Origin of the sequence: Embleya hyalina (genome assembly GCF_003967355.1) — a bacterium.
In the GTDB taxonomy this organism is placed as follows: Bacteria; Actinomycetota; Actinomycetes; order Streptomycetales; family Streptomycetaceae; genus Embleya; species Embleya hyalina.
Map to the genome: position 1 here is coordinate 1 of NZ_BIFH01000048.1, position 55,499 is coordinate 55,499.

Annotated in this window: 52 protein-coding genes, 2 pseudogenes and 1 riboswitch (1 of these 55 running past the window's edge); of the genes and pseudogenes, 22 read left to right on the top strand and 32 right to left on the bottom strand. The window is 73.2% G+C overall.

What is annotated here, in order from left to right; genetic code table 11:
- Positions 1–356: 356 nt before the first annotated feature.
- Positions 357–1,505 (bottom strand): PucR family transcriptional regulator, encoded by a 1,149-nt coding sequence (locus EMA17_RS44730; protein ID WP_126642965.1) that lies wholly within the window; start codon positions 1,503–1,505, stop codon positions 357–359.
- 679 nt (positions 1,506–2,184) lie between these two features.
- Between EMA17_RS44730 and EMA17_RS44735 the strand changes: the two genes are divergently transcribed.
- Entirely contained in the window at positions 2,185–3,981 is a 1,797-nt protein-coding gene (locus EMA17_RS44735) for an AAA family ATPase (protein WP_246127308.1), read from the top strand.
- A 116-nt stretch (positions 3,982–4,097) separates the two neighbouring features.
- The gene (locus EMA17_RS44740) at positions 4,098–5,840 is read left to right on the top strand and encodes a pyruvate dehydrogenase (RefSeq protein ID WP_126642967.1); all 1,743 of its coding nucleotides are present in this window, start codon (positions 4,098–4,100) and stop codon (positions 5,838–5,840) included.
- Positions 5,841–5,862: 22 nt separating this feature from the next.
- Here EMA17_RS44740 and EMA17_RS44745 read toward each other — a convergent pair whose 3' ends face one another.
- The 8 genes from EMA17_RS44745 to ribD form a co-directional block, all read right to left on the bottom strand.
- Positions 5,863–6,330 carry a PH domain-containing protein gene (locus EMA17_RS44745; RefSeq protein ID WP_126642968.1) on the bottom strand — a complete coding sequence of 156 codons (468 nt, stop codon included), beginning with the start codon at positions 6,328–6,330 and terminating at the stop codon, positions 5,863–5,865.
- Positions 6,331–6,396: 66 nt separating this feature from the next.
- Positions 6,397–7,260, bottom strand: a complete 864-nt coding sequence (hisG, locus tag EMA17_RS44750; RefSeq protein WP_078974258.1) for an ATP phosphoribosyltransferase — start codon at positions 7,258–7,260, stop codon at positions 6,397–6,399.
- Positions 7,261–7,365: 105 nt separating this feature from the next.
- Entirely contained in the window at positions 7,366–7,629 is a 264-nt protein-coding gene (locus EMA17_RS44755; protein ID WP_371863190.1) for a phosphoribosyl-ATP diphosphatase, read from the bottom strand.
- A gap of 55 nt (positions 7,630–7,684) precedes the next feature.
- Positions 7,685–8,176 carry a 6,7-dimethyl-8-ribityllumazine synthase gene (gene ribH / locus EMA17_RS44760; protein WP_126642970.1) on the bottom strand — a complete coding sequence of 164 codons (492 nt, stop codon included), beginning with the start codon at positions 8,174–8,176 and terminating at the stop codon, positions 7,685–7,687.
- A gap of 176 nt (positions 8,177–8,352) precedes the next feature.
- A complete protein-coding gene (locus EMA17_RS44765) occupies positions 8,353–9,663 on the bottom strand; it encodes a bifunctional 3,4-dihydroxy-2-butanone-4-phosphate synthase/GTP cyclohydrolase II (RefSeq protein ID WP_126643052.1) in 1,311 nt (436 codons plus the stop codon).
- Positions 9,664–9,716: 53 nt separating this feature from the next.
- A complete protein-coding gene (gene pnuC / locus EMA17_RS44770; RefSeq protein ID WP_126642971.1) occupies positions 9,717–10,379 on the bottom strand; it encodes a nicotinamide riboside transporter PnuC in 663 nt (220 codons plus the stop codon).
- A complete protein-coding gene (locus tag EMA17_RS44775) occupies positions 10,376–11,002 on the bottom strand; it encodes a riboflavin synthase (protein WP_126642972.1) in 627 nt (208 codons plus the stop codon). The genes pnuC and EMA17_RS44775 overlap by 4 nt, the downstream gene beginning before the upstream one ends.
- Positions 11,003–11,005: 3 nt before the next feature.
- On the bottom strand, positions 11,006–12,082 hold the full coding sequence (ribD, locus tag EMA17_RS44780) for a bifunctional diaminohydroxyphosphoribosylaminopyrimidine deaminase/5-amino-6-(5-phosphoribosylamino)uracil reductase RibD (protein WP_126643053.1): 1,077 nt from the start codon (positions 12,080–12,082) through the stop codon (positions 11,006–11,008).
- A 165-nt stretch (positions 12,083–12,247) separates the two neighbouring features.
- Positions 12,248–12,392: riboswitch (FMN riboswitch) on the bottom strand.
- A gap of 187 nt (positions 12,393–12,579) precedes the next feature.
- Between ribD and rpe the strand changes: the two genes are divergently transcribed.
- Together rpe and EMA17_RS54900 are read left to right on the top strand one after the other, a co-directional pair.
- Positions 12,580–13,254, top strand: coding sequence for a ribulose-phosphate 3-epimerase (gene rpe, locus EMA17_RS44785; RefSeq protein WP_126642973.1), 675 nt, complete (start codon positions 12,580–12,582; stop codon positions 13,252–13,254).
- A gap of 124 nt (positions 13,255–13,378) precedes the next feature.
- The gene (locus EMA17_RS54900; protein ID WP_246127312.1) at positions 13,379–13,777 is read left to right on the top strand and encodes a hypothetical protein; all 399 of its coding nucleotides are present in this window, start codon (positions 13,379–13,381) and stop codon (positions 13,775–13,777) included.
- A 46-nt stretch (positions 13,778–13,823) separates the two neighbouring features.
- On the opposite strand, the pseudogene EMA17_RS54905 reads toward EMA17_RS54900, so the two are convergent.
- The 5 genes and pseudogenes from EMA17_RS54905 to def all read right to left on the bottom strand — a co-directional run.
- Positions 13,824–14,213, bottom strand: a pseudogene (locus tag EMA17_RS54905) (methyltransferase domain-containing protein); the annotation flags it as partial.
- On the bottom strand, positions 14,213–14,938 hold the full coding sequence (locus EMA17_RS52295) for a hypothetical protein (protein ID WP_160161793.1): 726 nt from the start codon (positions 14,936–14,938) through the stop codon (positions 14,213–14,215). The gene EMA17_RS52295 and the pseudogene EMA17_RS54905, both read right to left, overlap by 1 nt.
- Positions 14,939–15,112: 174 nt before the next feature.
- A complete protein-coding gene (locus tag EMA17_RS44800; RefSeq protein WP_126642974.1) occupies positions 15,113–16,507 on the bottom strand; it encodes an RsmB/NOP family class I SAM-dependent RNA methyltransferase in 1,395 nt (464 codons plus the stop codon).
- Positions 16,508–16,512: 5 nt separating this feature from the next.
- Complete coding sequence (gene fmt, locus EMA17_RS44805; RefSeq protein ID WP_126642975.1) at positions 16,513–17,445, bottom strand: methionyl-tRNA formyltransferase; 933 nt, start codon at positions 17,443–17,445, stop codon at positions 16,513–16,515.
- Between the two features lie 6 nt (positions 17,446–17,451).
- Positions 17,452–17,997, bottom strand: coding sequence for a peptide deformylase (def, locus tag EMA17_RS44810; RefSeq protein WP_126642976.1), 546 nt, complete (start codon positions 17,995–17,997; stop codon positions 17,452–17,454).
- A 302-nt stretch (positions 17,998–18,299) separates the two neighbouring features.
- Here def and EMA17_RS44815 point away from each other — a divergent pair, with 302 nt between their 5' ends.
- Both EMA17_RS44815 and EMA17_RS44820 read left to right on the top strand, forming a co-directional pair.
- Complete coding sequence (locus tag EMA17_RS44815; protein WP_126642977.1) at positions 18,300–18,908, top strand: RNA polymerase sigma factor; 609 nt, start codon at positions 18,300–18,302, stop codon at positions 18,906–18,908.
- A complete protein-coding gene (locus tag EMA17_RS44820) occupies positions 18,905–20,110 on the top strand; it encodes a hypothetical protein (RefSeq protein ID WP_126642978.1) in 1,206 nt (401 codons plus the stop codon). The genes EMA17_RS44815 and EMA17_RS44820 overlap by 4 nt, the downstream gene beginning before the upstream one ends.
- Before the next feature lie 144 nt (positions 20,111–20,254).
- Here the strand turns inward: EMA17_RS44820 and EMA17_RS44825 are convergent, their stop codons facing one another.
- The gene (locus EMA17_RS44825) at positions 20,255–22,483 is read right to left on the bottom strand and encodes a primosomal protein N' (RefSeq protein WP_126642979.1); all 2,229 of its coding nucleotides are present in this window, start codon (positions 22,481–22,483) and stop codon (positions 20,255–20,257) included.
- Between the two features lie 227 nt (positions 22,484–22,710).
- On the opposite strand from EMA17_RS44825, the gene EMA17_RS44830 reads away from it, so the two are divergent.
- The gene (locus EMA17_RS44830) at positions 22,711–22,998 is read left to right on the top strand and encodes a type II toxin-antitoxin system PemK/MazF family toxin (protein WP_126642980.1); all 288 of its coding nucleotides are present in this window, start codon (positions 22,711–22,713) and stop codon (positions 22,996–22,998) included.
- Here the strand turns inward: EMA17_RS44830 and EMA17_RS44835 are convergent.
- On the bottom strand, positions 22,982–23,353 hold the full coding sequence (locus EMA17_RS44835) for a hypothetical protein (RefSeq protein WP_126642981.1): 372 nt from the start codon (positions 23,351–23,353) through the stop codon (positions 22,982–22,984). The two genes, EMA17_RS44830 and EMA17_RS44835, sit on opposite strands and share 17 nt — an antisense overlap.
- Before the next feature lie 198 nt (positions 23,354–23,551).
- On the bottom strand, positions 23,552–25,657 hold the full coding sequence (locus tag EMA17_RS44840) for a restriction endonuclease (protein WP_246127302.1): 2,106 nt from the start codon (positions 25,655–25,657) through the stop codon (positions 23,552–23,554).
- Between the two features lie 234 nt (positions 25,658–25,891).
- Here EMA17_RS44840 and EMA17_RS44845 point away from each other — a divergent pair, with 234 nt between their 5' ends.
- Positions 25,892–26,278: a hypothetical protein gene (locus EMA17_RS44845; RefSeq protein ID WP_126642982.1), complete on the top strand. Its 387-nt coding sequence runs from the start codon at positions 25,892–25,894 to the stop codon at positions 26,276–26,278.
- A gap of 54 nt (positions 26,279–26,332) precedes the next feature.
- Here the strand turns inward: EMA17_RS44845 and EMA17_RS44850 are convergent, their stop codons facing one another.
- Positions 26,333–26,848 (bottom strand): excalibur calcium-binding domain-containing protein, encoded by a 516-nt coding sequence (locus tag EMA17_RS44850; protein WP_126642983.1) that lies wholly within the window; start codon positions 26,846–26,848, stop codon positions 26,333–26,335.
- Positions 26,849–27,011: 163 nt separating this feature from the next.
- Between EMA17_RS44850 and EMA17_RS44855 the strand changes: the two genes are divergently transcribed.
- Positions 27,012–28,424, top strand: a complete 1,413-nt coding sequence (locus tag EMA17_RS44855; protein WP_126642984.1) for a WS/DGAT/MGAT family O-acyltransferase — start codon at positions 27,012–27,014, stop codon at positions 28,422–28,424.
- A 98-nt stretch (positions 28,425–28,522) separates the two neighbouring features.
- Positions 28,523–29,299: an alpha/beta hydrolase family protein gene (locus EMA17_RS44860; protein ID WP_126642985.1), complete on the top strand. Its 777-nt coding sequence runs from the start codon at positions 28,523–28,525 to the stop codon at positions 29,297–29,299.
- 33 nt (positions 29,300–29,332) lie between these two features.
- On the opposite strand, the gene EMA17_RS44865 is transcribed toward EMA17_RS44860, so the two are convergent.
- Entirely contained in the window at positions 29,333–30,319 is a 987-nt protein-coding gene (locus EMA17_RS44865) for a DMT family transporter (protein ID WP_126642986.1), read from the bottom strand.
- A gap of 98 nt (positions 30,320–30,417) precedes the next feature.
- On the opposite strand from EMA17_RS44865, the gene EMA17_RS44870 reads away from it, so the two are divergent.
- Complete coding sequence (locus EMA17_RS44870) at positions 30,418–30,978, top strand: CGNR zinc finger domain-containing protein (RefSeq protein WP_126642987.1); 561 nt, start codon at positions 30,418–30,420, stop codon at positions 30,976–30,978.
- Positions 30,979–31,054: 76 nt separating this feature from the next.
- Here EMA17_RS44870 and EMA17_RS44875 read toward each other — a convergent pair whose 3' ends face one another.
- Together EMA17_RS44875 and EMA17_RS44880 are read right to left on the bottom strand one after the other, a co-directional pair.
- A complete protein-coding gene (locus EMA17_RS44875) occupies positions 31,055–31,558 on the bottom strand; it encodes a MarR family winged helix-turn-helix transcriptional regulator (protein WP_126642988.1) in 504 nt (167 codons plus the stop codon).
- A 72-nt stretch (positions 31,559–31,630) separates the two neighbouring features.
- A complete protein-coding gene (locus tag EMA17_RS44880) occupies positions 31,631–33,610 on the bottom strand; it encodes a hypothetical protein (protein WP_126642989.1) in 1,980 nt (659 codons plus the stop codon).
- Positions 33,611–33,924: 314 nt separating this feature from the next.
- Between EMA17_RS44880 and EMA17_RS44885 the strand changes: the two genes are divergently transcribed.
- Positions 33,925–34,653, top strand: a complete 729-nt coding sequence (locus EMA17_RS44885; protein WP_126643055.1) for a ZIP family metal transporter — start codon at positions 33,925–33,927, stop codon at positions 34,651–34,653.
- A 42-nt stretch (positions 34,654–34,695) separates the two neighbouring features.
- Here EMA17_RS44885 and EMA17_RS44890 read toward each other — a convergent pair whose 3' ends face one another.
- Entirely contained in the window at positions 34,696–35,100 is a 405-nt protein-coding gene (locus EMA17_RS44890; RefSeq protein WP_126642990.1) for a VOC family protein, read from the bottom strand.
- 203 nt (positions 35,101–35,303) lie between these two features.
- Here EMA17_RS44890 and abmR point away from each other — a divergent pair, with 203 nt between their 5' ends.
- Positions 35,304–35,831, top strand: a complete 528-nt coding sequence (abmR, locus tag EMA17_RS44895; RefSeq protein ID WP_126642991.1) for an ATP-binding transcription factor AbmR — start codon at positions 35,304–35,306, stop codon at positions 35,829–35,831.
- Between the two features lie 229 nt (positions 35,832–36,060).
- Positions 36,061–36,411 (top strand): YrdB family protein, encoded by a 351-nt coding sequence (locus tag EMA17_RS44900; RefSeq protein WP_160161794.1) that lies wholly within the window; start codon positions 36,061–36,063, stop codon positions 36,409–36,411.
- On the opposite strand, the gene EMA17_RS44905 is transcribed toward EMA17_RS44900, so the two are convergent.
- Positions 36,408–37,439 (bottom strand): aminoglycoside phosphotransferase family protein, encoded by a 1,032-nt coding sequence (locus EMA17_RS44905; protein ID WP_307721595.1) that lies wholly within the window; start codon positions 37,437–37,439, stop codon positions 36,408–36,410. The two genes, EMA17_RS44900 and EMA17_RS44905, sit on opposite strands and share 4 nt — an antisense overlap.
- A 251-nt stretch (positions 37,440–37,690) precedes the next feature.
- Here EMA17_RS44905 and EMA17_RS44910 point away from each other — a divergent pair, with 251 nt between their 5' ends.
- Positions 37,691–38,527: an undecaprenyl-diphosphate phosphatase gene (locus EMA17_RS44910; protein ID WP_201260954.1), complete on the top strand. Its 837-nt coding sequence runs from the start codon at positions 37,691–37,693 to the stop codon at positions 38,525–38,527.
- A 130-nt stretch (positions 38,528–38,657) separates the two neighbouring features.
- Here the strand turns inward: EMA17_RS44910 and EMA17_RS52300 are convergent, their stop codons facing one another.
- From EMA17_RS52300 to EMA17_RS44935, 5 genes are all read right to left on the bottom strand, one after another.
- Complete coding sequence (locus EMA17_RS52300; protein ID WP_218043258.1) at positions 38,658–39,467, bottom strand: hypothetical protein; 810 nt, start codon at positions 39,465–39,467, stop codon at positions 38,658–38,660.
- Positions 39,468–39,539: 72 nt separating this feature from the next.
- The gene (locus EMA17_RS44920; protein WP_126642993.1) at positions 39,540–39,977 is read right to left on the bottom strand and encodes an ATP-binding protein; all 438 of its coding nucleotides are present in this window, start codon (positions 39,975–39,977) and stop codon (positions 39,540–39,542) included.
- 451 nt (positions 39,978–40,428) lie between these two features.
- Positions 40,429–41,070: a hypothetical protein gene (locus tag EMA17_RS44925; RefSeq protein ID WP_126642994.1), complete on the bottom strand. Its 642-nt coding sequence runs from the start codon at positions 41,068–41,070 to the stop codon at positions 40,429–40,431.
- Entirely contained in the window at positions 41,067–41,882 is an 816-nt protein-coding gene (locus EMA17_RS44930; RefSeq protein ID WP_126642995.1) for a tetratricopeptide repeat protein, read from the bottom strand. The genes EMA17_RS44925 and EMA17_RS44930 overlap by 4 nt, the downstream gene beginning before the upstream one ends.
- A 142-nt stretch (positions 41,883–42,024) precedes the next feature.
- Positions 42,025–43,479 carry a benzaldehyde dehydrogenase gene (locus EMA17_RS44935; RefSeq protein ID WP_126642996.1) on the bottom strand — a complete coding sequence of 485 codons (1,455 nt, stop codon included), beginning with the start codon at positions 43,477–43,479 and terminating at the stop codon, positions 42,025–42,027.
- A gap of 160 nt (positions 43,480–43,639) precedes the next feature.
- On the opposite strand from EMA17_RS44935, the gene EMA17_RS44940 reads away from it, so the two are divergent.
- Positions 43,640–44,446 (top strand): GNAT family N-acetyltransferase, encoded by an 807-nt coding sequence (locus EMA17_RS44940; RefSeq protein WP_126642997.1) that lies wholly within the window; start codon positions 43,640–43,642, stop codon positions 44,444–44,446.
- A 17-nt stretch (positions 44,447–44,463) separates the two neighbouring features.
- Here the strand turns inward: EMA17_RS44940 and EMA17_RS44945 are convergent, their stop codons facing one another.
- A complete protein-coding gene (locus EMA17_RS44945; protein ID WP_126642998.1) occupies positions 44,464–45,264 on the bottom strand; it encodes a family 1 encapsulin nanocompartment shell protein in 801 nt (266 codons plus the stop codon).
- Positions 45,261–46,406: a Dyp-type peroxidase gene (locus tag EMA17_RS44950; RefSeq protein WP_126642999.1), complete on the bottom strand. Its 1,146-nt coding sequence runs from the start codon at positions 46,404–46,406 to the stop codon at positions 45,261–45,263. The genes EMA17_RS44945 and EMA17_RS44950 overlap by 4 nt, the downstream gene beginning before the upstream one ends.
- Before the next feature lie 261 nt (positions 46,407–46,667).
- Between EMA17_RS44950 and EMA17_RS56365 the strand changes: the two are divergent.
- Positions 46,668–46,775, top strand: a pseudogene (locus tag EMA17_RS56365) (DivIVA domain-containing protein); the annotation flags it as partial.
- 604 nt (positions 46,776–47,379) lie between these two features.
- Here the strand turns inward: EMA17_RS56365 and EMA17_RS44960 are convergent.
- Positions 47,380–47,838: a MarR family winged helix-turn-helix transcriptional regulator gene (locus EMA17_RS44960; protein ID WP_126643001.1), complete on the bottom strand. Its 459-nt coding sequence runs from the start codon at positions 47,836–47,838 to the stop codon at positions 47,380–47,382.
- A gap of 63 nt (positions 47,839–47,901) precedes the next feature.
- On the opposite strand from EMA17_RS44960, the gene EMA17_RS44965 reads away from it, so the two are divergent.
- On the top strand, positions 47,902–48,270 hold the full coding sequence (locus EMA17_RS44965; protein ID WP_126643002.1) for a VOC family protein: 369 nt from the start codon (positions 47,902–47,904) through the stop codon (positions 48,268–48,270).
- A 107-nt stretch (positions 48,271–48,377) separates the two neighbouring features.
- Here the strand turns inward: EMA17_RS44965 and EMA17_RS44970 are convergent, their stop codons facing one another.
- Positions 48,378–49,370: an aldo/keto reductase gene (locus EMA17_RS44970; RefSeq protein ID WP_126643003.1), complete on the bottom strand. Its 993-nt coding sequence runs from the start codon at positions 49,368–49,370 to the stop codon at positions 48,378–48,380.
- A 174-nt stretch (positions 49,371–49,544) separates the two neighbouring features.
- Here EMA17_RS44970 and EMA17_RS44975 point away from each other — a divergent pair, with 174 nt between their 5' ends.
- The 4 genes from EMA17_RS44975 to EMA17_RS44990 all read left to right on the top strand — a co-directional run.
- Complete coding sequence (locus EMA17_RS44975; protein ID WP_126643004.1) at positions 49,545–51,008, top strand: MFS transporter; 1,464 nt, start codon at positions 49,545–49,547, stop codon at positions 51,006–51,008.
- Positions 51,009–51,080: 72 nt separating this feature from the next.
- Positions 51,081–52,607 (top strand): FGGY family carbohydrate kinase, encoded by a 1,527-nt coding sequence (locus EMA17_RS44980; RefSeq protein WP_126643005.1) that lies wholly within the window; start codon positions 51,081–51,083, stop codon positions 52,605–52,607.
- A 66-nt stretch (positions 52,608–52,673) separates the two neighbouring features.
- Complete coding sequence (locus tag EMA17_RS44985) at positions 52,674–54,392, top strand: glycerol-3-phosphate dehydrogenase/oxidase (protein ID WP_126643006.1); 1,719 nt, start codon at positions 52,674–52,676, stop codon at positions 54,390–54,392.
- Positions 54,389–55,499, top strand: partial view of an FAD-binding oxidoreductase gene (locus EMA17_RS44990; RefSeq protein WP_126643007.1) — the 5' portion only. Its footprint extends 431 nt past the window's final position; the window shows 1,111 of its 1,542 coding nt (coding positions 1–1,111); it begins with the start codon at positions 54,389–54,391; its stop codon lies off the right edge, out of view. The genes EMA17_RS44985 and EMA17_RS44990 overlap by 4 nt, the downstream gene beginning before the upstream one ends.

Sequence of the window (55,499 nt, forward strand, 5' to 3'; positions counted from 1 at the left end):
AGCCGCTGCAGGCCGCTTTTCAGTGAGCAACACACCCGTCTCGCCGAAAACCCCAGTCCCGGAGCCCCGCACGCCGCCCGGCGGCCCACCCCACGACCCGGGACAACCCCGCACCCAGCCGGCCCGCAACCACAAGCGCAACGCCCGCCGAAAGCACCCCACCCGCCCCGGGAGCCCCCGGGCGGCCCGGGTGCGCCGGAGGACGTCCGCCGCCGAAGCCGACGCGTGCCGCGCCTGCCCCCGCCCGAACACGTCCGGCGACCCGGCCGCGTCCGGGGCCGCGTCCGGGGCCGGGCAGTCGCCCCTTGCCGGTTCGTTGCGGGTGGCCCGGGCGTCGGGTGTCTGTCCCCCGGGGGTCAGCGGCCCTGTATGCGGACGATCTGTAGGGCGATCATCAGGTTCAGGCGCAGGTGTGGGTCCTGCGTGAACGGGCCGAGCAGTCGCTCCAGCTTGGTGATTCGATAGCGCAGCGTGTTGTAGTGCACGTACAGCCGCCGTGCCGTTTCGGCCACGTTCAGGTTCGTGTCGAGCAGGGCCTGCAGTGTGTTGCGCAGGTCGGCTGCCTCCGGGTCGCGGGGGTGGGCCAGCGTGCGCAGGGCCTCGCGGGCGAAGCGGTCGAGTTCACCCGGGTCGGGGATCAGGCTGAGCAGCCGGAAGACGCCGAGCTGGTCGAAGTCGGCCACCGCGCCGGGGCCGTGGATGCGCCGCCCGGCGGCGACCGCGCGCCGGGCCTGCTCGTACGCGGCCGGCAGCGCGTCGAGCGATTCCACCGGTCGGCTCACCCCCGTGGTGAACGACCGGATCGCCGGGGCGCAATCCGCGTGTACCAGGGCCGCGAGTTCGGTCACCAGCCGCGCTGCCTGGCCGTCGGCCGGCGCGCCGAGCAGGGTGACCACCTCGCGCGGATACGCGGCGACCGCCGCCTCCGGTGCCCGTGCGCCGACCGCGCCGGACCAGGCGAGGGCCAGCGCCTCCTGCCCGGCCCGAATCGCCCGCGGGTCGCGGCCGGCCGGCGGCGGGTCGGCCTCGGCCACCACCACCAGGAGCGGTCCGGTCGGCAGTGCCGCCCAGCCCGTCAGGTCCGTGCCGCGCCCGGTCAGCAGGTCGCGCATCAGATCGCTGCGGTACTTGGCGTCGGCGGCGGCCTGCGCCAGTCGCCCCGCCAACCCGATCGCGGTGTCCACGAGCGGACGCCCGCCCGGCCGTACCGCCTGTCCGGGGCCGGCCGCGTCCGGGGGCGCGGCGGGTGCCGGGACCGTGGGCTGCGGGCGCGGGTCGTTGCCCGCCTCCCACGCGGTCGAGGCGCCCGCGACCCGGGCACGCGGGGCCGGGTCGGGCTCGGGGGCGCTCGCGCCGCCCCCGACGACCTTGCGGCGCCGTGGCGGCAGCCGACGCGGCGCCGCTCCGGCCACCGTCGCGCGGCCGGCTCCGCCGCTCTTGTCCCCGGGACGAAACTGCGGTTCGCCCCCGGTTGCCGTTCCGCCCGCGTCCCCGAGGTTGCCCATATACCGACCGTAGCGTTACGAACACGAGCGCGTCAGCACCACCGAGAGCGTGCGGGCAGTGCACCCCCGGGGTACGCCCGGCGCACGATCCCCCTGTCGGGGCGTCGCGGCAACATCATGTTCCGTCCCGGGATTTACCCGCGTGACGCGCTTGACCGTTGTGTCCGGATCGCCATAGCTTGCGGTACAGCGGCGACACCGGGACGGCTCCGGGTCCCGCGTCGAGACGAAGCCCCCGATCGTTCCCCCGCGACCGGGGGCTTCCTCGTGTGCGCCGGGGTCGACTCGCGTCCACCCCGGGAGACTTCACGGCTCCCGACGCACCACCGGCTCGCGTTCGCCGGCCGTGGCTCACCACCTCGAGTCTCATTCGCCCCTCGGCTTGACCGCCCCCGCTCGGTACGATGCCTCGGGGGGCGAACGCGTGGCGAAACGGACACCATCCGTGACCGATGCGTGCGTGACGGACAGCGGAACGGGAGAGGCTTTAAGGGGCGTCGCCGATCGAGCGGAATGGGCGCACCGGGATTCATCGGCAGCGGGCCGACATCCTCTCGAAGTCCCCTCGGGGACACGGGCACGCGGAGAGGACCGGCCGGGGGAAGGGGGGTCCACCGTGGGACAGACCGAACGTGGCGCACGCACCGGCAGTCCGGCCGAACTGGCCTGGTTGCGCGGCATGGACGCCTACGTCGCCGGCGAATACGGCCAGGCGGAGGTGCAGTTCCGGGCCGCGGTCGAGGCCGATCCGGGAATGGCCGACGCCTGGCTGGGGCTGCACGCGCTCAAGGTCGAGGTGGCCACCGCGGTGGTCGCCATGCACACCCATCGCGAGCGCTTCGGGGAGCAGCGCGCGAAGTACGGCCGACCGCTCAACTCCTGGTACTGGCTGGGCTGGTGGGTCCAGCTCGTGCTGGAGACCCCGCGCGACCTGGCGCTCGCGCACGCCTCGCACTGGTTGGACGGCCGGCACCTGCCCGAGTTGGACGCCGCGCTCTCGTTGTGCCCGCCCGCCGAGCAGGACGCGGCCACCCGCTTCCTGCTCGCCTGTCGGGCCTATCTGGGCAAGGACTGGCAACAGCTGCTCCGGCACACCGCCGGCCTGGACGACGACGCGCTGCTCGGCGTGGAGGCGGGCCTGTTCGCCGGCATGGCCCGAGTCCGCCTGGGGCTGTACGCCAAGGCCGAACAGGTGCTCGCCACCGCCCTGGTGCGCTGCCGCTCGGAGCACCCGCAGCGCAAGGAGTTGCGCTACTGGCTCGCCCGCGCGTACGAGGAGACCGGCCGCACCCCGGCCGCGCTGCCCCTGTACCGCGCGGTGCACCAGGCCGACCCGTCGTTCATGGACACCGCCGCGAGGTTGTCCTCGCTGGCGGCCGGCGAGCCGCTGGACGAGTACGGCGGGATGACCGCGCGCCTGGCCGGCCCCGTGGTCGGTCGCGGCCCGCTGCCCGACGTGCTCCCGCCGATACCCGCGACCGCGCCCCCGCCCGCCGGGCCGCCGCCCGCGGTCGAGACCGAGCGCGAGCCGGAGCCCGTCCCGGACGGCGAGGCCGACCCGCAGGCCGACGTCGACGCGCGCGCGGCCGACCGGGCGGCGCCGATGCGCCCCGCCGCAGCCCCCGAGGAACTCGCCCTGGTGCTGGCCGAATTGGAGTCGATGGTCGGCCTGGAGCCGGTCAAACGCCAGGTCCGGGCGCTGTCCGCGCAGATGCGGATGGCGCGGCTGCGCGAGGCGCAGGGCCTGCCCGCGCAGGCACCCAAGCGGCACTTCGTCTTCTCCGGCCCCTCCGGCACCGGCAAGACCACCGTGGCCCGCCTCCTCGGCCGGGTCTTCGCGGCGCTCGGCCTGCTGGAGAGCGATCGCCTGGTCGAGGCCCAGCGCTCCGACCTGGTCGGCGAGTATCTGGGCCAGACCGCGGTCAAGACCAGCGAGTTGATCGATTCGGCGCTGGGCGGCGTGTTGTTCGTGGACGAGGCGTACGGACTCACCAACGTGGGCTACTCCAAGGGCGACGCGTACGGCGACGAGGCGCTTCAGGTGTTGCTCAAGCGGGCCGAGGACGACCGGGACCGGCTGGTGATCATCCTGGCCGGTTACCCCGAGGGCATGGACCGGCTGCTCACCTCGAACCCCGGCCTGATGTCGCGCTTCACCACCCGGGTCGAGTTCCCCTCCTACGGCGCGGAGGACCTGGCCCGGATCGCCGAGGTGATGGCGGCCGCCGGCGGCGACGTGTGGGACGAGGACGCGGCGGCCGAGTTGCGCAGCATCACCGGGCACGTCCGCGAACAGGGCTGGATCGACGAACTGGGCAACGCCCGATTCGTCCGGACCCTGTACGAGAAATGCTGCATGTATCGGGACGTGCGCCTGGTCGAGTTGCCGGAGGGCCCGGATCTGGCCGAGTTGACCACGCTGCGGCTGTCCGACCTGTTCCAGGCGTACGGCGATCTCGCCGACGGCCGGGGATAGCCGGGCGCGGCACGGGTAGGCGTATCCGGTCATCACTCGCACCGAGGCGGGCGGATGCGGTCCGACCCGGCCCGATCCGGTCGGACGCGGTCGTAGCCGGACGGAAGGGTCTCCCCGTGGCCAAGCAGAGCGTCGCCGAGCAGTTCGTGGACATCCTCGCCCAGGCCGGGGTGCGCCGGCTGTACGGCGTGGTGGGCGACAGCCTCAACCCGGTCGTGGACGCGGTGCGCCGCAACGCCGCGATCGACTGGGTGCACGTACGGCACGAGGAGGTGGCGGCGTTCGCCGCGGGCGCCGAGGCGCAGCTGACCGGTCGGCTGACCGCGTGCGCGGGCAGTTGCGGCCCGGGCAATCTGCACCTGATCAACGGCCTGTTCGACGCGCACCGCTCGCACGCGCCGGTGCTGGCGCTCGCGTCGCACATCCCGGGCGGCGAGATCGGCACGGCCTTCTTCCAGGAGACGCACCCGGACCGGTTGTTCGTCGAGTGCAGCCACTACAGCGAGATGATCGGCACGCCGGAGCAGATGCCCCGGGTGCTCCAGTCGGCGATCCAGCACGCGGTGGGTCTGGGCGGGGTGTCCGTCGTCACTCTCCCGGGCGACGTGGCCGCGCGGCCGGCGCCGGAGCGGGGCTATCAGGTGACGCTGCCCACCTCGCTGCCCTCGGTACGCCCCGGCGACGCGGATCTGGCCGCGTTGACCCGGATGGTGGACGAGGCCCGGCGGGTCACCCTGTTCTGCGGCGCGGGCACGGCGGGCGCGCACGCGGAGGTGATGGCGTTCGCCCGGCGGATCAACGCTCCGGTGGGGCACGCGCTGCGCGGCAAGGAGCACATCCAGTACGACAATCCGTACGACGTGGGCATGTCGGGGCTGCTCGGCTACGGCGCGGCGTACGAGGCGATGCACGAGGCCGACCTGCTCGTCCTGCTCGGCACCGACTTCCCGTACAACGCCTTCCTGCCACAGGACGTGGCCACGGTGCAGGTGGACGTACGGCCCGCGCACCTGGGCCGGCGGACGAAGCTGGACCTGGCGGTGTGGGGCGACGTGCGCGAGACGCTGCGCGCGCTGACCCCGATGGTGCGAGCCAAGACCGATCGCCGATTCCTGGACCGCATGCTGGGCAAGCACGCCGACGCCCTCGAAGGGGTGGTCAAGGCGTACACCCGCAAGGTGGACAAGCATGTGCCCATCCACCCGGAGTACGTCGCCTCGGTCCTGGACGAGGAGGCCGACGAGGACGCGATCTTCACCGTCGACACCGGCATGTGCAACGTGTGGGCGGCCCGCTACCTGACCCCGAACGGGCGGCGCCGGGTGATCGGTTCGTTCTCGCACGGCTCGATGGCCAACGCGCTGCCGCAGGCGATCGGGGCGCAGTTCCCGTACCCGGACCGACAGATCGTGTCGATGTCCGGCGACGGCGGATTCTCCATGCTGATGGGCGACCTGCTCACCCTGGTGCAGTCCGAACTGCCGGTGAAGATCGTGCTGTTCAACAACTCGTCGCTGGGGATGGTCGAGCTGGAGATGATGGTCGCCGGCCTCACCCCGTTCGGCACCACCAACAAGAACCCGGACTTCGCCGCGATCGCCCGCGCGGCCGGCGCGTTCGGCGTGCGGGTGGAGAAGCCGAGCAAGGTCCGCGGCGCACTCCGCGAGGCGTTCGCCCACAAGGGCCCGGCCCTGGTCGACATCGTCACCGACCCGAAGGCCCTGTCCATCCCCCCGAAGATCACCGCCGACCAGATCCAGGGCTTCGCCCTGAGCGCCGGCCGCACGGTGCTCGGCGGCGGCGTGGGGCAGATGATCCGGATGGCCCGGACCAACCTGCGCAACATCCCGAGGCCGTGAGCCCGCGCCCGGGGTGCGGTCGCTATCGGGCTTCGGGGGCCGTGCCGTAGTGGTCGACCAGGGTTCGGAGTTCGCGGGCGGCGGTGATGGCGGCGGATTTGCCGTTGGAGGTCTGGATGCCCATCACCGGCAGCGTGTCGCCGTTGGACATGTCGATGTAGACCCACGGGTCGCCCTGGCGCAGGTACACCCGGACGATCTGGGCCCACTCCAGATGGGTGGTCCGCAGCAGGTTGACCACGGTCACCCCGTCCGCGGCGGCGACCACCTTCGGGCGGCCCAGCATCACCATCGCGCCGAGCCCCAGTACGCCGGTGGCCGCGACGCCCATCCGCGAGCCGAACCCCCAGCCGCCCTTCTCCGGCAACATCACCGCCAGCACGCACAGCCCGACCAGGATGATCGCGCCGAGCACGCCGGTGATCAGCCGACTGCGCCTGGCGTACCAGGTACGCGGGAGCGGGGGGTCGACGGGGGTGGGCTCGCTCATGGGGAACGGTTCTCCGGAGGGTGGCGGCGGTGGCCGGCCCGCCGGGCGACGGGCCGACCGGACGGGTCAGAGGCGGCAGGCGTGGATTCCGGTGACCAGGATCGCCCGGGCGCCGATCTCCCAGAGGTCGTCCATGATCTGCTGGGCGTTCTTGCGCGGCACCATCGCCCGCACCGCGACCCAGCCCTCGTTGTGCAGCGGGCTGACCGTCGGCGACTCCAGGCCCGGGGTCAGCGTGACCGCCGCCTCGACCCGCTCGACCCGGATGTCGTAGTCCATCATCACGTAGCTGCGCGCGACCAGGACGCCCTGGAGCCGGCGCACCAACTGCTCCAGCGCGGGCGAGGTCTCCGCGCCGGCGCGCCGGATCAGCACCGCCTCGGAGCGCAGGATCGGCTCGCCGAACACCTCCAGGCCCGCCTGGGCCAGCGTGGTGCCGGTCTCCACCACGTCGGCGATCACGTCGGCGACGCCCAGCTGGATCGCGGTCTCCACCGCGCCGTCCAGCTTGACCAGCGCCGCGGCCTCGATGCCGTGCTCGGCGAAGTCGCGCTGGACGATGCCGATGTAGGAGGAGGCCACCCGCAGCCCGGCCAGCCCCTTCTTGCCCTGCTCGGCCAACTCGCGGGCGATCGGCGCGGGCGCGGCGTAGCGGAACGTGGCCGGGGCCAGCCCCAGTTGCAGGATCTCCTCGGCCTCGGCGCCGGAGTCCATCAGCAGGTCGCGCCCGGTGATCCCGGCGTCCAACCGGCCGGAGCCGACATAGATCGCGATGTCGCGCGGGCGCAGGAAGAAGAACTCGACGTTGTTGTCGGGGTCGGTGAGGACCAGTTCCTTGGAGTGCTTGCGCTGGCGGTAGCCGGCCTCATGCAGCATCGCCGACGCAGGCTCGGAGAGGGAACCCTTGTTGGGGACGGCGATGCGCAGCATGGAATGACCCTTCGGAATGGTGCTGAACCGAGTGGAGCGGAACCGGGTGGAGCTGAGGGGTACGGCCACGACCCCGGCCCGGGCGGGGGCCGGGGACGACGGCTGTCACAGGTGAGCGTATACGTCCTGGAGCGAGATGCCGCGGGCGACCATCATCACCTGGAGGTGGTAGAGGAGCTGGGAGATCTCCTCGGCGGTGCGGTCGGCGCCCTCGTGCTCGGCGGCCATCCACACCTCGGCGGCCTCCTCCACGACCTTCTTGCCGATCGTGTGTACGCCGGCGGTGACGAGCTCGACCGTGCGCGAGCCCTCCTGGCCCGATTCCGCCTTGGCCCGCAGCTCGTCGAAAAGCTGTTCAAACGTCTTCATGGTGCCCATCGCGTGGTTGTGGGTGGCGTGCCGAACGGCCCGGCGAACCTGCCGGTCAGGCCGAACGCCACGGTTCGGAGAGCGTACGCAACGCCATGGCGGTCGCGACGGCCGCCTCCACCGCTTCGCGGCCCTTGTCCTCGCGCGAGTGCGGCAGGCCGGCCCGGTCCAGGGCCTGCTCCTCGGTGTCGCAGGTGAGCACGCCGAAGCCGATCGGCACGCCCGTGTCGAGCGCGACCCGGGTGAGACCGTCGGTGGCGGCGGAGCATACGTACTCGAAGTGCGGGGTGCCGCCGCGGATGACCACGCCGAGCGCGACCACCGCGTCGTAACCGCGCCCGGCCAGCGCCTTGGCGAGCACCGGCAATTCGAACGCGCCCGGGGCGCGGATCAGCGTGGGTTCGGTGATGCCCAGCTCGCTCAGGGCCTTGACGGCCCCGTCCACGAGGCCGTCCATCACGGCGGTGTGCCACTGCGCGGCGACCACGCCCACGCGCAGGTCACGGCAGCCCTCGACGGTCAGTTTCGGGGCTCCTGCGCCACTCATGTCTGTCGTTGTCCTTCGGCTGGAACGGCTCGATGCCCGGTCGCGAACGACCGCGAGCCTGGTTGCGAGGTGAGGGTGGAGCGGTTCGAACGAGACGAACCTATCGGCGCGGCGGGGGCGGCGCCGCGCGCGTGTCACCGGTAAGGGTGAGGTCTACGGCTTCGGGGAGCGGATGATCACGCGCTGCTGACCGCGCGCCCCTTCGCGTCGACGGCCTCCGCGACCTCGGCGACCGACGGCAGGTCGGCGGTCGGGTCGCTCGGGTCCAGCCAGGGCAGGTCGTGGCCCATCCGGTCGCGCTTGGTCTGGAGGTAGCGCAGGTTGTCCGCGGTGGCGTGCACCGGCAGGGCGACCCGGCCGGTGATCTCCAGGCCGTAGCCCTCCAGGCCCGCCCGCTTGGCGGGGTTGTTGGTGAGCAACCGCATCGACCGCACGCCCAGGTCGACCAGGATCTGCGCGCCGGTGCCGTAGTCGCGGGCGTCGGCCGGCAGGCCCAGCTCCAGGTTGGCGTCCACCGTGTCGTGGCCGGCGTCCTGGAGTTGGTACGCCTGGAGCTTGTGGATCAGCCCGATCCCGCGCCCCTCGTGCCCGCGCATGTACAACACCACGCCGCGGCCCTCGGCGGTGACCCGGTCCAGGGCGGCGTCCAACTGCGGGCCGCAGTCGCAGCGCATCGAGCCGAACACGTCGCCGGTCAGGCACTCGGAGTGCACCCGCACCAGCACGTCCTCGCCGTCGCCGATGTCGCCGGCGACCAGCGCGATGTGCTCCACGCCGTCGACCGTGCTGCGGTAGCCGATCGCCCGGAACGTGCCGTGCTCGGTGGGCAGTCGGGTCTCGGCGGCGCGCTCGATCGTGCGCTCGGTGCGGCGGCGGTAGGCGATCAGGTCGGCGATGCTGACGATCTTCAGGCCGTGCTCGCGGGCGAACGGGATCAGCTGCGGCAGCCGGGCCATCGTGCCGTCGTCGTTGACCACCTCGCAGATCACCCCGACCGGCGCCAGGCCGGCCAGCTCGGCCAGGTCCACGGCCGCCTCGGTGTGCCCGGGGCGCACCAGCACGCCGCCCTCGACCGCGCGCAGCGGGAAGATGTGGCCGGGGCGGGTCAGCTGGGTGTGCAGCGTGTCCGGGTCGGACAGCAGCCGCACGGTGTGCGTGCGGTCGGCGGCCGAGATGCCGGTGTCCACGCCGTCCTTGGCGTCGACCGAGACCGAGTAGGCGGTGCCCTTGCGGTCCTCGTTGACGGCGGTCATCGGGGGCAGCTTGAGGCGGTCCAGGTCGGCGCCGCGCATCGGCACGCAGACCACGCCCGAGGAGTAGCGGATCATGAAGGCCATCAACGCCTGCGTGGCCAACTCGCCGGCGAAGATCAGGTCGCCCTCGTTCTCCCGGTCCTCGTCGTCCACGACGACGATCGCCTCGCCGGCCGCCAACGCCTTGATCGCGTCGTCGATGGTGTCGAGGGCCGACTCGGTGGGCGCGCCCATCTGCGCCGGCACCTCGATGGTCTCGCTGCTGGTCTTGGTTTCGCTGCCGGTCTTCACGCCGTTGCCCCTTCCAGGTGCCGTTCTGCCCCGCGGGCAGCCCCCTTGTCCCGGTACCGCCGGGAGCGGTTCCACCAGTCGACGAGTCCGGCGACGCACATCACGAGGAAGACGCCGTAGACCAGTCCGCTGAACACCAGACCGTGTTGCCAGGCGAGGGGGACGCCGACCAGGTCGACCGCGATCCACACCAGCCAGAACTCGAACAGCCCTCGGGCCTGCGCGAGCATCGCCACGACCGAGCCGACGAAGATGTACGCGTCCGGCCAGGGCGCCCACGAGATGCCGGTGTGTTCGAGCAGTTGCGCGAAGCCGACCGTGCCCGCCGCCATCAGCGCGACCAGCGCGATCCGCTCGTGGGCGGTGCCGAAGCGGATCTCCACCTCACCGGTGTCGCGCCGCCCGCGTGCCCAGCGCCACCAGCCGTACGCGGCGGCGACGATGATCACCACGTTGCGCATCGCGCTGCCGCCCAGGTGCACGGAGGTGTTGGCGGCGATCAGCAGTGCCGCGCCCACGATCTGCACCGGCCACGCCCACAGGTTGCGGCGCAGCGCGAGCCAGACGGTGGCCAGGGACGCGATCTGGCCGAGCAGGTCGGACCACGGCACCGGCTTGCTCGCGACGGTGAACGCGGCGTCGTTGAGCCAGCCGGTCACGACGCCCTCACCCCTGTGCCCGGCCCGTGCGTGCCCAGCCGTTCGACGTACTTGGCGATGATGTCGACCTCGAGGTTGACCGGGTCGCCGACGGCTTTGACGCCGAGGGTGGTGAGCGCCAGCGTGGTGGGGATCAGGCTGACGGTGAAGCTCGCGTCGTGCGCCTCGACGACGGTGAGGCTGATCCCGTCGACGGTGATCGAGCCCTTGTCCACCACGTAGCGGGCCAGGTGCGCCGGGAGGGCGATCTCGACGACCTCCCACTCCTCGCCGGGGGTGCGGGCCAGGATCTCGCCGGTGCCGTCGACGTGCCCCTGGACCAGGTGTCCGCCGAGCCGGCCGCCGAGCACCATCGGGCGCTCCAGGTTGACCCGCGAGCCGGTGCTCAGCGCGCCGAGGCTGGACTTGTCCAGCGTCTCCCGCATCACGTCGGCGGTGAAGGTGGCCGCCTCGGGGTCGACCTTGTCGTCCACGACGGTCAGACACACACCGTTGACGGCGATCGAGTCGCCGTGTCGGGCACCGGCGGTGACGACGGGGCCGCGGATGGTGATCCGGGCCGAGTCGGTCAGCCGCTCGATGGCCACGATCTCGCCGAGTTCCTCAACGATTCCGGTGAACATGCGTCAGGACTCCTTCGTACGGCCTGCGCAGTGCGGCCGTGGGCGGGCGGTGATGCGGATGTCGGTGCCGAGGCGCGTGACGTCGTCGACGTCCAGTCGCAACATCTCGGAGATGGTGCCGATTCCGGCCGGGCCCAGGGCGGTGGGTCCGGCGCCGAGCAGGGCGGGGGCGAGATAGCCCACGACGGTGTCGATCAGGCCGGCCGCGGCGAACGCGCCGGCGAGGGTGGGGCCGCCTTCGAGCAGCACGGCGCGCACGTCGCGGGCGTACAACTCCTTCAGCAGCGCGGGCAGGTCCAGGCCGGTGTCCGCGAGCGGTACGCGCAGTACGGCGGCCTCGGGCAGGTGCGCGGCGACCGCGTCGGGGCCGACCGCGATCAGGGTCGGCGCCGCGTCGTCGAGCACCCGGGCGTCGGCGGGGGTGCGGGCGTGGGTGTCCACGATCACCCGCAGCGGTTGCCGGGCGCCGGGTACGTCGCGCGCGGCCAGGTGCGGGTCGTCGGCGAGCCGTGTGCCGGAGCCGGCCAACACCGCGTCGACGCTCGCCCGAAGGCGGTGCGTGTCGGCGCGGGATTCGACGGAGCTGATCCACCGGGCGCTGCCGTCGGCGGCGGCACTGCGCCCGTCCAGGGTGGCCGCGTACTTCCAGGTCACGTGCGGGCGGCCCAGGCGGGTGGCGGTCAGCCAGGCCCGGTTGCCCGCCTCGGCCTCGGCGGCGAGCAGGCCGCCCTCGGCGTCGATGCCCGCCGCGCGCAGCACCGCGCCGCCGCCGGCCGCGGCCGGGTTGGGGTCGGCGACGGCGTAGCGCACACGGCGGATGCCGGCGTCGATCAGGGCGTGCGTGCACGGGCCGGTGCGCCCGACGTGCGAACAGGGTTCGAGAGTCACCAGGGCGGTGCCGCCGCGGGCCGCCGAACCGGCCGCGCGCAGCGCCTCGACCTCGGCGTGCGGGGCACCGGCGCGGGTGTGGAAACCCTCGCCCACCACGGTGCCGTCGGGGCCGAGTACGACACATCCGACCAGCGGATTGGGGCTGGTGTGACCGAGCGCACGGCTCGCCAGCGAGATGGCCCGGCGCATCGCCGAGGTCTCCTCGACCGGCGGGGTGGTGTTGCCCTCCACCTCGTGCCTCCTCGCGTTCGACGCGGGGCAACCGGGGTGTTTTCGGGCACAACGGCACGACGAATCGACACGCGGGGATGTCGGCGCACCTCTGGGTACGCGGGCATGCCGCAGTCGCTCGCCGCGCGCCACCTCCCATCCGGACTTTGACCGTCGGTACCGGAATTCCACCGGTTCAGCCGGCCGTCGCTCCACGTGATGCGGGGCGTCGACCGGGTCGCGGACTGTAACCGCCGGTTCGGATTTTCACCGACCCCGGAGCGCGCGTACGTGACTTTCGTACACCTCGAAGTGTGCCACGGCGGCCGACGACGTTGACCGTGGGCAACCTGTGCCGTCCGTCACGGTGCGTTCGTATATCCGAACGCGACTGCGGCGAGGATGATCTGACGATTCGTCAGCTCGGCGGTCGAGGCGGTGCCCACGACGGGCCGGGTCGATGAGATTCTGTGCGCATGACCGTGCAGATCAATCCGAGCATCCTGTCCGCCGACTTCGCCCGCCTCGCCGACGAGGTCGCGCAGGTGCGCAACGCCGACTGGCTCCACGTGGATGTCATGGACAACCACTTCGTACCGAACCTCACCCTCGGCCTGCCCGTGGTGGAGAGCCTGATGAAGGCCACCGACACCCCCATCGACATGCACCTGATGATCGAGGACCCGGACCGCTGGGCGCCCGCCTACGCGGAGGCCGGCGCGGGCAGCGTCACGTTCCACGTGGAGGCCGCGACCGCCCCGATCAAGCTCGCCCGCGACCTGCGGGCCAAGGGCGCGCGGGCCTCGATGGCGCTGCGGCCGGCCACGCCGATCGAGCCGTACGAGGACCTGCTGCCCGAGTTGGACATGCTCCTGGTGATGACGGTCGAGCCGGGGTTCGGCGGGCAGAGCTTCCTGGACGTGATGTTGCCGAAGATCCGGCGGACCCGGCAGTTGATCGCCAAGCACGGTCTGCAGATGTGGCTGCAGGTGGACGGCGGGGTCTCCGCCAAGACGATCGAGATGTGCGCGGAGGCCGGGGCGGACGTGTTCGTGGCCGGCTCGGCGGTCTTCGACGGGACGGACCCGGGCGCGGCGGTGGATCGACTTCGGGCGCTGGCGGCGGGGGCCGCGGAGCGCTGCGCCCATTAGGGCGGTGTGGTTCTGCCCGGCCGCCCGCCCGTTGCGCTGCGTGATCGGGCTGCGGTTTCATGCGCTCGTGGCGGGCCTGACAGAGCCCGCGGAGCTTCGTCACAACGAGTGAAGGTCTGAGCCGTTGGGGTCTCTCGTCGTCCTCGCCGGGACGGGAGACCTCGCGGACCGGATCGTCCCGTGGTCGACCTCGTGGATCGGTCCCTCGTCCGGAAGTCTCGCCTCGATGCAGGCCGCCAACGCGTCGAGTTCGGCGTCGGTCGACTCGTGCGGGATCGAGCGGCCCGTGCGGGCGCGCAGGTCGGCGCCGACCTCTCGGGCGTCGGTGTGGGTGCGGCGGGTTTCGGCGAGCGCGGTGGTCCGTACGGCGGCGAAGCCGGCCTCGCGCAGCGCCGCCTCGACCGCGGCGTCGGTGGGACGTCGGGCGGTCTCGATCGCGAGCAGGGCCGGGAACCGCTCGAAGAACCAGCCGCGCGGGTGGGTGGGCGTGCCGGGGCGGGCGACGTCGGCCGGGGAGCGGTGACGATCAGCGTGCCACCGGGCGCGAGCAGCCGCCGGGCCTCACGGAAACTTCCGGCGAGGTCGTCGAGGTGGTGGATCAGCGCCCGCTCGAACACGATGTCGGCGCAGCCGTCGGGCAATCCGGTGGCGTACGCGTCCCCTTCCCGAAACGACAGTCCTTCGCGAGGCGACGACCCTTCGCCGGACGACAGCCCGGCCCGCTCCCGGGCGCCGGAGAGGATCGTGGCCGAGAAGTCCACCCCGACCGCGCTCGCCGCCCCCGGATCCAGCCACGCGGTGGTGTGTACACCCCGCCGCGGCACCCGACGTCCACCAGCCGCGACCAGTCCGCGCCGGCGGTGCGGTGGATGCAGGTGAGGCGGTTGGCGTGGTTGTGGAAGTCGATCGGCGTGGCGGCCACCCCGGGGTGTCACACGGTGCGCAAACCATCTCGACATCAAGATACTTTCCGTGGGGAGGAGCCTTCCAGGTCTCGCCGGTGCCGCCGGATCAGGTACACGCCCGTGCACAGGGTGACCCCGGTCATCGCGGCGATGTGTTCGCGCCCGGCCAGGTTCGGCTTGACCACCACCTCGGCGATCATCAGCGCCCACACGCCCACGAACAGGATCGGCGCCCGCCGCACCATCGCGATGCACACCACCAGGCCCACCACCGCGGCCGAGGGGCCGGTGTCCATGATGTCGCCCTGGTGCGCGTCGATGCCGAGCAGGTGATCCGGGCCGAGGCCGACCATCACGCGCGCGGCCAGGGTGCCGGACAGCGTGGCGACGTACGCGATCACCAGGGTCCGGCGGGCACCCAGGTCGAGTTCGGCCAGTCCGAACAGGATCAGCACCTGGATCAGCGCGCCCCACACCGGCAGGTCCGGCGCGGGCACGAACAGCGACACGGGGGTGCGCAGCAGCGCGAGCGGCAGCGGGATGCCCGCGCTCACCCCGCCCAGCACCCGCACCACGTCGCCGCCCCACGAGGTGCGCCAGGCCAACCAGAAGCCGAGGCTCAGCAGCACCGCACACAGCGTGAGCGGGATCGCCATCGGCCCGTGCGCGCGCAGTTCGCGCGCCGGCGCCGCGGTGAGTCTGGTCCATTCGCCGCGCACCGCCGCCCCCGTGCGGACGAGCAGGCCGGGGCGCGGGGTGCTGCGGGCGAGCGTGGACATGGGTACGGCGGCTCCTGCGCTGGCGGGATGTCGCGACCGCCCGCGGTGTGCGTGGAACCCGAGGGACGACCGGTGCGGCCGAGCCCGAAGTGACGGCCGCCCTCGCCGTTATGCCCCACTTGAACCTGATTCAGCCGCGCATCACCCCATTCGGACGGGCGACCACCGGCCGGGTCAGCCCCTGCGGCGCAGCAGGGCCAGATACATCGCGTCCGTGCCGTGCAGGTGCGGCCACAGTTGCACGTCCGGCCCGCTGCCCAGGTGCGGTACGCCCGGGAACAGGGGGCGGGCGTCGATCAGCTCGGCCTCGTCCGCGCGCAGGATGTCGTCGACCACCACGCGGGTCTCGGCCGGGTGCGGTGAGCAGGTGACGTAGGCGATCACCCCGCCCGGGCGCGCGGCCGCGACGGCCGTGCGGAGCAAGGCACGCTGGAGCTCGCCCAGTTCGGGGATGTCCTCGGGCTTGCGGCGCCAGCGCGACTCGGGGCGGCGACGCAGCGCGCCCAGACCGCTGCACGGGACGTCGGCGATCACCCGGTCGAAGCTTCCGGGTCGCCAGGCCGGCCGGGTGCCGTCGGCGGTGATCACCTGATGGTGGGTCAGGTGGCCGATCGCGTTGCGGACCAGGCGCGCGCGGTGGTGGCGGCGTTCGACCGCGAGCAGCGACACGTCGCGGCCCGTGGCGATCGCGGCGAGCAGGCCGGCCTTGCCGCCGGGGCCGGCGCACAGGTCGAGCCAGCGGCTCTCGGCGCCCTCGACCTCGGCGTTCGCCAGCGCGGCGGCGACGAGCTGGCTGCCCTCGTCCTGGACCGCGGCGCGGCCGTCGCGGATCGCCTTGATCGCGGCGGGGTCGCCCTCGGGCAGCGTGGCGGCGTACGGCGACCAGCGCCCCGGGGTGGCACCGGCCTCGTACAGCTCGGCGAGTTCCACTCGGCCCGGGCGGGCGACCAGGGAGATGACCGGGGCGAGGTTGTCGGCGGCGAGCAGCGCCTCCATCGCGGCGCGATCGTGCGGGTTGCCGCGCGCGCCCAGCGCGTCCCACAACGCCTGCACGATCCAGCGCGGGTGCGAGTGCAGGACCGCGAGATGGCCCTCGGGGTCGTCCTCGTAGGGCGGCGCGATCTGCCGCAGCCACGTGTCCAGGTCCTGCTTGGACACCCGGCGCAGGATCGCGTTGACGAACTTGGCCCGGCCGTCGCCGAGTACCGCGCGGGCCAGTTCCACGGTGGCCGAGACGGCCGCGTGTACCGGGGTGCGCATGCTCAGCAACTGGTGCACGCCGAGCGCGAGCACGTCCAGGACCGGCGGGTCGATCTCCTGGATCGGCCGGTCGGTGCAGGCCGCCACGATCCGGTCGTAGGTGCCCTGACGGCGCAGCGTGCCGTGCACCAGCTCGGTCGCGAAGGCGGCGTCGCGGGGGATGATCCGGCGCTCGCGCAGCAGCGCGGGCAGTACCAGGTTGGCGTAGGCGTCGCGTTCGCCGACCGCGTGCAGGACGTCGTAGGCGGCCAGGCGCGCGGCGTCGGGACGCGGGCGGCGGTAGGGGCGTGCGGCGGGGGCGTTGGTCACGGTGCTCAGTTCGTGCCGAGGGTTTCACCGGGTTCGGGGTGTGCGCCCCGGGCCCAGTCGGTGGCGGCCATCATGCGTTTGCCCTGGGGCTGGACCAGGGTGAGTTCGACCGCGTGACTGCCGGTACCCACGCGGACCGCCTTCTTCTCCACCGCGATCTCGCCGGGAGCCAGCGCGTTGTCCCCGGCGCGCAGCCGGACCGGGGCGAGCTTCAACCGCTCGCCGCGGAAGGTGGTCCAGGCGCCGGGGGCGGGGGTGCAGCCGCGCACCACGCGGTCCACGCGCAGCGCGGGTGCGGTGAAGTCGACGCGAGCGTCCTCGACGCCGATCTTGGGCGCGAGGGACACCCCCTCCGGGGACTGCGGACGCGGGGCGAGGCTGCCGTCGGCGATCCCGTCCATGGTCGCCACCAGCAGGCGCGCGCCGGAGCGGGAGAGCCGGTCGAGCAGGTCGCCGCTGGTGTCGGTGGGCCGGATCTCGTCGGTGACCATGCCGTAGACCGGGCCGGAGTCCAGGCCCTGTTCGATCTCGAAGGTGCACGCGCCGGTGATGTCGTCGCCGGCGAGCACGGCGTGCTGCACCGGCGCCGCGCCGCGCCACGCGGGCAGCAGCGAGAAGTGCAGGTTGACCCAGCCGCGCGCGGGGATCTCCAACGCGGCCTTGGGCAGCAGCGCGCCGTAGGCGACCACGGGACAGCAGTCGGGGGCGATCTCGGTGAGCCGGGCCAGGAATTCCGGATCGCGCGGCTTGGCCGGGCGCAGGATCTCGATCCCGGCCTCGGCGGCCCGCTCGGCCACCGGACTGGCGACCAACCTGCGACCGCGACCGGCGGGGGCGTCGGGGCGGGTGACCACCGCGACCACCTCGTGCCGGGACTCCAGGAGGGCTTCGAGCGCGGGGACGGCGACCTCGGGGGTGCCGGCGAAGACTAGGCGCATGGGGTTTTAGAGGGCCTTCCCGAAGGTGGAGTGGGGGGAGAACTTCACCTGGGGCGGGGCCTGCCCCGCCCACTCCGCCTCGCGCAGCGCACGCAGCGCGGACTTGCGCTGTTCGCGGTCGAGCCGGTCGATGAACAGGATGCCGTCGAGGTGGTCGGTCTCGTGCTGGATGCAGCGCGAGAGCAGTCGGGTGCCCTCGACGACGACGGGGTCGCCGTGCATGTTGAAGCCCTTGGCGACCACGCCGTACGCGCGCTTGGTGTCGTAGCGCAGGCCCGGCAGGGACAGGCAGCCCTCGGGGCCGTCCTGTTCGTCCTCGGACAGGTCCAGGTCCGGGTTGATCAGGTGGCCCACCTCGCCGTCCACCTGGTAGGTGAACACCCGCAGGGCGACGCCGATCTGCGGCGCGGCCAGGCCGCTGCCGGGCGCGTCGCGCATGGTGTCGGTGAGGTCGGCGACCAGTCGACGCAGTTCCTTGTCGAACACGGTGACCGGGTCGGCCTTGCTCCGCAGGACGGGGTCGCCGAACAGGCGGATCGGCTGGACTGCCACGGGTGTGCTCCCCCATCGGTGGTCGGTCGGTGGTCGGTCGTACGGCTGCCGGCCGCCGCCGACCGCCGCGCGGGGTGGCGCGGCACACGAGGCGTGCCGCTCGGCGGTGGCGGTCGATCGGAACCGGAGAGCGGCAAGTCTACTGAGCGGGCGCGGTCCGGCTCCCGCATGCCGGGCGCGGGCCGCGGGCGGGGCGGGCCGCGACCCGGCCGGCGACCGTCCGCGCCGGCTTCCGCCCGTGCGCGGCGCGGGTCCGTCGAACCTCCGGCAACCCCGTCGGAGCCGGCGGACACTCTCCGGGTGTGACGACCGAACAGGAACATCGGGACGGGGACCACGTGTTGTGGGCCCGGGTCCGCGCGGGGGATCGCGACGCGTTCGCGGTGGTGTTCGACCGGTACGCGGGAGCGGTCTACGGCCACGTCCTGCGGCGGACCGGTGACGGCGGCGAGGCCGAGGACCTGACGTCGGCGGTGTTCCTGACCGCCTGGCGCCGCCGTGCGGAGGTGACCTTCGACCGGGACAGCGCGCTGCCGTGGCTGCTCGGCACGGCGAACCGCACGGTGGCCAACCGGCGGCGCGCGCTCAAGCGCTACCGGGCGCTGGCCGCGCGGGTGCCGCTGCCCGACCACGAACCCGACCACGCGGACGAGGTGGCCCGGCGGATCGACCGGGAGCGTGCGGCGCAGGCGTTGCGGCGTTCGGTGGCGAAGCTGCCCCGGCACGAGCGCGACGTGGTGGAGCTGTGCGTGTGGGGCGGCCTGGACCAGCAGGCGGCGGCCACCGCGCTCGGCGTGGCGCTGGGCACGGTCAAGGCGCGGATGCATCGGGCCCGGAAGCGGTTGAGCGGCCTGCTGGCCGAAGAGGGCGTGCACGCGAGCACGCACACAGGCATCGAGGAGACACGATGAGCCCGTACGACGAGGACCGGCTGCCCGGACACGACCGGCGCCGGCGCGAGTTGCTGGCCATGCTCGACCCGGAGCAACCCGGCCGGCACCGGGCGCTGGTACCGGGGATCGCCGCCGGCGCGGTGCTCGCGATCTGCGCCGTGGGGGTGTTGGCCGCACAACCGTGGCGGGGGCCGGAGAACCTGTCGGCCGCGGGGCCGGTGACCGGCCAGGACCCGTCCCAGGGGGTGCCGAGGGAGTCGGCCGAGGCGGGCGACCCGGTGCCGTGGGACGTGGCGGCCCGAACACTGGCGAGGTGTCTGGACAACGGCCGGCGGGCTGCGGTCCCGCCTCCGCCGCCGACCGGATTCGGGACGTCGATGCCGACGTGGCGACCGCCTGAGGCGACGATGTCGCCGGGTGGGGAACAGTCGCTGCCGCCGGGGGTGTCGTTCATGGAGGCGAGCGGGCCGCCGATGACGCCACCGGCGTGGCTCGGCGACGCGATGCCGCCGACCGCGACGGGCCGGCCGACCGGGCCGAACCCGTCCCCACCGTCGTCCGGGGGGCCCGCGATCGGATCCGGGTCGCTGTACGGGCCGGCGACGTTCCCGCCGGGGGTCACGGTGGACGGCGGGCCGCCGCCACCGCTGACGGCGAGCCCGACGGCGCACGGGGCGCGGACGCCGAGTCCGGCCGGGCCCGACGCGTCGTTGTGGAAGGTGCGCGAGCCGGATTCGGCGTTCAAGCCGTACTTCACCGCCTGGGAGGATCTCGGAGGCGGCATGCTGCGCCCGCTGGTCGTGGGCAAGGCGACCATGCCGGGCCTGGTGGTCTGCCACGGAGAGGCGCCACCGGACTTCCCGGCCCCGACGGCGGCCGACGGCACCCTCGCGGGCCCGTTCGAGGTCCGTCGAAGCACGCTCCTCGGTCCGGTGACCGACCCGCCGCCGGCCGCCGCGGTGTCGACGTGGTGGGGCCGGACCACGGCCTCGGTGGCCCGGATCGTGGTGGAGTTGCCGGGCGGACGCACGATCGACGCGGTGGTCCGCGACGGCGTGTGGTTCGCCGGCGTCCCCGGCAACCTCGTCGCGCCGCCGCGCATCCGCGCCTACGACGCGGCCGGCGCCCTCCTGGGCGAACGCACGGGCGACAAGGAGTCCCTGCGCTGCGCCACGACCCCGATGACGAAGGGCTGCGGAAGCCGCACGCACTGGGGGTAGCGCCACCACCCGCGAGACGGGCGCACGCCCGGGTGGGCTCGTGACACCCCGGCGCGGCGCCCCGGAGCCGGGCCACGAGCCGGGCGCCCGGGCGCCGCCGGGCACCGCACCGTCCGGGCGAACCGGGCGCCGCGCCCGACCGCGTCACCCGATGTCCGGCGGATCGACCCTGATCAGCACCGGATCGGCGGTGCCCCGGGCCAGCCGCAACGTCTGCGCCGCCTTCAGCGCGTGTGCCAGTTCCGCGCCCCGGCCCGGTTCGATCCGGAGCAGGACTCGTTCGTGGCGCGGCGGTTCGGCCGCCGGCCGGGCCGGCGCGGGAGCCGGCGGCGTGGCGCCGAACAGGGCGCGGGTGAGTTCGGCGCGGGTGTCGGCGGCCCTGGGGTCGGGCCTGGCCGGCGCCGGCGGCGGAGTGCGCGCGACGGTCGGGGCGACCGGGACCGGGCCCAGTACGTCCACCCCGTCCGGCAACCGCAACACCGCCAGGAAGTCGGCGATCCCGGCGGGCGGACCGGTGACCGACGCCATCCGCGACACCGGCGGCAGGTTCAGGTCGGCCCGCTCGCCGAGTTCGGTCAGCGCGTACCCCTGCGGGTCCCACCGCACCAGCGCCTGCACCGGACGCAGCGTGGACTCGGCGACCACGACCAGCGTGCCGCCCTCCCCCGCCGGGCGGACCAGGCTCGCCGCGTCCAGCCAGCGGCGCAGCGCCTCCTCGCCGGCGCGCAGGTCGGGCCGGGTGAGCAGGGCCCAGCCGTCCAGGAGCAGCGCCGCCGCGTAGCCGCTCGGCGCGACCGGTTCGGCTCCGGGCGTGGCGATGATCAGCGCGGGCAGGTCCGGCACGGTGGTCAGGATCGCGTCCCGCCCGGAGGTACGCACGGGCACCGTGGGGAACGCGCGGCCCAACTCCTCCGCGGTCCGTCGCGCGCCGATCACGCCCGCCCGGATCCGGTCCCCGCCGCACACTCGGCAATGCCAGTTCGGCGCCGGACGGGTACACCAACCGCAGGTCAACACCGCGTCCCCGGAGGGCAGTTCGAGCGGCCCGGAACAGTGCGCGCAGCGTGCCGGCTCCCGGCAGCGCCGACACGCGGTGCGCACGAGGTAGCCGCGTCGGGGCACCTGGACCAGGACCGGACCGCCGCGCAACGCGGTGCGCGCCACGTCCCAGGCCACGCTCGGCAACCGCGCCGCGCGCGCCGCCTCGTCCCGGGCCAGGTCCAGATCGCTGCCGACGGTGCGCACGAGCGGCGCGGCGGCGCGCACCGCGGCCCGGTCGGCGTCCAGCGGCCGGGCCCAGCCGGAGCGCACCAGTTGCGCGGCCTCGACCGTGGTGGAGTGCCCGCCGACGGTGAACGCGGCGTGCTCGCGGGCGGCCCGCATGGCCAGCACCTCGCGCACGTGCGGGTGCGGCGCGTTCTGGTCGGCGTGCGAGTCGTCGCCGTCGTTCCAGACCAGGGCCAGGCCCAGTTCCACGACCGGCGCGAACATCGCCGCGCGGGTGCCCACGACGGCGCGGACCGTACCCCGGTTGACCGCCAGCCAGCGCCGGTAGCGCTCCTCCGGTCCCAGTCCGGCGGTCAGCGCGACGTGCCGGCCCGGACCGAGCAGCGCGGTCAACGCCGCGTCGACCCGGTCCACCGCCTTGGCGTCGGGGACGACCGCGAGCGCTCCGCGACCGCCGGCCAGGGTGGCGGCCAGCGCGCGGGCGATCTCGTCCGGCCAGTGCGGCCCGGGCAGCGCGGTCCACACCGTGCGCGGCGACTCGCCCGCGGCGAGCGCGGCCAGATGCGCGGCGCCCGCCGGGTAGCGCGACCACGGCCCCGGCGCGGGCGGCCCGGGTCGCACCCGCGGCTCCCCCGAGGACTCCGCCTCGGCGCGCGCGTGCCGGGCCGGCAGCGCGAGCTGCACGATGTCGGCGAGGCTGCCCGCGTAGCGGTCCGCCACCGCCCGGGCCAGCTCGACCATCGGCGGCGCCAGCACGATCTCGGGCGAGACGACGCTCGCCAACGGGGCCAGCGGCCCGGCGTAGGTACTGCGCTCGACCCGCTCGACGATCACCCCGTCGATCAACCCGCCACCGCGGCGCCGCCCGTCCACGACCTTGGCCCCGAACCGCACCCGCACCCGCACGCCGGGCCGGGCCTGCTCGGCCAGCTTGGCCGGCACCGAGTAGTCGAACAGTCGATCCAGGTGCACGAGCCCCTTGTCCACGACGACCCTGGCCACCGGCAGCCGCTCGGCCTGCGCCGGCGCCTTCGGCTTGCGCCCCCGGGCAGCCCGCACGGCCCGCCGCGCCCCCTCGACCCCGAACGCCAGCTGCCCGTCCTCGCCGCCGCCTCCACCAGGATCGTTCGTCGCCACATCGATCATCCTGACAGACGGGTACGACGGATCCACGCGGGTACGACGCCCCGTCGGCAGCCCGATACCACTCCCGCGACAGGCAACGGCACCCCATTCGCATACTCGAGACGGGCGTACGAGACGACCTGGCTCGCCCGGCCGCGGACGAACTCGGCGGCGTCACGTCGAATAGCGAACTCGGCAGTGGGACGGCCTGGGCGGTGAGCCGGAAAGCCGCCCCATGCGAGGTCCGGATGGCCGACCTCGCGCCGGTCATCGGCTCGGAGCAGTCCGGCCGCCGTCCCGTCGTGGTGGTGAACTCACCGTTCTACACGTCCTTCCTCACCACGCGGGACCGCGGCCTGCCCCATCACGTCCCGGTGTCCTCGCCACAGTCCGGCCTCCGCCATCCGAGCCGGGCCCGGACCGACGACGTGCGGACGATGTCCGAACAGCGTCTCGTCGGGCGCCCGCCGGGCAGCGTCGGCGACAAGGAGGCGGAGGAAATTCGCGCCTACGTTCGGCTCATGTCGGACATCTGACCGGATCCGCGTCGGACGGGCGAGGATGCCACCCGACAATCGGAGCGACCAGCGCGGCGAAACACGTGGACCAAAGAACCAGGTACGGTCCGAGCAGACGATTCTCCTCGGTCACGACCCCGGATGTGGCCAGCAGCAGCCACAGGGCGGCTCCCGTACTTGCGCCCATGCCCACGAAGAATCCGCGGAAAAGCCACTTCCGCCGCCACACCGAGCCGGGCGCGAGCACGAGCAGGGACGGCAGGACCAGGGCCGCGAGCACTCCGAAGGGAAACGCCACAAGCGCGAAGGCCAGGGCGCCGGGCGTCAACCCCAGGGAGGCGACGCCCAGCAGCGCGCCCCCCCAGGACGGCACCCACGGGACATGCGACACCGGTGCCCAATACGGCCCGCAACAGAAGCGGCAGATCCTCCTCGGTCGGCCGCCATACCGCCCACATCCTCGCGAACACGTTCACCATGCTCGGGCGACACATCCTTCCAGAGGGTGGATCCGCAGGTGTGCGGATCCCGAAGCGTCGTGCACGCCGGATCGGCCCGGGCCCAGCGTGGGCTACTCCACCTCCACCCCGTGTGACTCCGCGACGCCCAGCAGGCCGTTGCGGAAGCCGTTCGTGGTGGGTGAGAAGGTCCAGCCGGTGTCGGCGCGGACGAAGGCGCCGAGGACCATGGCGGTTTCGCCGGGGCGGCGGGTCGGGACCGGGTTGGTGCCGAGGTCGCGGCCGTTCGCCTGATCGAGGCGGGTGAGTCTGGTGCCGCGCAGGGTGCTCAGGTCGCGGCCGGGGGCGTGTTCCTCGTCGACGGCGGCGGCCAGGACCAGGCGGTCGGCCTCGCGGGGCAGCAGGGCCAGGTCGATCAGGTAGGCCACCCCGTCGCCGATCCGCACCGCCCCTTCCGGACTGGCCGGGTTGTTGAAGAAGACGAAGTGCTCGTCGCCGAGCACCCGTCCGCGTCGGCACACGAACGCGCACGGGTCCAGCGGCGGCGCGGTCCCCGGATCCCAGGCCACCTGGACCAGGAGCCGACTGCCGGGCGCGGCGGCCGTGCCGGTGCCCGGGCCCAGGCGACCGCGCAGGCCGTGCCGGGCGAGCAGGCCGACCAGCTCCGGCCCCGTGACCAGGCCCAGCGGCTTGTTGCGGATGAACTCGTGACTGCCGGGCCCGAATTGGGACGTGGTGACCAGCAGGCCCTTGTTCGCGCCGTGGTGCTGTACGGTCCCGGCCAGGTCGCGCACCGCGGTCGGCGGGACGGTGTGCCGGTAGCGCTTGACCTGCACCACGATCGTGCCGCCGCGAATCGGGTCCGGGTCCACCGCGACCACGTCGACGCCCTGATCGCCGCTGCGCGCGGTGGTCGCGACCTCCATGCCCATGCGCCGGAACAGCTGGGCGATCAGGTTCTCGAACTCGATCGGGTCCATCACGAACAGGTCCGGATCGTCGTCGCCGGCCCCGGGCGGCGCGGGCGGCGTGGGGGTGGGCGCCGGCGCCGGCGCCGAGGCGACGCTGTCCGCGAGCCGGGTCGTCCGTACCGGAGTGGGCCGGTCCGGGCGCGTCGACAGGGTGCCCTCCATCGCCTCCAGGCACGCGACGGCGTCCACCCGGTCCAGGCCGATGTGCCGGAACTCCTGCGCGCGGGCGGTCACCGTGACCAGGTACGTGCGCCCCGGCCGGCCCGTCGCCGGGTCGATCGCCTGGACGAAGCCGTTCAGCACCACCGAGTCGAGAATGCCCTCGTGGTCGGCGAAGAACAGCTCGGCGAGGATCCGCAGCGCGCTCTGCGCGAGCAGGTCGCGGTGGATCGTGCGCCGGTCGGTCGCCGTGCGGGCGACCTCCTTCTCCTGGTCGTCGGTCTTCACGTAGCGCATCCGGGCCACCGCCGGCACCACGTCGACGGTCGGGAGTTCGTGGTCGACCACGAGTTGGCGCCCCGCGGCGTCGAAGGCCACCGTCGACTGGTCGGAGAAGCCCTCCGGCCAGTCCGGCGAGGCCAGCAGGACTCCCTCGAAGTAGTCCTCGATCGCCTCCGGATCGCGCGCCGCGAGTCGCCGCACCAGGTCGTCGACCTGGTCGTTGCGCTGCGCGGCGAGCGCCCGCTGACCGTTGGCCCACTCCTCGAACTGTCGGTGGTAGTCGTTGTATCGCTGCTGCCGCTCGTATTCGGCGGCCTGCGCGGCCCGCAGGTCGTGCTCGTAGCGGGCCTGTGCCTGGGCCCGGTCCTGCTCGTAGCGGGAGTGCGCGCCGGGCGCGAACGAGCCCAGGCCGGACGGCGCGGCGACCTGATAGCGCGCCGGATCGGGCATCGGGATCGGCCGGGCCAACTCCCCCGGCTGGAACGGCGGGATCTCCACGGCGGCGCGCAACCGGTCGATGTGGAACCCCGGCGCGCTCAGCCGGGCCCGGAGCACGCCCTGGAGTTCGGCGACCCGCTCCTCGATCTCGGCGGTTCGTCGGGCCACTTCGGCCTCGCGGGCCTGTTGGTAGGCGCGCTGCGCCTCGCGGTCCGCCCGGGCGGCGGCCTTCTGCGCCTCGCGGCGATTGCGCTCGTCCGCCCGCTGTTGCTGCTGCCGCGCGCGCAACTCGGCCTCGCGCTGCCGCTGTTGCTGCCGCTGTAGTTCGGCCCATGTCCCCAGCACGCCGGTGCTTCGCCGACTCGCCACGCTATCGCCCTTCCGCCCTGCACCCGTCCGCCCCCACGCCGGATGCCATCCTGCCGTGTCCGGCCGGTCGGCGCGAAGGCGGTCGGCGGGTCGATCCGCAGGTGATCGGGCGATGGGGCGGGCGGGCGGCGGAGCGGGGCCGGAGCGGCACCTCGCCCACCCGCCCCGGTCCCGCCGAGCCGTCACCGGCCGCCGCGTGAACTGCCGCCCCTCGAACCGCTGGACGAACCGCCCTTGGAGCCGCTGCCGGACGAGCCGCCGCCCTTGGATCCGCTGGTCGAACCGCCGGACGAGATGCCCGACGTGCCACCCGTGTTTCCCGTGCCGGCCGATCCGGAGGTCGTGGAGCGCGTGGGATCGGATGTGTCCGTCGGTCCGGATCGCGAGGCGGTCGGCAGCGCGGCGCCGGGGTTCGTGGCGGTCGCGCTCGGGACGGAGACGGTCGTCCGCTTCGGCGGTTTCGGCCGCTTCGACGACTTGGTCCCACCGCCGCCGCATCCCGCCAGGACCAGTACGCCGGCCGTGGTCGCCGCGGTGGCGACCGTTCCGATCCGGAAGATTCGTTTTTTCGTCCGTCGCATGCTGCACACGCCCCCGTGGTCGACTTTCGTAGGACTGTAGCCGGCCCGACCGGCCGCCGCCGGTACTCCCCCTCCCGACGGCGGCCGATTCACCTCATTCGCAGGCGGTTCCGTCCCCGTCCCGGTCCAGGTGCGAGCCGTAGCCGGGTTCGCCGCGATGGATCGGCGCGGCGCCGGCGGCCCGAACCGCGGTGCAGTTCTTGTAGTAGACCGGCCCGTCGCCACCGGTACTGCTGCCGCCGGTACTGCCGGAGGTGCCGGAGCCGCCGGACGAACCCGTTCCCGCCGAACCGCCGCTCGACCCCGTGCTCCTGCTCCCCCCGGTGCCGGCCGAGTCGCCCGCCGGCGTGCCGGGTGCCTTCGTCGGCGCCGGCGTGTTCGTCGAAGCCGCCGGCGGCGACGGCGGCGACGAGGACGCGGGTGCGGAAGGTGTCGGCGAGCCCGACGCCGCGGCGGTGGCCGTGGCCGACCCGCCCGCGCTCTGCGAGGGCTTCGGCGAGCCGGACTTGCCGCCCCCGTCCCCGTCGCACCCCGCCGACGCCAGGGCCAACACCACCGCCAACGCCGGCGCGATCACCCCCGCACGCCGCGCGGATCCGAATTTCGGCATGGCTGTGCCGGATGTGCCCATCTGCGAGTTCCCCCCTCGATATGTGCCGCCCGGACTCCAGCCGCCATCCCCATCGCCGTCCCCCCGACCCGGGAGCCGGCACCGCTTCCCACGTTTCGTCGGGTATCTGGACCGGGCCTCGGAACGGACCTACGGTGCCTGGATGGACCGATTGAGCGCGTTGGATGCCGGGTTCTACTTCGTCGAGGACGAGAACGTGCCGATGCACGTCGGATCCGTGCTGATCTTCGACGGGCCCGCACCGTCCTACGGCGATGTGATCCGGCTGTTCGTCTCGAAGTTGCCGGACGTGCCGCGCTATCGGCAACGGGTGCGTACGCTGCCCCTGCATCTGGGCCGCCCGGTGTGGGTGGACGACGAGCACTTCCAGATCCTCTACCACGTGCGGCACACCGCGGTCCCCGCGCCGGGCGGCGCCGATCAGGTGCGCAACCTCGCCGGCCGACTGTTCGCGCAGCGGCTGGACCTGAGCAAGCCGCTGTGGGAGGTCTGGCTGGTGGAGGGCCTGGCCGACGGCCGCTGGGCGATCATCTCCAAGGTGCACCACTGCCTGATCGACGGCATCGCCGGCACCGACCTGCTGCAGATCCTGCTCGATTGGCGCAAGGACCCGGAACCGCCCGGGGCCGGCGAGTCGGCGGACCTCGACCCGTGGCTCCCGGAGCCCGCGCCGAGCACCGCGGATCTGATCGTGGACGGCCTGCGGGACGCCGTCGCGACCCCGATCAAGCACCTGGCGGCGGTACCGGCGCTGGCTCGGGAGATGCGCAGCGGCTCGGAGTTGACCGACATCCTCCGGGCGCTGGCCCGCAGCCTGCCCGGCACCGCGAATCGACTCCTGGAGACCTCGGCCGGCTCGCTCAACGGCCCGATCGGGCCGCATCGGCGCTGGGTGTGGGCCGACGCGGAGATCACCGAGATCAAGCGGATCCGGAAGGAGTTCGGCGGCACCGTCAACGACGTGATCCTCACCGCGATCACCCGGGGCTTCCGCGACCTGCTGGCCGGGCGGGGCGAGTTGACGGCGGATCAGGTGGTCCGCTCGCTGGTCCCGGTGTCGGTGCGCGCGCCGCGCGAGCGCAGGACGCTGAACAACCGGCTCAGCGCGATCCTGGTGAACCTGCCGGTCGGCGAGGACGATCCGGCGGCCCGGCTCCGCTCGGTCCGCGAGCAGATGGACGACCTCAAACGCAGCCGGCAGGCGGCCGGCGCCGATGTCCTCACCAACCTGGGCAACTTCGCCGCGCCGACCCTGCTGGCCCTCGGCTCGCGCACCGCGCTGCGCTTCCCCCAGCGCTTCCTGCAGACGCTCACCACCAACGTGCCGGGCCCGCGCGTCCCGCTCTACATGCTGGGCCGCCCGCTGCGCGAGCTCTACCCGTACGTCCCGATCGCGGGCTCGATGCGCGTCGGCGTCGGCGTCTTCTCCTACCTGGACCACGTCACCTTCGGCGTCACCGCCGACTTCGACGCGGTTCCCGACGCCCAGGTTCTCGCCGACGGAATCCGAGCGGGCTTCGACGAACTCCTCGAGGCGGCCGACGATTCCCCGTGAACCGACCCCGGCGCGGCGCCCTTCCCCCGACCGCACCCACCGCCGGTGCGGGTGGGGCGGTACGCCGGGTGGGTTCGCGGGACCGGCACAATGCGCGGATGAGCGCTTCGCGGGACATTCTTGGTCGGTCGGCCCCCGGGCCGGATCGTACGTTGCGGTACGGGTCGGGAGCGGAGCAGGTCGTCGATCTCTGGCACGCGCCGGGCGAGTCGCGTGGGCTCGTCGTGGTGTTGCACGGGGGGTATTGGCGGGCCCGGTACGACCGGGGGTACACGTACTCGATGTGCGTCGCCCTGGCGGCCGAGGGGTACACGGCGGCGACCGTCGAGTATCGCCGGGCCGGGCAGCCGGGGGCCGGCCGGCCCGGGACGTTCGAGGATGTCGCCGCCGCCGTCGATCTGCTGGCGGCGCGGGTTCCCGGGCCCATGGTGCTGCTGGGCCACTCCGCCGGCGGACATCTCGCGGTGTGGGCCGCGCTCCGCGACCGGGTGCCGGCGGGCGGCCCGGGTCGGCTGTCCGCGCCGCCGACCCTGGCGGGGGCCGTCGCGCTGGGCGGCGTATTGGACCTGGACGCGGCGCTGGACCTGGACCTGGACGACGGCGCGGCGGCCGAGTTCCTGCCCGACCACTCCGAGCGCGTGCTCGCCGAGACCGACCCGGTCCGGCTGGCGGCGGGCGGGGTCGGCGGGCGCCGGCTGATCCTGCTGCACGGCGACGCCGACGAGCAGGTCCCGATCGCCCTGAGCCGAACCTTCGCGGCCGTCTCGGGAGCGGACCTGCGCGAACTCCCGGGAATCGGCCACTTCGAGCCGGTCGACCCGCTCTCGACCGCCTGGCCGGAGGTCACCCGAGCGGTCGCCGACGCGCTGGGCTGATCGACGGCGGGCCCCTCGACCGACCGCGTCTCCTCAGCCTCGATTCGCCAACAACACCCCGACGCCGCCGATCGCGATCCCGGCCGACGTGGTCACCGGCAACGACTGGTCGAGCAGGAGCCACGCCAGGAGCGCGGTCGCGGCCGGCGTCAGGAAGAACAGCGTGCCGACCCGACTCGCCGAGGACCGCCGCAACATCAGGTTGAGCAGCGTGAACACCCCGATCGAGTTGACCAGCACCATCCACGCGAGCGTGCCGAGGAACGGCCCCCACGCGCCGATGCGCGGCGTCTCGAACAGCAGCGACCCCAGGCCGATGAACGGCGCGCCGACCAGGAACTGCACGGCCGTACCGGTGCGCAGATCGACGTCCCGCACATAGCGCTTCTGGTACACCGTGCCCACGCTGAGCCCGAGCAGCCCGACCACGGCCAGCACCAGCGCCGGGATCGACGTGCCGGCGGGGCCGGAGACGGCGACCACGACCCCGATCGTGCCCAGGCCGAAGCCCAGCCACTGCCGGACGCTCACCCGCTCGCCGAGCACGCGCCCGGCCAACAGCGCGATCAGCACCGGATTGAGCCCCTGGACGAGGGCCGCCACGGCGGCGGACATGCCGAGCGACAGCGCCGTGTACAGCGCGCCGAACTGGACTGCCTGGAAGAGCAGTCCGGCCACCATCACGTGGACGAGCCGTCGACCGCGCGGCCACGGCGCCCGCACGACCAGGGCGAACCCCCCGAGCAGCACTCCGGCGAGCAGGAACCGGAAGAACATCAGCAACAACGGCGGCGCCGCGTCCACCCCGATCGCGGCGACGATGAACCCGCTGCTCCACAGCAGCACGAACAGCGGCGGAACCGCCCTCCCGGCCGCTTCCCTTCGCCGCTCCCGCCCGGGATCCCGCCCGGTCCGCTCCGGGGGGTGACCGACGGCCGTCGGTGCCGTCCGGTCGCCTGGAGCGGCGTCCTGCTGCCTGCCCGCCCGGGTGCTGTCCCGGGTGGTGTCTGCGGCGGTCACTGGGACCCACTCCCGATCGACGATGGAATAACTGCCCAATCCGGTTACTCACCCTGACCCGTCCGACACTAACCTGTCAAACCGGTTATCCTGGCGAGGTGGCCTACACCTTCAGCGGCGGCGACGTCGCACTCGACCTGATCGGCACCGTGCAGGCGCGCCGTACCGAGCCGCGCGACCTCCTCGACACGCCGGCATCGCTCGCGTCCTGGACGGTCGCGGCCGGCCTCGTGGACACGCTTCCGGCGGTGGACGAACGAGGGCTCGCGGACACGATCGAGTTGCGCGAGACGATGTACCGACTGGCCCTGGCACGCGAGACGCCGCAGCGGTACGCAGGGCCCGACCTCACGACGCTCAACCGCCTGGCGGCCGGCGAGCCGGTCGGGGTCGCGCTGACCGCGGGCGGCCTGGTGGAGCGCACCGGCGACCTCGCGGCGGTACTGACCGAGATCGCCCGCTCGGCGGTCGCGTTGTTCGGCGGCCCGGACGCGGACCGGATCAGGGAGTGCGAGGCGCCGCTCTGCACCCGCCTCTACGTGGACACCTCACGCCACGCCGGCCGCCGCTGGTGCGACATGCGCGGCTGCGGCAACCGGGCCAAGGCCGCCGCCTTCCGCGCCCGGCACCGCGGCGAGCCGGAATCCGCCGACGCCTGAGCGGTCGGCGCGCGCCGGCTTCACGGGCCCGCGCGCGACCGCCCGGTTCACGCCCGAGCGCACGACCGCCCCCGCGTCACCGCCCGCCGAGCGTCGACGCCAGGATGCGCAGCGCCCGGTCCACCACGTCCCGGTCCGCGCCCGCGATCGGCTCGAGCAGCCCGTCGAGCGCGTCGATCCGCGCCCGCATCGCCGTCCGGGCACAGCGCCGGCCCGCCTCGGTGAGGCGGACCAGCACCGAGCGGCCGTCCTCGGGGTTGGGCCGGCGCTCGACCAACTCCTTGCGCGCGAGCCGGTCCACGCAGTGCGTCATGCCGCCGGAGGAGTACATCACCAGCGGCCGCAACTCCCGCAGCGTCAGGCCGGGTTCGTCCGGCCGGGTGGCCAGCACCGCCAGCACCATGTACTCCGGCGCGGTCAGGTCCAGCGCGCCGATGCTGCGCCGGTCGAACTCCTCCATGGCGATCATCGCCTGATGCATCCGCACCACGAACCCGACCGAGGACGCCTCCGCGTCCGGCAGCACCGCCGACCACGCGGCCACCACGGAGTCGGCGTAGTCGGCCTGTGCATCGCTCACGTCGTACTCCCTGGCAGCGCAACCCCACTCGGTCCCGGCCGCCACGGTAGCGGCGAAGCGCCCGAGCGCGCGCTATCCGGCGGGTGCCGTGCACGGCGCGCCGCCGCACACGTCGACGACCCGCCCGGTGGCCAGGAAGATCGCCTTCTGCTGCCGGGCCACCGGCGAATTGCGCGGGTCCGAGTGCGGATCGCGGCCGTACTCGGGCCCGATCGGCGGCGTATTGGTCACCGGCGGGGCGGGCGAACCGCTGTCCCAGACCACCAGCGCGGACCCCCGGTACGGCCCGTGCGGCAGCGGCCGGATCCCCCAGTACGGGACCCGGTCCGGGTTGCGCCCGGGGGCGATCGCGGGCTCGTGGATCCGCGCGCCGATCGTGCGCGCCTCGACCTCGGCGGTCACCGTGGACACCTGGTGGTCGCCGAACGCGATCTGCATCAGCACGTCGTGGCGCGGTGTGCCGGGCAACGATCCTCGGCCGAGGCCGCTCGCGTAGCCGTTGGTCTCGCCCCGGTCCCAGAGCATCTGGAACAGCGAGAGCACCACCTGCTGATCGAGCCTGTCCGGATAGGTCGCGTCCAGGATCCGTCCGTACGGTCCGAAGTCGGAGCTGCGGTTGAGCAGCACGCCGTAGTTCATCCCGGTCACCCCGAGCACCCCGCGCTTGACGTCCCGGGACACCGCGACCAACGATCCGCCGAGGATGCCGCCCTGACTGTTGCCGTCGTAGACCAGCCCCTTCGCGGTGTCGATCAGCGGTCGCCCGGCATCGGTACGAAACGCCGGGTCGGCCGTGAAACCGCGCTCGTGGATCATGTCCCGGCCGAGGAACAGCGCGTTCAGGAACCCCTGTCGGGTCCGGTCGGGCACCGCGCCGAAGCTGCCGAGGTCGGCCAGCGCCCGGGCGACGGTGGGCAGATCCTCGTCGGCCATGCCGATCCACTTGGTCGCGCAGAACGTGATGCCGTGCTCGGCGGCCATCGCCTTGACGTTGCCGCCGGCCACCTCGTTGTTGCTGCCGAGCAGGCCGTGACCGTACAACGACGCCTGCGACGGGGTGTCGAACGCGCTGCGCGGGATCTCGCAACGGAACTGCGCCTGCTGGGTGTTGCCCGGTAGTTGGCGCGGCAGTCCGTCCCGTCCGAGGTTGAGCGTGGAACCGGTGGGCCCGCCGGGGCGGTCGAGGTAGCTGGGCACGGTGACCGTCCCGGTGACCTCGCGGGCGATCCGCGCGTCCTCCTGCGGCGTCGAGTTCCTGACACCCGTCACCGTGAACCGCGGGGCCTGATCACCGAGTCGGCCGAACGCGTCGTCCCGCATCCGCAACATGCCCGCGGTGAGGTTGCGTTCGCTCGCGACGGTGAAGTCCCAGGCCAGGTACAGGTCGCGGGGTTCGACACCGGCCCGGTCCAGCCGGTCGAGCACCGGCCGCAGGCGCGCCTGGCGAGCCGCCAGGGGGTCTCGTCGCGGGAGGGTGCGGCCGGCGACCTTGGCGAACGTCTCGGGCGCGGCCAGCGGTCGGCCGTCCGCGCCGCGCAGATTGCGCAGGCCGACCACGTAGTGGTGGCCCGGCACGAAGTTCCGCGCCGGGTGGACCAGCAGCGCCTGCCGGGTCGGATCGACGGCGTTGGCGTCCGATTCGGCCCAGTGGGGCCACCGTTCGCCGGTGTCGGTGTCCAGGACGACGATCGGCGCGTCGCGGGCGAGCGAGGCGCCGACGTCGGTGACCGGGGCCGCGCCGCTGCGGCCGAGGTCGACGCCGGGGACCCGGGTGGTCAGCGTCGAGCCGGGCGAGAAGCCGTCGTTGCGATTCCACGCGTCGGGGGCGGCGCCGTGCGGCATCATCGCCGCCGAGAAGGCGACCCGCCGCCCGGTCTCGGTATGCCGATCGGCTTGCGTGTAGAAGTCGTTCGGGAACGGCAACAAACACGCCGCCGGGTCGATCGGGTCGCACCCGGGTGCACCGCCCGGGTCGTCCGGATGGGCCTCGGCGGCCGGTGGCACCGCGAACACCAGGAGCAGCGCGGCCAGGGCGACGATCGTCGCGGGCATCCGACGCCGGGAACGGGCGCGGGGGCGGGGCAGGGTTCGGCTCACTATTCCTCCAACTCCTACGGCGAGGGCTGTGCAGGAATATCAACCGACATCTTGCAGGGCGGGCGACACGAGGGGAACGGGCAACGCGGAACGGAGGTGGCGGGTGGGTCGTCCCCCGTCGCCGATCCGCACACGTACGGCGCAGCCCCGGGCGCGGGCGCGCATCGGCTCGACGACGATGGTTCGATGACGCCGTCCCGGGTGCAGCCGCGCAGGCCAGGGCAGGCGCGGGCGTGACCGCCGTACTGGTCGCCGCCGGTGCCTTCCTGATGACCCTGCTCGGCGGCTGGGTGGCGCAGCGCATCGGCGATCGCCGCCATCTCGTACTCGGCCTCGCCGCCGGACTGATGCTCGGCGTGGTCGCGTTCGACCTGCTGCCCGAGGCGTTGTCGGCCGCGGGTGGGCGGGTCGGCGGGGTGCCCCAGGCACTGCTGATGTTCGTCCTGGGCTTCCTCGTGCTGCACGTGGTCGAGCGTTCGGTGGCCATCCACCGGGGCCACGAGAGCGAGTACGCCCCGCACGCCCACCACCACGGCCCGACCATGGGCGCGGACGGTCGGGTCAAGGGCATCGGGCTGACCGCCGGCATCGCGCTGGTCGGGCACAGCGTGATGGACGGCTTCGCGATCGGCGCGGCGTTCCAGGCCGGCACCACCGTGGGCACGACGGTGGCGATCGCGGTGGTGGCGCACGACTTCGCCGACGGCTTCAACACGTACACGGTCACCCGCATGTACGGCAACGACCGGCGCCGGGCGCTGACCCTCCTGGGCGCGGACGCCCTCGCCCCGGTGGCGGGCGCGGCCGTGACGCTGGCGTTCACCATCCCGGAGCACGCGCTCGGTCTGTATCTGGGTTTCTTCGCCGGCTTCCTGCTCTACCTCGCCACCGCCGACATCCTCCCCGAGGCGCACAGCCCACACCCGTCGGGCTCGACGCTGCTGTGCACGGTGGCGGGCGTGGGGTTCCTGTGGCTGGTCATCTCGTTGGCGCAGTAGGCGGTACGGGGGGACGGGTCGGCTCGCCGCCCGGCCCCGCGGTCAGCGGATCGAGCCCATCCGTTCGATCAGGTCCCAGCGGTTTCCGTACAGGTCGCGGAAGACGGCCACTATCCCGTACTTTTCCCGGCGCGGCGGCTCCTCGAAGACCACGCCCGCCGCCAGCATGCGCGCGTGCTCGCGCGCGAAGTCGTCGGTGTACAGGAACAGTCCGACCCGGCCGCCCGTCTGGTCCCCCACCCGGGAGCGCTGCTCGTCGTCCACCGCCCTGGCCAGCAGTACGGCGGCCTCGTTCGGTCCCGTGCCGGGCGGGGCGACCACGACCCAACGTTTCCCGTCCGCCATGGGGGTGTCCTCGCGCAGGTCGAACCCGAGCGCGCCGGTATAGAACGTGATCGCCTCGTCGTAGTCCCGCACCACCACCGCGACCAGTCCGAGCCGATTCATCGGCCCACCCCGACCGGTACCCGTGTGGCAACACACTCCATGGTCATGCGGCCCAAGCTACCTTCCGGCTCTGTCATCCGGCCGGGACGGGTCGTCGACACACCGGTGGTTGGTCCCGGCGGGCGCGGGGCCGCGCGCTCCGCCGAATTCCGCTGTGGGCGGACCTCCTTGCCTTCCTTTGGTATCGGCGTAACTTGAATTACATGATTACAACGAAGCAGGAAGCAGTGCGCGGCTGGTTCACCGGACGCCTGCCGGAGGGCCTGTTCACCGCGCTGGTCGAGGTGACCGTCGATCGCGAGGAGATCACCGTCATCGGTCGTATCCCCGAGCCCGAACTCGCCGAGGAGGTGTCGACCGACGAGCGGGAGGCCGCGCTCGACGGACGGATCGCCGAGTTCCGCGAACGCACCCGCGAGGACCGCGTGGCGGTGGCCCGCGAGGCCGAACGCCGCTTCGGCCGCAAGGTCTCGTGGGGCGTCGAGTGCGGCGGCGTCCGCGCCCTGTACACCAACGTCTCCGTACCCGTGATGACCCGGCTCCGCCAGCCCGAACGCCGGGTCCTGGACACCCTGGTCGCGGGCGGCGTCGCGCGCAGCCGCAGTGACGCGCTGGCCTGGTGCGTGCGCCTGGTGCAGCGCAACACCGACACGTGGCTCACCGACCTGCGCGACTCGCTGGAGCACGTCGAGCGGGTCCGCTCCCAGGGGCCCGACACCCCCGCCGAGTAGGCCCGGGCCGTGCGCGTGCCGTGCCCGTCACCCCCCGGCGACGCGGCGCGACACGGCACCGCCCGCGGCGCGGCTCGGCCGGCTCCCCTCGGCCCCGGCGGGATCGGCGCCGCGATTCCGCTGAGATCAGCGCTCGCAAACGAGAGCAGTGCTCTTGACTCGGAGCACGGGACGCAGAATGATGCTCTCAGGCGAGAGCGGTGCTCTCGCAAGCCACGGGGAGGCTCGCATGAACGTGCTCTATTGGACCGCGATGTTGTTTCTGTTCCTGGCCGAGTTGGCCGCCATCGCGGCCACCGCCTTCTGGGGGTTCACGCTCGCCGCCGGTTGGCCGGTGCGGATCCTGGTCGGACTGGCCGCGCCGACCGTGATGATCCTCCTCTGGGGTCGGTTCGCGGCCGCCAACAACGCCGATGCGCTGACCGGCCTTCCGCGCGTGTTGTTCGAGATCGCCTGGTGGGGCGCGGGCATCGTCGCGTTCGTCGCGGCGGGCCTGCTCCCCGGCGCGATCGGCGTCGCCGTCGCCCGCGTCACCGGCCTCGGCGCCCAGCGGAGCAGGACCCACGCGGCACGCCGTTAGGCCCGGGTCGGACCGCCCCGTCCGGCGCCTCGGGCCAGGCGCCGGTGGAGCCAGTTCAGGGCGCCGTGGGCCTGAGCGCGTTGGAACGGGCGCAGGGTCGGGAGGCCGTCCGGGGCCGGCCGCAGCGAGTTCGCGGCGAAGAATCCGGCGGCGGCGGCCAGCACGGCGGTGACCCGGTCCGGGTCCACCCCCCGGCGGGCCAGATGGGCCTCGATCGAGTCGATGGCGGCGTCGCCGTTGTGCATGATCACGCTCGGCGCCATCAGGACCACGTCGATCCAGGACGCCCCGCGCACGGCCCACGGCCAGTCGACGAACACGACCCGGTCCGGGGTCAACAGGATGTTGTCCGCACGCAGGTCGCCGTGCACGAGCGCGGTGCCCTCGGCGGCGGTCGGCCAATACGCCTCGTGCGCGGCGATCCGGTCGACGTTGGCGCACGTCCACGCGCCGAACGGCTCGGGGTCGAAGCCGCGTCGCCACGCCCCGAAGGTGACGCCGAGCGCCTCGGCGACGGTGGGCACCTCGATCGGGGACGGGTCCAGGACGGCGGCCAGGTCGGCGCAGGCGGCCAGGACCCGGGTCAGGTCCTCCGGGTGCCAGGGCTGCGCCGGTGTGTGGCCGTCGACGTCCTCGAAGGCCAGTGCCACCCAGCCGTCGAGGTCGACCTCGGCGAGCAGGCGCGGCACGGGGGCGGCGGCCGGGAGGGCGGCGGCGATCCGGGCCTCGGCCCGGTGCAGGGCGGGCGAGTCGGAGTTCGCCTCGGCACCGACGGCCTTGACGAACGCCCGCCGGCCGTCCGCGAGTTCGACCCGGGCGGCGATGCCGGGCGAGAATCCGCCGATCTGGGTGACGGCCCGCACGACCGGAGCGCCGAGCCGCTCCTCGACGGCCGCGCGCAGTCCCGCCGGCGCGGCCTCCCACGGCACGCGCACCCCGGAGGCGACGGGCGCGGCCTCGGACATCCCGGGCGCGCCCGCCCCGGGCGACGTCGTACCGGCCCGCGCCGCGCTGCTCTCGCTGGTCATCGGGCCAGGATTTCCGTCCGGCCGCGCCCGGGCAACTCGTTATCCGTACCCGTGCCGCGACCGGAATCGACGGCCCGGGTCCACGGCGGGCCCGATCCGTGTCGTTCCGCGCCCGGATCCGCGCCGGCGGTTCCGCCGTTACCGTTCCGTCCAACTTCGGCCATGTGGTGTCCACCTGGCGCACCGTGGGCCGCCGCTACCGTGACGGCCATGATCCGCATAACTGTTTCCCACCCCGGAGTCGTCCGGTGATCGGTTGGTTCGAAGCCGTCGTACTCGGCTTGGTCCAGGGGCTCACCGAGTTCCTGCCGATCTCCTCCAGCGCGCATCTGCGCATCGTGTCGGCGTTCGCCGGCTGGGAGGACCCGGGTTCGGCGTTCACCGCCGTGACCCAGATCGGGACGGAAAGCGCCGTCCTGATCTACTTTCGCAAGGACATCGGCAACATCGTCGGCACGTGGGTGAAGTCCCTGTACACGCCGTCGTTGCGCGGCGAACTCGACGCGCGCATGGGCTGGTACATCATCGTCGGCACGTTGCCCATCGGCGTACTCGGCCTGATCTTCCAGGACACGATCGAGACCACGTTCCGCGATCTGCGGCTGATCGGCACCACGCTGATCGTGTTCGGTCTGATCCTGCTGGTCGCGGACCGGATGGCGCTGAACAACCGGGGCATGGAGAAGCTCAACGGCAAGGAGTCGCTGATCTACGGCTTCGCCCAGTCGCTGGCGCTGATCCCCGGCGTCTCCCGCTCGGGCGGCACGGTCACGGCGGGCCTGCTGATGGGGTACCGCCGCGAGGTCGCCGCGCGCTACTCGTTCCTGCTGGCCATCCCGGCGGTACTGGCCTCCGGCGGCCTCGAGTTGTTCAAGATCGGCGAGGGACCGGCGCCGGCGTGGGGGCCGACGATCGTGGCCACGCTCGTGGCGTTCGTGGTCGGCTACGCGGCGATCGCCTGGTTCCTGAAGTTCATCAGCACGCACAGCTTCACCGTGTTCGTCGCGTACCGCGTCGTCCTGGGCCTGGTCGTGCTCGGCCTGGTGATCTTCGGCGCCCTCGAGCCGACGGCGGGCGCCACGAAGTAGGTCCGCGCCGATCCGGAGAGCCGTTCGGCTCCGCCGTGTCCGTCCGTACGCCGGCATCGAACATCGTGTTCGAACGCCACCGTCGTACACCGCGCGCACGGCGAGGCCGAACGGGCCGCCGCCGCTCGGGTCACTCGTCCCCGAGCATCGCGAACACGAAGGCCAGCCGCCGGTCGACCCACGGCGCCAGGATCCGGACCGGCTGCCCACGCCCGTCCGTCGTCATCACCAGGTCGCCGGCCGCCTTCCAGGCGAGTACGCGCGGGCGCACCGCACCGATCGAGCCGTCGGGGCCGCCGAGCACCGTGTCGAAGGTCAGGCTCAGCGCGGTGTCCGCCGTGTGGGCGGCCAGACGACGCGGATCGGTCGTCGCGAAGAGGTTGCGGCCGACGATCTCGGGCCGGCCGGGCTGGTCGATCCGCCAGGTGTGCTTGAGCGGTCGCCGGGTCGGCGGAATCCGGCGGATGGTGCCGACGGGTTCGCCGTCGGCGGCGCGGACCCGGTCGTGCCGTACGTCGTCGATCGTCTCGGCGGGGTCCACCGTGCAGAGCAGGTCGCCGTCGGGGAGGTACAACGAGCGGCTGTCGTTCCCGGCGAGCGCACACGGGGTGAAGAAGTCCCCCGGGCCACCACCGCGCAGGATGCGCACGCCGAGCCCGGAGCCGGCCGCGCCGGCCGCGTGCTTTTTCGAACCTTCGCTCGACAACGGGCCGTAGCGGAACGCGGTGACGCGCTGCCAGTCGGGCGCGTCGGGGTCGAACCCGGCAGCCGGGTCCGGCTCCGAGGTGGGACCCGAGTCGGGGTCGCGCCCCGGATCGCCCGTCGCGACGGGATCCTCCGAGCCCGGCACCGATGCCGTGTCCACCCCGGACGTCGGCTCCGCCTCGCCCCGTCCCCCGCGCCGCCCGAACACCATCCGACCCCGGTCCTCCTCCGTCACGACACGTCGACCCGCGCGCCGGTCGCATCGTCGTACGACCGGACCACACGCGCTCGACCGTATCGGGCGGGCTCAGACCGCCTCGAAGTCGTCCCCCGCGTCGTCGCCGAGGTCGTCCTCGAAGTCCGCGCCGTACTCGTCGCCGTAGTCCTCGCCGAAGTCCTCCTCGAACCCGGCGCACACCGCCTTGCGGCCGCCGCTGCGCAACTCGACCCGGAAGCGCTGGGTCAACGCGGCGACCACGAGCAGGCCGCGGCCGGTCTCGGCGTCTTCCAACACCTCCACGGGGGACGGCAGCGAACACGGCAGGTGATCCAACACCTCGACCCACAACATCCGGCCGTGCAGCGACGCGGACACCTCGTAGTCGCCGTAGTCGCCGGCGTGCTCGACGGCGTTCGAGGCCAGTTCGGAGGTGACCCGGACCGGATCGTCGGACTCGAACCCGACCCGCTCGCAAAAGCGCCGCACGTGGGCGCGCGCGGCGGAGACGGTCTGCGGTTTCGACACGAGCCGTACGGTCGAACGTGTCCTGGACACGGTGGTGGCCACGTCTCCCCCTCCAGTCGGTCGGGCTGCTGAGAGCACCGTGATCGAATACTTCCTGGAAACGGGCCCGAACTGCGATTTTCGGTCACCGATCGACCGCGATCTGGTAGAACCGCGGCAAGATCGGTGGGCTACTTGGAAGTTACCGAATCCGAGGCCCTTCCGGGCGGATCGTTTGGCAAAGAAAACCGCGCGTCGGATCGCACACCCCACGCCCGGTTCACCAACCGGCCATCACACCCCGGGAGTTCGTCGAAATCCCAGGTCAGCCTACCGAGCCGGGGGCGGTGGGTGCGGCCGAACGCGGGACAACACGCGCGGAGCGAACACCGGATCCGCGTCGCCGAACGACCCGACCCCCACCGGGGATCGGGTCGTTCGGCGACGGCGGCGCGGGTTCGACGGGCCGGGCTCAGAAGCGGATCGAGCGCTCGATCGACTCGATGTCGCGGAAGCGCTCGGTCGCGGCGCTCGGCGCCGAGGACAACATGTAGATCGGCACCGCACCGGTGTCGATCACGGTGACCCGGAGCCGGAACGGCGCCACGTTGCGGTCCTCGGGGGTGCTCTCGATGTCCATCAGCCACGCGTTGCGCCCGTCGAGGCGGGCCGCCTCGCTGGAGCGCACCACGTCCTGCGCCTTGGCCGGGTAGATCAGTTCGAGTTGGGCCCGGCCGATGGTCTCCGCCAGCTCCGGCATCGACCGCGGCTTGGCCGTCACGTACGCCTTGGTGTCGACCACGCCGACCATGAACGTGCCGAGCGGGTTGTTCGGGTCGGGCGTGGGCTTGGCCGCGGGGTCGGTCGCCTTGGGGTCGACGGTGGAGGCGACGGAGGAGTACAGGCCGACGATCGGGTCCGGCGGCTTGGCGTACCACCCCTGGGGCAGCACGTACGACACGTGCGCCTTCTCGTCGCGGATCTCGCCGGGCCGAACCGAGTGCGTGGCCGCGGGGGGCGCCGACTCGCCGCCGCCGGCGTTGTCGTCGCCCGGTCCGCACGCACCGACCGCGATCAGCGCGGCCAGCGTCGCTCCGAGGGCCGCGCGCCTCATCCCAGGACCTCCGCGTCGCCCCCGTCGACCTCCACGTCGCCCGCCTCGACCGCGGCCCGGTAGGCCGCCTCGACCTCGCTCGTGGCCGCGCCCTCCCGGTCGAGCAGGTGCGCGTACAGCAGGCGCGAACCGGCCAGGTCGGCGTCGAGCGCGCGCCGGATGTGCTCCCGGGCGGCCTCGGTGCGGCCCGCGTCCAGTTCGGCGTCGCCGAGGTCGACCAGCGCGTCCTCCTGGCCCGCCTCGACCGCGCGGGTCAGCCAGGCGATGCCGTCGTCGACGGCGTCGCCGTTGAGCAGCAGCCGGCCGAGGTTGGCCATCGCGAACTCGTCGCCCGCCTCCGCCGCCGGGCGCAGCAGCGCCTCGGCCTCCGCGGCCCGGTCGAGGTCCTGGAGGAAGGCCGCGAAGTCGTTCGGCGCGTCGGGATCGCCGGTCTCGATCGCCGACACGTACCAGCGCTCGGCCGCCGCCGGCTCGTCCAGCGCGTCGGCCAGCAGGTTGGCGATCGGCAGCGCCCAGCGCGTCTCGCCCAGCCGGTGCCGGTCGATCAGCAGATCGACCGCGGCCTCCGCTCGACCGGTGACCTCCAACAACTCGCTCAGCGCGTCCGCGGCCTCCGTGTCGCCCTCCGCCAGCGCCTGGCGCAGCACCGCCTCGGCGGTCTCGTCACCGCCCGCGAACATCAGTTCGCCGGCCCTGCGCCGGGCTTCGGGCGCGCCGGCGTCGGCGGCCGCCAGGTAGAGCTCGACGGCGACGTCCATGCGTCCCTCGCGCACTGCTCGGTCGGCCTGGGCGAGGTGGTTCGTGCCGGACATGGTCCTGCTTTCGGATCGCGGGCGTAGGCCCACGAGCCTGCCACATCGCCGGGCTTCGGGCGTGGTCGGCACGGACGGCGCCGGCCGGAGTCGGCGCGCCCCGCGAGCCCGCGCCGCCGCCGGGAGGCGAGCGCGCCGGCGCTCAGAACGGATGCGGCGTGATCTCCCCCCGCATCGTCACCCACTGCGTCTCGGTGAACGCCTCCAGGTTGGCCTCGGGGCCGCCGAACCTGGCGCCCGTGCCCGATGCCGCCTGGCCGCCGAAGGGGGCGTTGGCCTCGTCGTTGACCGTCTGGTCGTTGATGTGCACCAGGCCGGTGGGGATCGCGTCGGCGACCCGCATCGCCTGCCCGACGTCGCCGAGGATGCCCAGCGAGAGCCCGTACTCGCTGTCCCGGGCCAGCGCGATCGCCTCCTCGACGGTGCCGAACGGGACGACCGGCGCCACCGGCCCGAACACCTCGTCGGTGTACGCGGGCATCGTCGGCCGCACGTCCGCCAGCACGGTCGGCCGATAGAACAACCCCTTGTACGTGCCGCCGGCGGCCAGGCGCGCGCCCGCGGCCACGCTGTCCCGGACCAGGCCGTCGATCCGGCGCAGTTGCCGCTCGTCGATGATCGGGCCGAGCGCCACGTCCTCGGTCGCGGGGTCGCCGACCGGCAGGTGGTCGGCCTTCGCGGCCAGGGCCTCCACGTAGTCCGGGTACAGGCTCTCGTGGACGAGGTGGCGGCCGGTGGCCATGCAGATCTGGCCCTGGTGCAGGAAGGAACCCCAGGCGCCGGCCGCCGCGGCGCGGTCCGGGTCGGCGCCCGGGAGCACGATCAGCGCGTTGTTGCCGCCCAGTTCCAGGTGGGCGCGCTTGAGCAGGCGTCCGCAGGTCTCGCCGATCCGGCGGCCGGCGGCGGTGGATCCGGTGAACGAGACGATCCGGACCTCGGGTGCGGACACCAGGGCCGCGCCGGTGTCGGCCCCGCCGGGCACCAGGTGCAGCACGCCGGCGGGCAGGCCGGCCTCCTCCAGGATCCGGGCGAGCACCACGCCGCCGCCGATCGCCGTGCGCGGGTCCGGCTTGAGCAGGACGGCGTTGCCGAGGGCGAGCGCGGGCGCGACGGAGCGGATGGAGAGGATCAGCGGATAGTTGAACGGCGCGATCACGCCGACCACGCCCGCCGGGCGGCGACGGGCCAGGCTCCAGCGCGGCTGGGCCGACGGGAGCACCAGGCCATGCGGATGCGCCGCGAGCGCCGACGCCTCGAAGCACTCGGCCGCGGCGAAGCCCACCTCGACGGACGCCTTGGCCGGGACCGATCCGGACTCGCGGACCAGCAGGTCCCGGATCTCCTCGGCGTGCCGCTCGAACAGCAGTCCCGCGCGGCGCAGTACTGCGGCGCGCTCGTCGTACGGCCGGGCCGCCCAGTCGCCCTGCGCCGCCGCGGCGGCGGTCGCCGCGCGGGCGACGTCGGCGGGATCGGCCGCGCCGACCACACCCAGCACGCTCCCGGTCGCGGGCTCGACCGCCTCGTACGTCCCGCCGGCCCCGGACGTCCACCGCCCGTCGAAGATCTTCCCGGTCCAAGTGCCGTCGGCAAGCAACATGCGGCGTCCTCCTAGGCGATCGGCCGCGCGGGTCGCGGCGGACCTGCTCGAAACCTCGACGTGCCCGATACGCCCGGATGTTGCTACGGATTCCACACCCCCGAGCCGATTCCTTCCACTCACCGGAAGCGTGGAGGTGCCGATGTGATGGGGTGTCCCCATGACCGCCGCGACCTCGCCCGTGATCTCCCTCGGCTTCCGCACCGACCTGATGCTGCTCACCCTCCAGGGCAGCCGAGTCGAGGAGCGGGACGGCTACCGGGTCGTCCGCACGCCCGCCAACCCCACCTTCCATTGGGGCAACTTCCTTCTCCTGCCCGCTCCCCCGGCCCCCGGCGACGCGGCCCGCCGGGTGGACACCTTCCGCCGCGAGTTCCCCGACGCGGACCACGTGGCCCTCGGCGTCGACGGCACGGACGGCGCCACCGGCGACCCGGCCGACCTCGCCGCCGCCGGACTGCACGTCGAGCGCGGCACGGTCCTGACCGCCGCGTCCCTGCGCCCGCCGGCCCGGCCCAACCCCACCGCGACCTACCGCGTCGCCGACACCGACGACGACTGGGCCCAGGCGCTCGCGCTCAACGAGGCGGGCAACACGGACTTCGAGCCCACCGCCTACCGCGAGTTCGCCGCCCGCCGCCTGGCCGGCTTCCGCGCGCTACAGGAACGCGGCCACGGCGCCTGGTTCGGCGCCTTCGAGGACGACCGGCTCCGCGCCGGCCTCGGCCTGTTCACCGACGGCCGAGGTCTGGCCCGCTACCAGACCGTCGGCACCCACCCGAACCACCGCAACCGAGGTCTGGCCTCCGGCCTGGTACACGCCGCCGCCCAACACGCCGCGACACACTGGTCCGTGACCACCCTGGTCATCGTCGCCGACCCGGACTACGTGGCGATCGACCTCTACCGCCGCCTGGGCTTCACCGACACGGAAACCCAAATCCAACTCCAAACCGTCCCCGCCTGACCCCGCCGGGCGTTCCGCTACGGGCGGGCGAAGGCGATGGCGGCCTCGCCGGTGTGCATCAGGAAGGTCAGGGTTTCCTGGAAGTAGAGGTGGATGCCCGCGTCGTCGTGGGACTGGTAGCCGATGGACAGGTCCTGGCCCAGGCGCAGTTCGTAGTCGCCGCCTCGGGTGGACAGGACGAACGCGCCGTCGATGGCGGGGGCCCAGATCGGCTCGCCGGCCAGGATTCGGGTCAGGTGTTGGCGGATCGGGTAGCCGTGGTCGGCCGCCTCGTTGACCGCGGTGTACGCCTCCGGGCCGAGCACCAGGTGGTACGGGCCGTTCACGCCGGCCAGGCGCAGTTCGGTCAGCGCCCGGCTGACCGCGTCCGGATAGTCGCGGGCGTCGGTCGGGAGCGACACCGGCACGTTCGTGGACGCCCGGCGGATGCCCTCGATCGACGCCGCCGGGTAGCCCTCGAAGATCAGCCGGTCCTCGGCGAACGCCGTCTTGCGCGCCGCGTCCTTGACCGGCTGCCAGTCCGCGTCCGCGGCACCGCGCTCGACCGCGTCGACGGCGCTGCGGGCCACGGTGAACGGCACGCGCAGTTCGATCAGCGGGCGGAACCGGCGGCTGCGGGCCAGGACGCCGTCGGCGGGCGGCTCCAGGTCGGTCAGGTGGCCGGTCCCCACGCCGGCCGCCGCGCTGCCGTCCGGCCCGGTCACGTCGACGACGCGCCGGCCCGCGACGTGCTGCTTGAACGTACGCCTGGCCTCGTCCTCGAGGTCGGCCCACGCGGCGTCGGAGATCGGGGCGAGTTCGCGGTGGAGGTTGTTCATGGGGTGGGGCTCCTGGTCTCGGGGGTTGTCGCGGGGTGGGCTGCGGGGTCGACCGAGTGGGCGTCCGGGTCGGCCGCGCGAAGCGCCCCGATGCCGAGCGAGCCGTCCGCCCGTGGCGCCGCCGGGGTCGGGTCGGCCGGGGTCTGGTCGGCCGGGGCCGCGCGCTCGATCGGCGCCTCCGGCGGGCCCGGCGGGTCGTCCAGGAAGTCCGCCGTCGGCACGAAGAACAGCCCGCCGGTGACCGCCGTCGAGAAGTCCAGGATGCGGTCGTAGGTGCCCACCGGGCGGCCGATGAACATGTTCTCCAGCATCTGCTCGGTGACGCTCGGAGTGCTGGAGTAGCCGATGAAGTAGGTGCCGAACTCACCGCTGCCCACCGACCCGAACGGCATGTTGTCGCGCAGGATGTCGCGCTCGGTGCCGTCCGGGTCGGTGATCGTGGTGAGCGCGACGTGCGAGTCGATCGGCTTGATCGCGTCCGGCAGTTCGAGGTCGGACAGCTTGGTCCGGCCGATCACCTTCTCCTGCGCCTCCACGGGCAGCGCGTTCCAGGACCGCAGGTCGTGCAGGTACTTCTGGACGATCACGTAGCCGGCGCCGACGAAGTCCGGGTCCTCCTCGGCGGTGATCGTGACCGCCTCGAACGCGTCCCGCCCCTCCGGGTTTTCCGTGCCGTCGACGAAGCCCATCAGGTCCCGCTGGTCGAAGTAGCGGAAGCCGTGCACCTCGTCGACCACGGTCGCCGCGCCGGCCAGCCGGTCGGTCAGCACCGTGGCCAACTCGAAGCACAGGTCGATCGACCGCGCGCGCAGGTGGAAGAGCAGGTCGCCGGGCGTGGACACGGCCTGGTGCTTGGCGCCCACCAGTTCCCGGAACGGGTGCAGTTCCGCCGGGCGCGGGCCCGCGAACAGCCGATCCCAGGCGTCCGAACCGATGCCGACGACACACTTCAGGTCGCGCTCGGGGCGCCGGAAGCCGACCGAGCGGCGCAGTCCGGCCAGGTCGGCGAGCAGGTCGCGGACCGTGGCCTCGGCCGCCGGGCCGGCGTCGATGGTCAGGACCAGGAACATCGCCGCCGTGGCCGGCAGGCCCAGGATCGTCTGCGGCCGGGGCGGCGGCGTCGCTTCGGTCTGTACGCACATGCCGTGGCAGATCGACGGATCGCGCGCACGGCAAACCTGATTCGACCGGGGCGATCACGGCGGGACACGCCCGAGTGGGGCCGGGCGGGGCGGCGATAGCCTTCCCGGGCGGGTCGAAGACGGGTGCGGCGGCGAGCGGTTGGGGGCGGGATGGAGTGGAGTTTCACTCGGACGCGGCTGCGTGAGGGGTACGCGATCGCCGAGGTGGACGCCTTTTTGGCGCTGGTGCGCGACAGCCTGGACGGTACCGCCGCGGTGCCGATGACGGCGGCCCGGGTGCGCGAGCAACAATTCACCACGGTGCGGCTGCGCGAGGGGTACGACGAGAACGAGGTGGACGCGGCGCTCGACGAGATCGAGGCCGGGTTGGCCGCGCGGGCCGGGACGTGGGGGTGGTCGGCGGGGGCGGTGGTGGCCACCGACACGCCGGCGGCGGGCGAGCCGGGGGCGGATTCGGCGGACACCCACGTCGGGGTGAACCGGTTCGCCGAGGCCCGGGCGGAGGCCGAGGTGAAGGCGGTCGCGCTGCGTCCGGCGGGCGAGCGCTTCGACTCGGTCCGGCGCGGCTACGGCCGGGACGAGGTGGACGCGCTGGTGGGCAGGGTCGACGCCGCGCTGCGGGGTCGGCTGCGGCAGGCTCCCGAGCAGGTCCTGGCCGACCGCTTCGAGATCGTCCGCCGCGGCTACGACCGCACGCAGGTGGACGCGTGGCGCGACCGGGCCGCGGACCTGCTGATCCGCCGGGGGTTGGACGACTCGGCGACGGGCTGAACACGGCGCGGCGATCCGGCCCCCGTCGCCCCCGGGGCACGCCGCACACCACGCGCGACACGCCCGGTGAGCGGGCGGGGTGAACGACGCCCGGTCCGGGACGGCGTGAGCACGGGGTTCAACGCCCGGACGGCGTTCCGACACGTCCCGAACACGTCTCGCACACCGGGTTGGGCAGAGGTGGTCCCGGGCGCCGGCCGGGTCACGGGCCTGCGTTGGTGTCGCGCAGGGAGTGGATCATGCTTCGCAGGCTTCGGAACGCGGCCGACTGTTCGGCTTCGGTCATGCCGGCCAGCATCTTGAGTTCGACGGACCGGACCGCCGTGGTCGCCTTCTCCAGGCTCCGGCGGCCGCGGGGGGTGAGCCTCGCGGGGAGGGCCTTTCCGACGGGCGCCTCCGCCGGTCTGGTCACGTAGCCGTCGCGTTCCAGGGCCTGGAGCAGGACGTTCATCGTCTGCCGGGTCACGAACGCGCCACGCGCGAGTTCGGAGTTGGACAGGCCCGGCCGTTGGGCCAGCAGTTCGAGGCAGGAGTAGTGCGTCACGCTCATCCCGAGGGGCCGCAGCACCTCCTCCATGGCCGCGCGCAGAGCGCTCGAAGCCTCTTTCAGCAGGTAGCCCAGGGATGTGTCCAGGTCGACGCCGGCACCATTTTGACTCATGTCAGAATTCTGACATACCTTGGCTCGTGTCAGGAATCTGACACGAAGCGAAGGAGTATCACCATGCCCGCCACCGGCCCCGACTTCATCTCGCTCCAGGCGCGTGACCTCGACGTTTCACAGGCGTTCTACGAGCGGTACCTCGGCCTCGTCCGCTCGCAGGCCGGGCCTCCGCACGCCGTCGTCTTCGAGACCCGGCCGATCGCGTTCGCACTGCGCGACATCGTTCCCGGCACCGATCTCGCGTCCGCCGCCCGGCCCGGCATCGGTGCCGCGATCTGGCTGCACGCCACCGATGTCCAGGCCATCCACGACGCTCTCGTCGCCGACGGGCACACCATCGTCGCCGCGCCGATCGACGGCCCCTTCGGCCGGACCTTCACCTTCGCCGACCCCGACGGCTACCACGTCACTCTCCACGACCGCACCTGACGAGCGGCGCCCGTTCGGCGAAACCGCCGACGCCCCGACCCGACGGCGAGTGGCCGACGGGTCGGGGCGGCGCGCGGTGGGCGTGGCCGCCCCCGTGTTCGGCTCGGTCAGGGCCGCGCGCAGAGGCGGTCGATTTCGGTGATCTCCGGCTCGGTCAGGTCGGGTTGGCCGACCGCGGACAGGTTTTGCTCCAACTGCCGCACGCTGCTTGCTCCGACGATGACCGACACCACCCTCGGGTCGCGCAGGATCCAGGTGAGGGCGAGTTGGGCCAGGGTTTGGCCGCGGTCGCCGGCGAGCTTGTTCAGGGCGCGCAGCAGGGTCAGGCGCTCCTCGGTGAGGGCGTCCTCGGTGAGGAAGTGGCCCACCGCCATCCGCGAGTCGGCCGGCACGCCGTTCAGGTAGCGGTCCGTCAACAGGCCCTGGGCCAACGGGGAATACGCGATCAGCGCGGTTCCGGTCTCGCCGACCGCGTCCAGGACGCCCCGCTCCGGCTCGCGGTCCAGGATCGAGTACGCCGACTGGTTGAGCAGTACGGGAGTGCCGAGGTCGCGCAGGATCTCCACGGCCCGTCGGTGCTCCTCCGGACCGTAGTTGGAGATGCCGGCATACAGCGCGCGCCCGGACCGAACGGCCGTGTCCAGCGCGCCCATCGTCTCTTCCAACGGGGTGTCCGGGTCGTAGCGGTGCGAGTAGAAGACGTCGACGTAGTCGAGTCCCATCCGGCCCAACGACTGGTCCAGGCTGGCCAGCAGGTATTTGCGCGAACCGCCGTTGCCGTACGGCCCCGGCCACATGTCCCAGCCGGCCTTGGAGGCGATGAACAGCTCGTCGCGATAGGGCCGGAAGTCGGCCCGGAAATGCACCCCGAAATTGGCCTCGGCCGATCCGTACGGGGGCCCGTAATTGTTCGCCAGGTCGAAGTGCGTCACCCCGAGGTCGAAGGCGCGCCGCAGCACCGCCCGCTGGACCTCCATGGGCTGGGTGTCCCCGAAGTTGTGCCACAACCCGAGCGACACCGCGGGCAACTCGACCCCGCTGCGTCCGGCACGGCGATAGCGCATGGATTGGTATCGGTTCTCGGCGGCAGAGTGGATCATTCCCCCATCTTCGCCCTCGACCGCCACCCTTGACACCCCCGGATGTCCCTCTTAAGGTCCAGAGCATTCTTTGGCAGGAACAGACGAAGACCACCTGTCGGTGGCTTCGCTGTGCCCTCCTACGCGTCAGCACTCGCGTGTCACCGACCGGTCCTTTTTTCCGAGGACGGGAACATGGCACAGCAGCCGAGCGTCAGAGGCGTCAAGGACGTCGTCGCGCTCATCGACCGGCAGGGGACCATCTCCGGCCGGTCCAGGGTCATCTGGTTCCTCGTGTTCGGGGGACTCTTCCTCGACGCGTACTCCAACGCCGCACTCGGCGCCGGGCTCGCCCCGATGACGAAGCAGATGGACCTGAGCAGCACCCAGGTCTCCATCCTCACCGCCACCGCACCCGCGCTGGCCATCCTGTTCAACCCGATCGGCGGCTGGCTCGCCACCCGGATCGGCCGGGTGCCCCCGCTGCTGCTGGCCAAGCTGTTCGCGCTGGCCGGCGCGGTGATCGCGGCCACCGCCGACGACTTCCTCGTGGTGTGGATCGGCCGGGTCCTGGTCGGCGTGGCCTACGGGGTCGACTTCGCGGTGGCCATGGCGCTGCTCGCCGAGTACACGCCCAAGTCGCTGCGCGGCCGGCTCAACCTGTGGCAGGGCATCTGGTACATCGCCACCACCGGCAACCTGCTGCTCACCCTGATCTGCTTCAAGTTCGACGTCGGCGCCGACATCTGGCGCTGGTCGGTCGGCTCGGCCGGCGTGATCGCGCTGGCCCTGTTCCTGCTCCAGTGGGCGTTCCTGGTGGAGAGCCCCACCTGGCTGGCCACGAAGGGCCGACTGGAGGACGCGGTCCGCAATCTGCGCCGCATCTACGGCATCGAGGCGGTCGCCGCCGCCCCGACCGTCGCCGGCGCCGTGCCCGACAAGGCCGACGCCGAGGAGGCGCCGCCGAACGTGGGGATGAAGCAGGCCGGGATCCTGTTCCGCGGCTCGTACCTGCCGCGCACGCTGCTGTCCTCGGCGATCTCGCTCGGCCAGTCCATGCAGTACTTCGCGGTCGGCTGGTATCTGCCGGTGATCAGCCTGGCGATCTTCGGCAACAGCTTCGAGAAGGCCACCATCGGCTCGATGGTGTTCAACGCCTTCGGCATCGTCGGCGGCCTGCTCTCCGCGTACTTCGCCCGCCGGCTCGGCCTGCGGATCAGCTCGGCGCTCGGCTTCGGCGGCGTGTTCGTGATGCTGCTCGGCATGGGGCTGACCTTCGACCGGGTGCCCACCTGGATCGCGTTCATCCTCCCGGCGCTGTTCATCTTCTGTCACTCCGCCGGCCCCGGCGCCAACGGCAAGTCGATCGCCGCGCTGTCCTACCGCAGCGAGGTGCGCACCCTGGGCACGGGCGTGACCGGCATGATCGGCAGCTTCGGCAGTGTGGCCGGGCTGTACCTGTTCCCGCAGATCAAGGACGGCATCGGGCTGGACAAGACCTTCATGGTCCTGGCCGTCGTCCCGCTCCTGGGCCTGCTCACCTGCCTGGCGATCCGCTGGGACCCGACCCGGGCCGTCTCGCCCGACGAGGACCCGAACGTGCCGACCATCACCGCGCCGTCGGCCGGGCCCGCGAACCCCGCGTTGGTCACCCGCTGAAGCGGGTCCGTCACGCGAGACTCGCACTCGGATAAGCGGATCAAGCGGAGATATCGCACCGAAAGGGCTGTGATGACGAAGACGTTGCACCACCCCGGCCGGCGCCTGGGCATCCTGTCCGTGGACGAGGGCACCACCGGGACCCGCGCCGGAGTCGTGCAGGACTCCGGGGCGGTCACCCATCTGGCGTATCGCACGATCGCCGTGGACCACCCCGACGAGGACTCGGTCGAGCAGGACCCGATGGAGATCTGGTCGGCCACCCTCGACGTGTGCCGCGAGGCCCTGGCCGGGGCCCGCGCCGACGGCGTGGAGATCGTCGCGCTCGCGCTGTCGACCCAGCGGGCCACCGCGATGTTGTGGGATCGGCGGACCGGCCTGCCGCTGGTGCCCGCGTGCGTGTGGCAGGACCGGCGCTACGCCCGGCACCTGCTCGGCTACGAGGCCGAGTGGGACGAGCGGCTGCTCGCCCGGCTCGGCCGGCCGGTGGGCAGCCGGGCGCCGTTCCACTGGGCCGCGCGGCAGATCGCCGAGCGGCCGGAGGTGGCCGAGGCGTACCGGGCCGGCACGCTCGTGTTCGGCACCGTGGACACCTGGCTGGCCTGGCGCTTCACCGGCGGGGCCGCGCACGCGGTCTCGGCGAGCAACGCCGGCTCGATCGGCGCCTACCTGCTGCGCGAGCACGCGTGGGACCGCGAGTGGATCGAACAGCTGGGCTACCCGCTCGAACTACTCCCGGACCTGTTCGCCGACGACGACCTCGGCTACGGCCGCACCGACCCCGAACTGCTCGGCGTGGAACTGCCGTTGGCGGCGGTGATGGGCGACCAGCACGCGGCGCTGATCGCGCTCGGCGGACTGGCCGCCGGCCAGGGGATGTGCATGTACGGCACCGGCACGTTCGTGGACGCGGCCACCGGCCGCACCCCCGCGATGCCGATCCCGGGCATCGCCGGCGTGCTGGCCCAGCCCGGTTGGCGCCAGGGCGACACCACGCACTTCAGCCTGGAGGCGTACTGCTCGACCACCGGGTCCGCGCTGCGCTGGTTGTGCGACGACCTGGGCCTGTTCGCCTCGCCGGCCGAGATCGGCGAACTCGCGGCGGGGGTCGGCGCCGGCTCGGGCCCGCGCGAGTGGTTCGTGCCCGCGCTGGCCGGGATCCGCACCCCCGAGTGGCGGCCCGAGGCCCGGGCCGCGCTCGGCGGCCTGACCCTGGCCACCACCCGGGCCGACGTGGCCCGGGCCGTGCTGGACGGGATCGCGCACTCCGTGTGCGACCTGATCGACGGCGTCGCCGCCACCATGCAGGCCCCGTTCGCCCGCCTGCGGGTGGGCGGCGGGGTGGCCGGCAGCGACACCCTCATGCGGATCCAGGCCGACCTGGTCGGCCTGCCGATCGAACGCGCCGCCGATTCGGCGACCGCGAGCCTGCGCGGCACCGCCTATCTGGCGGGCGTACGCGAGGGCCTGTGGTCCTCGCTCGACGAGGTGGTCGAGGCCCAACCGCGCGGCCGGATCTTCGAACCGACCACCACCCCCGACCGGCGCGCCGCACAGCGCGCCGCCTGGCGGAGCGTGCTCGCCGGCTACCCCGCCTGAGCCGAACCGCCCGTACGACCCGGCGGCGCGAACCGTGAACCGCCGGACAGACCCCAGGAGTTGATTGTGATTTCGATGCCCGCCCGCAAGCCACGACGGGCGTCGGCGGCGGCCACGAGAAGCACCCCGCTGCTTCTCGACCGCGGCCGGGCCAAGCACCGACTCGCGGACCACCGCTTCGACGTGCTCGTCGTCGGCGGCGGCGTCACCGGCGCGTACGCCGCGCTCGACGCGGCCTCGCGCGGCCTGGACGTGGCCCTGGTGGAGAAGGACGACTTCGCCTCCGGGACCTCCTCCAAGTCGTCGAAGATGGTGCACGGCGGCCTGCGCTACATCGAGCAGGGCAACGTCAACCTGGTCCGCCACTCGCTCCTGGAAAGACACCGCTTCCGCAAGAACGCGCCGCACCTGGTGCACCGCCTGCCGTTCCTGTTCCCGATCCTGGAGAAGGAGGGCGTCTTCGACGCCCGGCTCGCCAAGGGCTTCGAGGGCCTGCTGTGGACCTACGACCTGGTCGGCGGCTGGCGGATCGGCAAGCTGCACCAGCGACTGACCGTCGACGAGGTACTGGCCCACGCGCCGACGCTGCGCGCGGACAGCCTCCGGGGCGGGCTGATGTACTTCGACGGCCGCGCCGACGACGCCCGTCTGGTGCTGACCATCGTGCGTACCGCCGCCGCGCTGGGCGCCACCGTGCTCAACGGCGCCACGGTCGACCGGATCCTGACCGAACGCGGCCGCACCGCCGGGGCCCGGATCGAGGTCGACGGCGAGCGCTTCGACGTGCGCGCCTCCGCCGTGGTCAACGCCACCGGCGTGTGGAGCGACACCGTCGACGGACTGGCCGACGACGACCACCGCCCGCAGGTACGACCCGCCAAGGGCGTGCACATCGTGGTGCCGTGGCACAAGGTCCGGATCGACTGCACGGTCACCGTGCCCATCCCGGGCCGGGCCCGCCGCGCCACCTGCACCCGCTGGGGCGACGCGGTCGTGCTCGGCACCACCGACGAGGACTACCGCGGCTCGATCGACGACGTGCACTGCACCCGCCCGGAGATGGAGTTCCTGCTCGAAGGCGCCAACACCGCGTTCGAGGGCCGGCTCACCCCGGACGACGTGATCGGCAGCATCGGCGGCCTGCGTCCGCTCGTCGGCGGCAAGGAGGGCGCCACCCTCGACATGAGCCGCGACCACCACATCTCGGTCGGCCGCGGCGGCATGGTCACCGTCACCGGCGGCAAGCTCACCACCAGCCGGCACATGGGCGAACTGGTGATCGACAAGGTGATGCAGGTCCTGGGCCGCAAGGGCCGCAGCCGCACCACCAACCTGCCGCTGATCGGCGGCGCCGGCTACGACGCCGAGGCGGTCGCCGCGTCCGGCGGCCTGGCCGCGCACCTGGGCGAGCGCTACGGCACCGAGGCCCGCTTCGTCTCCGACCTGCTCGCCGAGGACGCCACGCTCGCCGAGCCGGTCGTCGCGGGCATGCCGTACATCAGGGCCGAGGTCGTCTACGCGGCCCGCTCCGAGATGGCCCGCTCGGTGGACGACGTGCTCTCCCGACGCACCCGCTCGCGCCTGTTCGCCCGCGACGCCTCGGCCGCCGCGGCCCCCGAGGTCGGTCGGCTGCTCGGCGCCGAACTGGGCCTGACCGCCGCGCAGATCGACCGCCAGGTCGCCGACTACCTCGCCGCCGTGCGGCACGAGAAGGCGGTCCTGCTCGGCGAGCCCGAAGAACCCACATCCGCAACGATCGACGCACCCCAGGGAGCCGCGAAGTGATCAGCAGGCAGACCATCACCAACCCGTTCAACCGCGGCGACTACATCGTGGGCGCGCCCACCCCGGCCAAATGGGCCCGCAACACCCCGATCGGCAGCGGCGACGCGTCGCTCCAAGGCCGCGTGGTCGAGGTGCCCGCACAGGTGATCGAGGACCTGCGCGGCGTGGCGAAGGCCGTGTACACCGACCGCGACGACGTGGTCGCCCGTACCCGCGACTGGTGGGCCGGCACCATGATCGGCGAGACCGACGGCCGCCCCGCCACCCCCGACGCGGTGATCGTCGAGGTCGTCGACGCCGACCAGGTGGCCGCCGTACTGCGGATCTGCCACGCCGCCGGCATCCCGGTCACCGCCTCCGCCGGCCGCAGCAACGTCACCGGCGCCGCGCTGCCCGTGCACGGCGGTGTCGTGCTCGACCTGTGCGGCCTGAACCGCATCGTCTCCTTCGACGCCGAATCGCTCGTCGTCGACGTCGAGGCCGGCATGTTCGGCGACCTGTTCGAGAAGGAACTCCAGGAGACCCACGGCGTCACCACGGGACACTGGCCGTCGGCGTTCGCCGTCTCCACCGTCGGCGGCTGGATCGCCTGCCGCGGCGCGGGCCAGCTCTCCACCCGTTACGGCAAGATCGAGGACATGGTCGTCGGCGTCGACGTGGTGCACGCCGACGGCACCCGGGCCACCTACGGCGACTACCCGCGCGCGGCCACCGGCCCGGACCTGCGGCAGATCTTCATCGGCTCGGAGGGCACGCTCGGCGTGATCGTCTCCGCGCGCATCCGGGTGCACCCGCTGCCCACCTACGCCAAGGCGCTCGCGTTCGGCTTCGACACCTTCGCCGAGGGCCTGGACGCGTGCCGCAAGATCATGCAGCGCGGCGCCACCCCGGCGGTGTTGCGCCTGTACGACAAGCTGGAGAGCGGGGTGCACTTCGACCACCCCGAGACCAACCTCCTGCTGATCGCCGACGAGGGCGACCCGATCCTGGTCGACGCGATGCTCAAGGTCAGCGAGGAGGTCTGCCTGACCTACGGCCCCGAACTGGACAGCGACGCCGTGTTCGAGCGCTGGCTCAGGGACCGCATGCTGGTCGGCAAGTCGTCCG

What these genes read in the sequence shown, in the direction of transcription:
- EMA17_RS44940 (WP_126642997.1), top strand. Translation starts at nt 43,640, where the DNA reads ATGACCGCCGCGACCTCGCCCGTGATCTCCCTCGGCTTCCGCACCGAC.
- EMA17_RS44745 (WP_126642968.1), bottom strand. Translation starts at nt 6,330, where the DNA reads ATGAGCGAGCCCACCCCCGTCGACCCCCCGCTCCCGCGTACCTGGTAC.
- EMA17_RS44825 (WP_126642979.1), bottom strand. Translation starts at nt 22,483, where the DNA reads ATGATCGATGTGGCGACGAACGATCCTGGTGGAGGCGGCGGCGAGGAC.
- EMA17_RS44855 (WP_126642984.1), top strand. Translation starts at nt 27,012, where the DNA reads ATGGACCGATTGAGCGCGTTGGATGCCGGGTTCTACTTCGTCGAGGAC.
- ribD (WP_126643053.1), bottom strand. Translation starts at nt 12,082, where the DNA reads ATGCGCCGGGCCATCTCGCTGGCGAGCCGTGCGCTCGGTCACACCAGC.
- EMA17_RS44775 (WP_126642972.1), bottom strand. Translation starts at nt 11,002, where the DNA reads ATGTTCACCGGAATCGTTGAGGAACTCGGCGAGATCGTGGCCATCGAG.
- EMA17_RS44885 (WP_126643055.1), top strand. Translation starts at nt 33,925, where the DNA reads ATGACCCTGCTCGGCGGCTGGGTGGCGCAGCGCATCGGCGATCGCCGC.
- EMA17_RS44905 (WP_307721595.1), bottom strand. Translation starts at nt 37,439, where the DNA reads ATGACCAGCGAGAGCAGCGCGGCGCGGGCCGGTACGACGTCGCCCGGG.
- ribH (WP_126642970.1), bottom strand. Translation starts at nt 8,176, where the DNA reads ATGAGTGGCGCAGGAGCCCCGAAACTGACCGTCGAGGGCTGCCGTGAC.
- EMA17_RS44970 (WP_126643003.1), bottom strand. Translation starts at nt 49,370, where the DNA reads ATGATCCACTCTGCCGCCGAGAACCGATACCAATCCATGCGCTATCGC.
- EMA17_RS44925 (WP_126642994.1), bottom strand. Translation starts at nt 41,070, where the DNA reads ATGAGGCGCGCGGCCCTCGGAGCGACGCTGGCCGCGCTGATCGCGGTC.
- fmt (WP_126642975.1), bottom strand. Translation starts at nt 17,445, where the DNA reads ATGCGCCTAGTCTTCGCCGGCACCCCCGAGGTCGCCGTCCCCGCGCTC.
- EMA17_RS44960 (WP_126643001.1), bottom strand. Translation starts at nt 47,838, where the DNA reads ATGAGTCAAAATGGTGCCGGCGTCGACCTGGACACATCCCTGGGCTAC.
- EMA17_RS44850 (WP_126642983.1), bottom strand. Translation starts at nt 26,848, where the DNA reads ATGCCGAAATTCGGATCCGCGCGGCGTGCGGGGGTGATCGCGCCGGCG.
- EMA17_RS44980 (WP_126643005.1), top strand. Translation starts at nt 51,081, where the DNA reads ATGACGAAGACGTTGCACCACCCCGGCCGGCGCCTGGGCATCCTGTCC.
- EMA17_RS44945 (WP_126642998.1), bottom strand. Translation starts at nt 45,264, where the DNA reads ATGAACAACCTCCACCGCGAACTCGCCCCGATCTCCGACGCCGCGTGG.
- EMA17_RS44890 (WP_126642990.1), bottom strand. Translation starts at nt 35,100, where the DNA reads ATGAATCGGCTCGGACTGGTCGCGGTGGTGGTGCGGGACTACGACGAG.
- EMA17_RS44880 (WP_126642989.1), bottom strand. Translation starts at nt 33,610, where the DNA reads ATGCCCGCGACGATCGTCGCCCTGGCCGCGCTGCTCCTGGTGTTCGCG.
- EMA17_RS44975 (WP_126643004.1), top strand. Translation starts at nt 49,545, where the DNA reads ATGGCACAGCAGCCGAGCGTCAGAGGCGTCAAGGACGTCGTCGCGCTC.
- EMA17_RS44735 (WP_246127308.1), top strand. Translation starts at nt 2,185, where the DNA reads ATGGACGCCTACGTCGCCGGCGAATACGGCCAGGCGGAGGTGCAGTTC.
- EMA17_RS44755 (WP_371863190.1), bottom strand. Translation starts at nt 7,629, where the DNA reads ATGAAGACGTTTGAACAGCTTTTCGACGAGCTGCGGGCCAAGGCGGAA.
- EMA17_RS44730 (WP_126642965.1), bottom strand. Translation starts at nt 1,505, where the DNA reads ATGGGCAACCTCGGGGACGCGGGCGGAACGGCAACCGGGGGCGAACCG.
- EMA17_RS44965 (WP_126643002.1), top strand. Translation starts at nt 47,902, where the DNA reads ATGCCCGCCACCGGCCCCGACTTCATCTCGCTCCAGGCGCGTGACCTC.
- EMA17_RS44950 (WP_126642999.1), bottom strand. Translation starts at nt 46,406, where the DNA reads ATGTGCGTACAGACCGAAGCGACGCCGCCGCCCCGGCCGCAGACGATC.
- EMA17_RS44830 (WP_126642980.1), top strand. Translation starts at nt 22,711, where the DNA reads ATGGCCGACCTCGCGCCGGTCATCGGCTCGGAGCAGTCCGGCCGCCGT.
- hisG (WP_078974258.1), bottom strand. Translation starts at nt 7,260, where the DNA reads ATGCTGCGCATCGCCGTCCCCAACAAGGGTTCCCTCTCCGAGCCTGCG.
- EMA17_RS44930 (WP_126642995.1), bottom strand. Translation starts at nt 41,882, where the DNA reads ATGTCCGGCACGAACCACCTCGCCCAGGCCGACCGAGCAGTGCGCGAG.
- EMA17_RS44765 (WP_126643052.1), bottom strand. Translation starts at nt 9,663, where the DNA reads ATGGGCGCGCCCACCGAGTCGGCCCTCGACACCATCGACGACGCGATC.
- EMA17_RS44935 (WP_126642996.1), bottom strand. Translation starts at nt 43,479, where the DNA reads ATGTTGCTTGCCGACGGCACTTGGACCGGGAAGATCTTCGACGGGCGG.
- EMA17_RS44900 (WP_160161794.1), top strand. Translation starts at nt 36,061, where the DNA reads ATGAACGTGCTCTATTGGACCGCGATGTTGTTTCTGTTCCTGGCCGAG.
- EMA17_RS44860 (WP_126642985.1), top strand. Translation starts at nt 28,523, where the DNA reads ATGAGCGCTTCGCGGGACATTCTTGGTCGGTCGGCCCCCGGGCCGGAT.
- abmR (WP_126642991.1), top strand. Translation starts at nt 35,304, where the DNA reads ATGATTACAACGAAGCAGGAAGCAGTGCGCGGCTGGTTCACCGGACGC.
- rpe (WP_126642973.1), top strand. Translation starts at nt 12,580, where the DNA reads ATGACCGTGCAGATCAATCCGAGCATCCTGTCCGCCGACTTCGCCCGC.
- EMA17_RS52295 (WP_160161793.1), bottom strand. Translation starts at nt 14,938, where the DNA reads ATGTCCACGCTCGCCCGCAGCACCCCGCGCCCCGGCCTGCTCGTCCGC.
- EMA17_RS44820 (WP_126642978.1), top strand. Translation starts at nt 18,905, where the DNA reads ATGAGCCCGTACGACGAGGACCGGCTGCCCGGACACGACCGGCGCCGG.